Raw genomic sequence first — 51,971 nt, 5'->3', positions numbered from 1 at the left:
GAGAATCCGATCGACCGACTCCAGGGTGTCCTCGTCGACGACGAGAAAGTAGAAGGGGTACTCGACATCTACGTCGAACGGATCGAGACCGAACTTCGTCGTATCTTCGGCTTCGAATCTTAGAGTTCGCGGTCGAGCGCCTGTTCTGCCGTCTCTTCGACACCTTCCGAGAGTGCTTCTTCGACGCCACCGTCTCGGAATCCATCGACCATCTCCAATAGTACTTTTAAAGGGTTCATCGGTGGCCGATAGATGCTGGAATAGCACATAAATATTCTGTTAGGAACTCCGGCGAAACAGTCGATATTCGGTGTGTGACCGGCGAGCATCGCCCGATTTCGAACCGAGGGTAGTGGAAAGGCCTAAGGAGGCTGGCACCATACTCCGGAACATGAGCACCGACACTCAGGAAGAGGCCGACGACTTGGAAGAGCGGGTCAGCAATTTCCTGCGCCGCAACTTCCCACAGATTCAGATGCACGGCGGCAGTGCCGCCATCCAGAACATCGACCGCGAGACCGGTGAGGTCACCATCATGCTTGGCGGCGCGTGCAGTGGCTGTGGTATCTCCCCGATGACGATCCAGGCGATCAAGAGCCGGATGGTCAAAGAGATTCCCGAGATCGAGAAGGTCAACGCCGACACCGGGATGGGTGGCGACGGTGGTGGAATGAGTCCATCGTTCCCCGGTGAGACCACCGACGATGGTGACGAGGACGAAGGTCCACAGGCTCCGTTCTAATCCCCGTATTTTTAGTTTTCGGCCGGTTCCACGCCCCGAATCACGATATTTATCCCACCGGACGCTGTAGCAGGCGACAGTATGACGAACGACGACGCCTCGGCGCAGAACGTCGTATTCGTGGTCATGGATACTGTTCGGAAAGACCACCTATCCGTGTACGGATACGACCGACCGACGACGCCGGGCCTCGAACGGTTCGCAGAAGACGCGACCGTGTTCGAGCAGGCTGTTGCCCCCGCTCCGTGGACGCTCCCGGTACACGCTTCACTGTTCACGGGGATGTACCCCAGCGAACACGGCGCGAGCCAGGAAAACCCCTATCTTGAGGGCGCAACGACGCTCGCACAGACGCTCTCCGCGAACGGATACGAGACGGCCTGTTACTCCTCGAACGCGTGGATAACGCCCTACACGCACCTCACGGACGGGTTCGACGACCAGAACAACTTCTTCGAGGTGATGCCCGGCGATTTCCTCTCCGGGCCGATGGCGAAGGCGTGGAAGATGATGAACGACAACGAACGCCTGCGTGCCGTCGCCGACAAACTGGTCAGCCTCGGCAACGTGGCACACGAGTATCTCGCCAGCGGTGAGGGCGCGGACTCGAAGACGCCGCAGGTCATCGACAGCACCATCGAGTTCATCGACGACGCCGACGGGCCGTACTTCACGTTCATCAACCTGATGGACGCCCACCTGCCCTACCACCCACCGAAGAAGTATCGGGAGAAGTTCGCTCCCCGCGTCGACTCGACCGAAGTGTGCCAGAACTCGAAGGAATACAACTGTGGCGCACGAGACATCAGCGACGAAGAGTGGGAGGCCATCCGCGGTCTCTACGATGCGGAGATTCGGCACATCGACGACCAGCTCGGACGCCTGTTCTCGTGGTTGCAAGCGAACGACGAGTGGGAGGACACGATGATCGTCATCTGTGCCGACCACGGCGAACTCCACGGCGAACACGACCTGTACGGGCACGAGTTCTGTATCTACGACCCCCTCATCAACGTGCCGCTGCTGGTCAAGCATCCGGAACTCGAAACTGGCGTGAGCGACGAACAGGTCGAACTCATCGACCTCTATCACACCGTCCTCGACCACACCGGCGTGTCGGGCTCGAACTCGACCAAGCCGCTCGACGAAGCGCGGTCGATCCTCAACGCGGATTACCGGTCTTTTGCGGAGGACGTACCGGGTGACGGCGAGTGTGCCTTCGTGGAGTACTATCGCCCCGTAGTCGAACTGAAACAGCTCGAAGAGAAAGCCAAACGGGCGAACATCCAACTGGACGAGGATTCGCGGTTCTACTCGCGGATGCGGGCCGCCCGCAGACCGGACGCGAAGTACATCCGCAACGAGCGGATCGAAGACGAGTTCTACCACCTCGACGAGGACCCCGGTGAACTCCACGACGCTCGCGGCGAGGGCAGCGACGAAGAGGTCGAACTCGAAGGCGCGCTCTCCGCGTTCGAGGAGACCGTCGGCGGTGAGTGGAAAGAGGTTTCAGACGACGACGTACTGGGTGATATGAGTGACGACGCCAAAGACCGACTCCAAGACCTCGGGTACATCGACTAACGTGACGGACGAGTCGGCATCGGACGGCGGGAAGGCGCTGTCCGCAGGACTGTCCGAACGGTTCGGCACCGGGAAGCTACTGCTGGGTTTCGTCGTCGCAGGCGTCCTCATCTACCTGCTCGTCATGGTCGCAGGCTGGCGACGAGTGATCGGTGCGCTCCAGGGGGCCGACTACACGTGGGTCTGGATCGCCTGCGCCTCGACGGTCGTCGGACTGGCCGCGTGGGGGAAAGCGTGGCAGATCGTGCTCGCGGTGCTCGATATCGAGGTGAAGTTCAGACGTCTCGTCGTCACCTACTTCGCGGCGACGTTCGCCAACTACGTCACGCCACTCGGACAGGCGGGCGGTGAGCCGTTCATCGCCTACATCCTCTCGCGGGATACGGAAGCGAACTACGAGGACAGCCTCGCCAGCGTCGTGACGGCAGACCTCCTCAATTTGCTTCCATTCTTCAACTTCGCTGCGCTCGGGTTGAGTTATCTGCTGCTCAAAGCCTCGCTGCCGGACAACGCGAAGACGCTTGCACAGGGACTCGTCGTGCTGGCGTTCGGCGTTCCGGCTCTCGCGTACGCCGGATGGCGCTATCGGCAGCGGGTCGAAGATCTCGTCCTCGCCCTCGTTCGGCCCATCGCCACGCGGACGAGTCGCATCACGGTCGATGGCGTTCGACACCGTATCGACCGGTTCTACCACTCGTTAGAGCGCATCGCGGACGAACCGCGCGAACTGCTGTTCGCACTCGTCTTCTCGTACACTGGGTGGATATTCTTCGCCCTCCCGCTGTACTTCTCGGGTCGGGCGCTCGGGCTCCCGCTCGAACTGGTGCTCGTGCTCTTCATCGTCCCGGCGAGTACGCTTGCCGGGTTGACGCCGACGCCGGGCGGACTGGCGGGCGTCGAGGCGGCACTCGCCATCCTCATCGTCGGACTGGTACCGGCGATCCCGTGGAGTGCGGCGGTGGCTGCCGCCATCGTCTACCGGTTCGCAAGTTACTGGTTCGTCCTCGGCGTCAGCGGCCTCGCGGCACTGTTCGTCATCATGCGGTCTTGACATCCTCCTCGCTCTGAAGGGCGAGGATTCCCGCGTTGGGATAGTAAGCCGCTACCGTCGTCACTCGCGTTTCAGCTATTCTCGCGTTCCCACGCGCTGACGAGGCTAGCGAGTGTTCGGTTCACGGGCGTTTCGACGCCGAGTTCGCGTCCGCGGGCGACGACGTACCCGTTTATCGCCTCGATCTCGGTTCGCCGTCCGTCGTCCATATCCTGGTGCATCGAGGAGGTGTTCGCGGCGGTCGCTTCTGCGACGATTTCGACCACGGTGACTGCATCCTCGTCGGTGAGTTCGACGCCCTCGGCACGGGCGACACGGGCGGTCTCACGGGCCGCATCCGCCGCGATCCGGTGTGCGTCACCCGTCAGGAGTGCCCCGTTCTCCACCCGCGCGAGGGCTGTTGTGGGGTTGATCCCCGCGTTCACGGCGAGCTTCTCCCAGAGGCGACGTGGCATGTCGTCTGCGACCACCGTTTCGATTCCGGCGTCGGCGAACGCCCTCCCGACGCGGCGTGCCGGTTCGGACTCTCCACCCTCACGCGCGCCGAAGACGACCTCACCGATGCCTGTACATTCGACGAATCCGGGTTCGGTCAGCACTGCGCCGTAGGTCGCGGTTCCCGACAGAACGGGGCAGGAGAGGTGTTCGGCCAGCGTCTCTTCGTTCCCCATCCCGTTCTGGAGCGAGAGCACGGTGTCGAATTCGCCGGTCGTCAGCTGTCGTGCGGCGTCCGCGGTGTCGAAGGCTTTGACGGTCACGATGGCGCAGTCGGCGCGAAGGTCGGTTCCGTCGGTCGTCGCGTCCGGCCAGACTCGGAAGTCGAACTCACTGTCGACGGCGAGTCCCGACTCGCGCACTGCGCTCGCGTGGGGGTCGCGCGCGACGAGCGTGACTCGATGCTCACGCGCGAGCAGCCCACCGATGAGGCTTCCGAGACTTCCAGCACCGAACACGACGATGTCCATACCCGACCGAGGAAGCGGGTGGTAAAAAACTCAGTCTTCTGTCCAGTAGTAGATCTCTTCTTTCGGCGCATCACAATTCGGGCATTCGTTAGGCATGCCGTCGTCCAATTCGCCCATCTCGCCGCACATCGAACAGCGCCACATCAGCTCTGCTTCGCCGAACTCGTGCCCTGCGCGGGCGTGGCCGATGGAGAGCGCCTCGTAGCCCTCGCGCATCGTGACGTAGAACCCCGATTCGTCGAACCCGCGGATGGTTCCGAGCCGGGTTCCCTCGTTGTCGTAGACGGCCTCTCCGAGGTCGAGTTTCTCCGTTTCGGTATCCTCGTCCGGTCGTTCGCCAGAATCTCCCACCATGTCCGAAGTTTCGTCGTTCTCCTCCTTAAATCCGACCGCCGACTCGGACTTTCGTGGCAGAAGGGAGCCCGGGAGCGAGAGTACGGTCGAACAGCCGCAGGTAGTAGTTCCCCTGCTAACGCAAGCGTCACGTTCTCCCGCGAACCGACTGAATGAACAGTTGATTGGTTCGGAAATTCATGTCATACGATATCCGATTCGAGTCGAAACACAGTCAGGTGACCACGAGTCACGAGACGATTCGCCAGTGGGTCGAAGACCGCGGTGGCGAACCTTCGTCGGTCGAAGCGACTGCCGACGGCGGTGCGGGTATCCTCCGGCTCCAGTTTCCGGATACTGAAGACGACCACGACGAGTTAGTACCGGTCGAGTGGAACGAGTGGCTCGAGAAATTCGATTCCGAAGACCTCGCGTTCGTCTATCAGGAGACGACCGAAGAGGGGAACACGAGTCGGTTCTACAAACTGGTCGATCGGAAGACCGCCCGGCAACACGCGTAGCAAACTACCAGACGACAGATATCGAGAATCATCGACGGCATACGGAGCAAACTACCAGATAGCGTACCTGTTCTGTCAACCCCGACGCGCTTTTGCCTCCCGAATCGAAATCCCTGGGCATGCAGGCAGTCACGCTCGGCCCGGCGGGAACCTACTCGCATCGTGCCGCCAGCGCAGTCGCCGACGACGTGGAGTTCCGCGAGTCGGTCACCGCCATCGTCGAGGCGGTCGTCGATGGCGAGTACCCTCGCGGCGTGGTACCGATAGAGAATAGCATCGAGGGGAGCGTCACCGGAACGTTAGACGCGCTCGCCGAGAACGACGTGGCCGTCGTCCGCGAACTCGTGACGCCGATTCGCCACGCCCTGATGGCCCAGAGCGAGGAGTTCGAGACGGTCGCCAGCCACGCACAGGCGCTCGCGCAGTGTCGGTCGTACCTTGAAGACGAATTTCCCGACGCGAAACGGGAGGCGGTCGCCAGCACCGCTCGCGGCGTCGAACGTGCCCGCGCTGATCCATCCGTGGCGGCCATCGCTCACCCCGACAACGCCGAAGAGTTGACCGTTCTCGCGGAGGACATCCAGGAACGAACCTCGAACGCGACGCGATTTTTCGTCGTCGCGCCCACGAGTGCGCGCTCGCTCGCGGGCGGGAAGACCTCGCTCGTCGTCTATCCCGGCGCGAACTACCCCGGACTCCTGTTGGCACTGCTCGAACCGTTCGCGGAACGTGATATCAACCTCACGCGAGTCGAATCGCGTCCCAGTGGCGAACGACTCGGTGATTACATTTTCCACATCGATTTCGAGGCCGGATTGTACGAGGAACGGACCGAACGAGCCGTCGCCGAAGTCGAAGCACTCTGCGAGAACGGCTGGGTGCGCCGTCTCGGGTCGTACGACAAAGAACACGTTCTGTTCGGGGCTGACTAGATAGACACCGGGCTCGAGTCGGCGTGAATTTTTAAGGTTTCGCGCGCCGAACCCACGATTGGGTGAAACGATGGCCAGACGAAGGAATCCTTTCGAAGAGATCGAGGAGATGTTCGAACGAATGAGCCGCCAGTTCGAAGGCATGGGCCGTCAACTCGAATCCGGTGAGATGGGCCTCGGAACCGGTGGTATGTCGGTCGACGTCGCCGACCAGGACGACCAGTTCGTCGTCACCGCCGACGTGCCGGGCTTCGAGAAAGACGATATCGACATCACGTTGCAGGACAACCGACTCCGGATCTCGGCGGAGCACGAGTCGGAGGTCGAGGAAGGCGACGAGGAGTACATCCGCCAGGAGCGGAGTCAGCGGTCGATGCGTCGGACGGTCACGCTCCCCGACCCCGTGGACGAGTCGAACGTCTCCGCACAGTATCAAAACGGTGTGCTGACGGTGACGCTTCCGAAACTCGGTGGCGACGACGAGTCACACAACATCGAAGTCAACTGACTCCGGGGTGGACGGTCTCCCGACTCGGGGTGGCCAACCACAAGCGGCTTTTTACTTCGGGCGTTATCGCCGGGTATGACACTCGAAGCAGGCGACGACGCGCCCGACGTGACAGCGACGAACCAGCACGGCGAGACGGTTTCGCCGCCCTTCGAAGCGCCGACGGTCGTGTACTTCTACCCACGCGACGACACCCCCGGTTGCACGGTCGAAGCGAAGCAGTTCAACGAGGAACTCGAAACCTACCGGGACGCTGGTGTGGCAGTCTATGGCGTCTCGACCGACGACGTGCAGAGCCACGAGTCCTTCGCGGAGAAGTACGACCTCGGGTTCGACCTGTTGGCCGACCCGGATGGTGAGATCGCAGATGCCTTCGGCGTCGAAGTCCAGCGAAACGCTGCCCCCCGGACGACGTTCGTCCTCGCCAAGGACGAGGTGCAGGCCGTCTATCGCGGTGTCGACCCCGATGGGCACGCTCGGGAAGTGCTCTCGGAGATGCTGGACGACGAACTCGTGACGCTGGACTGAGGCGCTGGACTGAGGCGGGTTTCGATTCGCTTACTTTCGATCGAGACGATGACGAGGGCCGAAGAAAGCAGATCCTTCCACGTCCACGGAATAACGAGATTCCTCCGCGAGCGGTGTGTTTCGCAGCGATAACTAGCAACTCTGTAGAGCGAACGTCAGCAACTCTGTAGAAATGAGCACGCGATATCCGGACTCGTACTCTTAGCGATCGGTGGTCTTCTTGCACCTCTTAGCGACTGACGACCTTTCCCCACCATGCTCGATGGTCGGCGACCCAGCGATAGAGTGGCTCGCGGATTCGAGCGCGGGTGCCGTCCGGCAGGAGACGAAACAGTTCGACGGCGACGTGTTCAGGTGAGTCCAGTCGTGAGATGACTTCCTCGGTCGCCGCGCCACAGGAGTAGACTCGATCGTCGGTGAGGAGGTGAACACACTGCTCGAAATCGGCGGGGAGGCGGGCGCGCTGGTCGGGCGTGAGTTCGGAGAAACCGACGAGTTCGAAGTCGCCGTGGGCGTCGGCGTACTCCGCAGACCACGTGCAAAAGCCACAGTCGTCGTCGTACACGAGTCGGGGTCGAGGTGCTCGTCGGGACACACGTACCCTACGCGACCGGTTTTGATACCGTTTCGGATTGGTGATGACACAGGCATATCCTTTGGGACGACTTCGCATACACCTTCGAACCGGTGGAACTCAATTTTGATGCACATCGTCGCAATCGACCCGGCATCGGTCGGAACGCATACCGTAGATATCAGAAAAAGAACCTCTTACAGAGTCTTTATTTACCAGGTCGTATATAAATTACCCATGCGCCGTAGAAGATTTCTGACGGCGTCCGGAACTGTACTCGTCGGTGGGGCCTTGGCGGGTTGCACTGGTTCTGGGCCGGAAGACGGCGGGAATGGGGATAGTACGACTACCACGATGGGGGCGGGCGGAACGACCTCGTCGGGAGGTGGTGGAACGACGAGCGGGACGAACGAGACGACCGCGAGGAGTGGTTTCCAACTCGTCTCGGCGACCGTACCCGATAAGGTCACCATGGGCAGGCAGTTCACGCTCGAACTGACCATCAAGAACAGGGGGAACAGCCCCGCTGCGTTTCAGTCGCCGATCCAGGTCGAGGGAGGCGGGGGTGGTATCCAGCAGTCCGGTACCATCCAGACCGACGCGATCGAGTCGGGGGAGACGGCGACGTGGTCGACGAAGCTCACCTATCCGTACGTCGGGAAAGTCACCTACCGGGTCGATGCACTCGAAAAGGAGTTCACCGTCGATTTCGTCGGCGAACAGCTTTCGGTCGGCGAGACGTTCCTCAGCCCGACGGAGATGGCGGTCACCATCCGAGATGTCGTCTTGACCGACCGCTATCGGTACGTGCGAGACAACGGTCGGCGGGTCGATGTGGACGCCAGCAACGGTCGCCAGTGGGCTTTCGTCACCGTCCACGCGAAGAACCGATTCCGAATGGGACAACCGCTTCCGACGGTGGATTCGTTCCGCCTGCTCGTCGGCGGGCAGGAGCTGACGCAGGCCAGTATCGCCAAAGAGAACGGCCAGTACAAGTTAGAACGGTTCGGGCATCGGAGGGTCGAACCCGGCGCGAGCAAGAGCGGGTGGCTGGTCTACGAGCTCTCCGCCGACCGCTCGATGGACGACCTCGCGGTCGAGTGGAACGGAAGCGACGAAACCGGCTCGTGGTGGGCGCAGTGGCGAGCGTAATCGACGGCTGCCCACTACAGGCGTTCGGCGTTGTTCGGGTACCACGGCCCCGGCCGTAGCGCCATCAGTTCCACGGCGCTTCGTCGGGATCGACGAGCCGACGCTGGCGGTCAATGGCGTCGATCGCGGCCATATCCTCCTCGTCGAGTTCGGGAACGGCGAGGTTCTCTCTGAGGTGGTCTTCGCCCGTGGATTTCGGGATGGGGACGACGGTTCCTAGCTGTTGGAGCCACGCGAGACTGACCTGCGTGGGTGTCGCGTCGTGTTTGTCGGCGATCTCTCGGAGTTGGGGAACGTCGCCAGCGTCTCCCTGCATGATCGGTGCGTAGGCGACCAGCGTGAGGTCGTGTGTCTCGGCGTAGGACTGGAGTTCCGCCTGCCGGAAGAGCGGGTGCATCTCGACCTGGTTGGCGACGATGGGTGCGTCGAGGATGTCGCGCGCCTCGTCCAGCAGGGCTGGCGTGAAGTTGCTCACCGCGACGTTGCGGGTTTTGCCTGCCTCGTAGAGCTCGTCAAAGGCGGGGAGCGTGTCCTCGGCCTCGTAGGCGCGCATGGGCCAGTGGACGTAGAGGAGATCGACGTACTCGACGCCGAGTCGGTCGAGGCTCTCGTCGGTGGTTCGGAGTACGTCGTCGTGTGCGAGGGTGTCCGGCAGGACTTTCGTGGCGAGGAAGACCTCGTCGCGAGGAACGTCGGCGCGGGCGATCCCCTCTCCGACGGCGGCCTCGTTCTCGTACATCTGCGCGGTGTCGATATGCCGATAGCCCAGTTCGAGCGCGGTTGCGACGGTCTCGGCGCACTGCTCGGGGTCGCTGTTGCCGGAGGTGCCCAGTCCGGGTGACGGAATCTCTGTCATGTTTCTGTCGAGGGGTGGCGGGGCGAAAAAGGTCGGTGTCGCGGAAAAGAGAGGCTCCAAACGAGCACGTCACAGCCATGCGAACTCCTCATTCCAGTTGAAACGAAGGGGTGGGGGGTATGCCACCAAACCCCGCATCCCTACTGAATCTTTCGGCGCGAAAATTCAGTTGAAAAGTTCGTTTTGGGTATGTGTCCTCCGACTGAGTATTCGGGTTTGTCACTCGTTGGCGAACCCCTTCGTTTCGGGTGGAGAAGTTATTCCGGGGTTTTCTCGGGGTTGCATTTCGCCTGCAGAGTGGTTTCTGCCGGGAGAGGGTACTGTTTCCGGTGGAACTCGGCGATTCGGTCTGTGTGTGATATGCGGCGTTCGGACGGAGTATTTAAATCAACTTGCCAGTACAAATCAGTACGATCCATTCTATTCCAGTACGTTTCAGTACATTTCAGTAGAAATCAGTACAAGTCGCTTTCGGTGTCTCCGATCCCTGACGAACCGATGTCAATCCATCCTCGTCGTCACGGTCTCACAGGTGAGACAGTACACGTCGATCGCCTCCTCGTCGTCGGTCATCCGCATCCAGTGCTGCGTTTGCTCGCCGCATTCGGCACACTCGCGCAGGAGTTCGCCCGACTCGCTTTCCTGCGGAGCGCCGAGCGCCAGCGCGACGACGCGCTCGTCACCCTCGTTTCGTCCGCGCTGGTAGTCGCCGGGTGCAAACCGGACGATCTCACCGGCCTCCACCACCACGTCTTCGTCTTTCGTCTCGAACGTCGCGGTACCCGACTGGATGTAGAACACCTCCTCCTGGTCGAAGTGGGTGTGGAGACCGGGCGAGAAGTTATCGCCCGGTGCGAGTTCGTAGTAGTTGACCGCCACATCTGTCGTTCCGAGTGCCTTGCCCACCGGGCGCGTGACCGACGCGGCACTCATGAACTGCTCGACCTCCTCGATAGCGACTTTCTCCATACCTACTGCTCTGTCGCCAGCCCGAAAAATCCCCCGTGAACTCGACCGAATCGTCCGGTTTCAGTCGAATCGTCCGGTTTCAGCACCGCATCCCAGACACCGCGTCACGAGCGCGTCCTTACTTTCGGCCATCTCGATAGTGTTGGGCGTTCGTTCCCCACAGTCCGGACACTCCCGGCGCATCTCCACCAGATCGGACTCCCGTGGCGCGCCGAGCGCCAGCGCGACCACGCGCTCGTCACCTTCGTTCACACCCTGCTGGAACTCGCCGGGGGCGAACCGAACCACTTCGCCTGCTTCGACCGCGACGTCCCCGTCTTCCGTCTCGAACGTCACCGACCCGGACTGGATGTAGAACACCTCTTCCTGGTCTTCGTGGGCGTGATACCCGAACGCGAAGCTCTCGCCCGACGCGAGTTCGTAGTAGTTGATGGCCAGATTCTCTGTCCCGAGGGGCTTCGAAAGTCCTCGTCGGATGTCAGCAGGACTCATCCGTGCGTCAACATCTTCGATGGTGACTTTCTCCATGCGGGTTCCTCCGTAAGGAGATGCCGTAAAACCATCCGCTGACAGCGAACTGGTATTTAAAATCTTTGTTAGCCGAAAAACGAGAACAGCTTTCTCTGGGCCGCTCTCATCCGTTTTTAGCCTAACCTAAAAATTCCACCCGGCGCAAACACTTAAGTCCAGAACGGGGATTTAAGTATCCCTCCTACGTTGGTAAGCGCAGGTGGACGACTAATGGCTATTGACCCACAATTCACGCAGAACCGCGAGAAAGTTGATGAACACGAGGGCCACGACGTCTGGGGGCCGGTAGACGAACCCGAGAAACTCGGCATCCACGGCACGCACGTCGCAGTGGACTTCGACATCTGCATCGCAGACGGTGCCTGTCTCGAAGACTGTCCCGTGGACGTGTTCGAGTGGGTAGACTCCCCCGGACACCCCGAGAGCGAAGAGAAAGCAGACCCGACCAACGAGGCCCAGTGTATCGACTGCATGCTCTGTGTCGACGTCTGCCCGGTCGATGCGATCGACGTCGACGCCGGTCGCGTCTGAGCATCGGTATCGAAAATCACTCTTTGTTCTTCCCTCGAAATTTCATATCTCATCCGCACCTAGTTGTATGAATCTTCGCGATCTCCAACGACATCTCTCCCGATGGCGGCCGTGAGTCTCGAATCGGAGCGAACGGACGACGTGTTCCATCTCGACTTCGGCGATTCTCCGAGACCGTTCGAGCCAGAGGGCGTCCTCGAAACCGACCACGATGGCGACGTCGTCACCGTCTTCACCATCGCTGGCGGCGGTGCGTCGCTGGTGCTTTCACGAGTACCTACTCACCCCGTTATCTCGATCACCGCAGAATTCGAAGGCTAGTCGGGTCTGTTGCTCGCAAGACCAGTCGAGTCAGTCAACGTCGAGACTAATCGGGTCGGTCGACGTCCAGTTCCTGTCGAAGAGACGCCAGTGCGTCGGATTCCGCGAGGTCTTCGAATCGCTCGCGGAAGTGCACGTCGCAGAGACCGACCTGCACACCACCTAACTCCGGTGCGAACGACGCTTTTCGGTCACAGTAGTGACACCGCATATTCCCACGTATGGCTTCCATCGAATTGAAACCTGCGTTCATCGAACCACACCGTCCCCTGTGGTCACACCGTCACCGCACTTCGGAAGTGACGGTACTCCTCCTTCGAGAGTCCTGCCTGCCCCAACGTATCGTCGTGTGCGTCACTCCCACCGGTCGGCACGAGTCCGTGGTCTGCGATGGCGCGCTCGACCGGTCGCGGGTCGATGTCACGTCCGTAGGGGTAGTATCGCTCGACTGCATCCAGCTCGCTCGTCAGGGAGAGCGCCGCTTCGGGGTCGTCGTATCGATAGGGGTGTGCTAATCCGACGAGTCCACTCGCCTCGGAGAGCAGTTCGACGCCCGTTTCGAAACTCGGCACGTCACGGGCGACGTAACACGGTTCTTCGGAGCCGATGAGTTCGGCGAACGCGCCGCTAAAATCGTACTCCGTGTCCGGGTGGTCGTCGATAGCGCGGGCGACGTGTGGCCGACCCAGCCCCTCGCGCGTTTCGAGGTCGAGGTCGATCCCGAGACGGTCTTCGACGCAGTCGATGATGGCTTGCCCGCGTTCGACGCGGTCGGCCTGTAGTCGCTCCAGTTCGTCCACGAGTTCGGGTGTCGGATAGACACCGTATCCGAGGAGATCGACGTGCTGTCCGTCGGGTGCTTCGACCCGGAGTTCGATACCGTGGACGATGGTTACGCCCTCCATGACAGACACGGGTGTCGGCAGATCGGGATGGAGTCGGTCGTGGTCTGTGACGGCGACGACCGACACGTCCGCAGACCGCGCGGCAGCAGGTACCTCCTCCAGTTCCATCGACCCATCGGAGTTGGTCGTGTGAACGTGGAGGTCGGCGAAGACACTCATACTCCGTTTCTGTCGCACGGCAGGAAGGGGTTTGTGGTGTGGCCGAGATCTATAATCTGCGCTTCAAACGGGTTTACAGTGTGTGATTATACCGATTGTACATCCTTATATTCGTAGTATCTCCTTGGCGACAAAGTTTATAATGAACTTTGCTGTTCGTTAATCCGTAATGACGCTCAAGCAAGCAGACCAGTTGCTCGACGCCCACCAGTATCCGACCGACACCGAGCAGCTGATCGCTGCTCATGGTGACTACGAGATCGACCACCCGAACGGAACCGAGACTCTCGGTGACGTGTTCGGTCGCGTCGAGAACGAGACGTACGAGTCCCCACAACAGGCCCGTGAAATCATGTACTGCGCACTCGGTCACGAAGCCGTGGGTCGCCGCCACTACAGCGACCGCGACCCGACGACGATGGGCACGCTCGGCCCGGAACAGGTGTCCTTCTAAACCCACTCGACCGCCCGCTCCAGCGACAACGGAATCGACCCTTTTGTGTACGCTTCGACGTAGCCAGAGGGTCGCGCACGGAAGACGACCGCAGGCCGATGGCGAACGCCCGGTTGCTCGCCGACGACTGCCGCCCATTCGTCGTCCCGGAAGCCGGAACAATCGACGAACAGTACTGCACCGCCACCGTGTTCACGTAGCTGGCCGGTCGATTTCGTCGCCGCCGTCTCGCGCACGGCGGCGACGGGCGTGTTCGCGGCCCTGCGCGTGGGTGGCTGCGGGCGCGTGACCTCGACGAGGGGGGCATGGTCGCCGTTGACCGGTTCGGCCCTGAAATCGAGCGAGTGGCCAGTGGTCACCTCGATCTCGGGTTCGAGGTCGTAGCCAGCGTCGGTCAACACCTTGGCGACGGTGAACTCGCTCATCGCGGAACTCATGCGGGTCTCGTCGACGTACTGGCTGGTGCCGAGCTTCGAAGCCATCGTGTAGCGATGTTCGTCCAGCGCACCGGTGCTGAGGAATCGCTCGTAGAACGAGAGTGCTTCGTCGCTCGTCGCGTCCGGAAATCCGGCGGCGTGATCGCGGAAGAACGTCCGCGAGGTCTCCCTCCCGTCTTTCGAGAAGAGAACGGGCAGGAAGAACCACGAGAGATAGTCGTATTCGGCCAACCACGGCGATTCGACGGTGAGGTCAGCGAGCAGTTCGCGCTGGCCCCACCGAGCGATCGGATAGGGCACTTCGTCGAAGGTGTACTTGTTCGTCCGCCAGAGAACCGGCGGCGTCTCGGTGTTCCCGAGCCAGTATGCACCGTCGTCGTCCCACGCGAACAGGGCGATATCGCCGTTGTCCATCTCGAACCGAATAGCATCGAAACCGTTCGGCTCGACGTAATGCGGTGTCGTCGAAATCGCACCGAGCTTCGAATCGAGGTGGGCGTACAGCTCGTGAGAGATGCGGTCGTCATCCCACCGCTCCGTAGAGCGGCGAAAGCGGAGCGGGCTTGCCACGCGGAACTGTAGTAACCCCGAGCGTTTACGTGTTGTGCACACGGCACGGGACGGGACGCTGATATCTGTCTGACGATTATCCAGCTTGCGTGAATGATGTGAATATCCGTTACATTAATAACTGGGTGTCGCCAAGGTATGGGTGTGGTTGTCATGTCAATGGGTGCCTATGACGAAGACGAGCACGAGCGCCGTGAGCGAAAGAACAGTACCGTCGATGCCAGCTTCGATGACGTACGCTCGGACTATCACGGGACTGTAGAGTACGACTCAGGCGACTCGGCGGAAGATCTGCTCAAGCAGTTCGAGGAGATCAAATCCAAGTAGCTGTCGTTCGGCTGTTTTCCGCGCGTGCTCACCAACCGGACGTGGGCGGCGCTCCGCGGTCGTTCTCGACCTGCTTCGCTACCGACGGGTCTGGCTCGTCGTCCATCGTTCGTTCTCCCGCCATCTGTTCCCACTCGGTGATGGCTCGTCCGGCCCACGAATCTGCCGCCAACGCTCGTTCTCGTACGTCCTCGTACATCTCGCGGTCGGTGTTCGTCGTGCCGGGTCGACCCGATATCGCGGCGGCCACGAACCGAGCCCGGTCGTCGTCGGTCAACTCGTCTGCGAGCAGGCGGTCGACGACACCCGTCAGTTCGTCCGGGTCTGGATAGACGAAGACCTTCTCACCGATCGCTTGCGGGCCGAGGAGGAGTCCCGAGAGCGCGCGCGGCGGCTCGTCGTCCAGCAGGCGCTCGCCGCCGAAGGCTGCCTCGACACGTTCACACTCGGTCTGCTGGCCGAGTTTGAGGTTGTGCCCCGGATACTCGGCACACTCCATCGGATACTCGTCCTCGCCGTGAACCCGACACTGGAGTGTCTGCGGGTCGAGGAAGACACACGTCGGAAGCCACGCGGGGACTACTCCCGCAGGGGCATCGGCGTCGTCGGAGTCATCAGAGTCATCTGAATCGTTGGAGCCGTCGGTTGCGGCAGAATCGTCCGCTTCGCCGATTCCGAACGGAGCGACCGGTTTCGGCGGTTTACGGAGTCCGAGGAAGAAGGCGGGTTTCCCCTCGATGGCGGCCAGTTCTACCCCATCGACCTCGACGCCCGACTCGTCTTCCCAGAGTCGTGGCGTCAGCGCGTCGGCGAGTCCGGCGTCGAGGAACGCCTGTGTATCACCGCGAGTGAGCGGCACGAGGTTGTAGGTGTCGTCCAGCGGTTTGCGTGGCCCACGGCGTTCGTGATCTGACGCTCCCGGTGCGATGGCACGCCAGTCGATACAGCAGCCAGCACAGCCCTCGCAGTTCACCTCCATACCGTCCACTGTTTGCGACTGAGGGGTATAAACAGCCCGGCGGGAGTGAGTCGACTGCCGGGAGAACGGCCCGGCGGGAATTATACTCCTCCGTCGTCGACTACGGGTATGGACGACAGCGTGCGCGTCTGGCTCGTGGAGCGAACCTACTCGGACGACGAACAGAATCTCATCATCCTCGTCTACGCGACACCGGACGGAAGCCGGTATTTCCGGAAGGAGCGTGCGCTTCCCAGCTTCACCGGTTCTGCCAGACCTACCCTCGCCGCACTCGACGTGTCGCCGGAGCAACTGGGTACGGTCGACGACGAGGAGACGAAGGAGCGATACGCGGCGGAAGCCGGACGGATGGCCGACGAACACGACCCCGACGACGAGATTTGATCTCGACAGTCCCGTCATCGCGGTCGTCTAGGTGTACGACGATTCCGGCAGTCTGCACACCAGCCAGTCGTACTGAGCCGCGACTTCGTTCGGTCGATTGTTTCGCTCTTTTTTCGGAGTCTCGGGATAGTTGGGAGATGCGTATGGATTTCGGATACACTCGTGACGGCGCTTTCGTGATGATGGTGCTGTTACCGCTGTGACGGTGTCCTCGAAAGCCCCCGCCGTATCGACCACCTGAAGACGTCATCAGAAACCTCCGATTTCTGATCGGCATACAAGAGCTTCGCTCACGACGACCGCGCGCGAGGGCTTTCTGGAACACTGCCACGGAGGCAGCTCGGTTATCGCAACGGCTGAACTCCAAGACACCTCTCAATGCCTCGTCTCCAGTACATTTCAGTACGAATTAGTACATCTCGCTTTCCAGTCCTCACTCCGTACAGCGGCCCGAACGTTCTTTCTTCCTCAAATTACAACTGTGACGTATGGCCTCCGAAGAGTGCGACGGCTGCGGGGCGGCGGTGCCCATCGCGGGCGGGATCGCCAACCTCTGGAACACGAAACCGCAGCCGTCCGGCGGGATGACGCTGGAGTTCGAGGACGGGAGCGAACACTTCCTCTGCTACAGCTGTATCGACCAGCTACCGGACTATCCCACGAAGGAGGACGTGGCGGAGTTGAACGTCGAATAGGTGTCCGGCGTCTCCGCCGACGATGGAAACGCGGCGAAATCGGAGATACGACCGCATATTAACCGGCAACCTGCGTTTAATCGTACTGTCTCCACCGACTGTTCCATCCGACGAAAGACCGGCAGGTTTTACGCCCCTCCTCCCCGTTACACCAACAGTGAACCCCGAGCGGATTCGAGACGAATTTCCCGCGCCCTCCTTTCGCGGCAATCAGCAAGACGCCCTCCAAGATATTCGAGACGCCTTCGAGAGCGGCAACGACGTCGTGTTGGTGCGCGCACCGACGGGGAGCGGCAAGTCCCTTCTCGCCCGCTCTATCGCGGGATGTGCCCGGCGTGTGGACGAGGCCGCGCCGAGCGATGCGACGGGTGCGTACTACACGACACCGCAGGTGTCCCAACTGGACGACGTGGCGAGCGATACTCTGTTGGACGACCTGAAGATCATCCGCGGGAAGCGAAACTACTCCTGTATCCTGCCGGGCGAACACGACACCCCCGTCGATAGAGCGCCCTGCGCCCGCGAGAAGGGGTACGACTGCTCGGTGAAACATCGGTGCCCGTACTTCTCCGACCGCGCCATCGCCAGCAACCGCGAGATCGCGGCGATGACGCTCGCCTACTTCATGCGCACCGCCGGCTCGGAGGTGTTCCGCAAGCGCGACGTGGTCGTCATTGACGAAGCCCACGGTCTCGCGGAGTGGGCGGAGATGTACGCGACCATCGACCTGAATCCTCGGACCGTTCCCATCTGGGACGACCTGAAGATCCCCGAGATGACCGGGCTTGACAGGGCTGTCGAGTACGCCGAACGCCTCGCAGGAACCTGCAAGCGCCGAAAAGACGACCTCATCGCCAAGCCGGAACTCACCGCACCGGAGGCGGCCCGCCGCGACCGGTTTCAGGAACTCATCTCCGAACTCGATTGGTTCGTCGAAGACTACCGCAACCCCGACAGCGCGACCGAGTGGGTGGTCGACCAACCCGACGGGAAGGGTGGCCCGATCACCATCAAGCCGATGAATCCGGAGCGATATCTCGCTCACACCGTCTGGGAGCGCGGGAACAAGTTCGCGCTCCTCTCCGCGACGATCCTGAACAAAGAAGCCTTCTGTCGGCAGGTCGGTCTCGACCCCGACCGCGTCACGCTCGTAGACGTGGCCCACACCTTTCCGGTCGAGAATCGCCCGCTCTACGACGTGACGCAGGGGAAGATGACCTACGAGCACCGCGAGGAGACCCTGCCGAAGATCGCGCGAACCATCGTTCGGGTCATGCAGGCCCACCCGGACGAGAAAGGGATCGTCCACGCTCACTCCTATCACATCCAGCAGCAACTCACCGAGAAACTCCGCGAGTTCGGCGTCGGTGACCGCGTGCGCGCCCACGAGCGCGACTCCCGCGACGCCGACCTCGAAGCGTGGAAAGCCAGCGACGACCCCGACGTTTTCTTATCGGTGAAGATGGAGGAAGCCCTCGACCTGAAAGGCGATCTCGCGCGCTGGCAGGTGCTCTGTAAGGCCCCATTCTTGAACACCAGCGACTCGCGGGTCGCCCACCGTCTCGAAAACGGCCAGTGGGCGTGGTACTACCGGGCCGCGCTCCGCACCGTCATCCAGGCTTGCGGCCGCGTGATCCGCTCGCCTGACGACTACGGCGCGACCTACCTCGCCGACTCCAGCCTCCTCCAACTGTTCGACCGCGCTCGTACCGACATGCCCGACTGGTTCGCAGAGCAGGTCGACCGAATGTCACACCCCGACCTGCCGGCGTTCGACCCCAGCAGCGCGAGCGACGGGAGCGGCGGATTAGGAGGGCAGAGCGGATTTAGCGGACGGGGAATGAGTCGAAGCGGCAGTAGCGAGGGAAGCGGAAACGACGACTCGGGCACGCGCGAGCGCACACAGACGCGGCGCTCGCGCGACCGAAAGAAGAGTCCGATGGCGGACGTGTGGGACACGGAGTAGCCCCATCGAATCGCTCAGAGCAGTGTCACCGTGTACGCGACCGCCGAAAACAGCATCAGGCCGACGAAGAACAGCGATATCAGTTTCTGTCGAACGTTTTCCATACGACTGCCGAAACTATCCGGGAAAATAAATCTTCGGACACGGTCGGTACGCGATCTCGTCCGATCATACTATCTCGTCCGGTCACTCGACCCGTGCGTCCACCACGACGTGCCAGACGCCCTCGCTGTGGCTCTTGACACGTCTGCGGTCGATCACTTCGATCTCGCGTCCGTACTCGCTGGCCGCTTCCCGAAGCCTGCCGACGGGGCGCTCCCAGAGCCGGTTTTCGGGCGTCGTCTCGTGGAGGTGGACGACGCCACTGGGTTCCAACGCCGCGAGTGCAGTATCGAGGTACTCGTGTGCGTCGTAGTAGCCCATGACGACGCGGTCTGCGGTCGCTTCCACCTCCCGGCAGTCGGCTCGGTATGCGTCGATCCGGTCGGAGACACCGTTCAATACGGCATTTTCGAGGAGAAATCGGAAGGCTGTCGGGTTGCGTTCGACCGCCGTCACCTGCGCGCCCGCACGAGCCATCGGGAGCGTGAAGTAGCCGATTCCGGCGAACATGTCGAAGACGCGCTCGTCGGGTTCGACGATCTCACCCATCCGAGAACGCTCTCGCTGGTTGCCGGGGGCGAACATCACGTCCTGCAGGTCGAGCGCGTACTGCGTTCCGTGCTCGGTGTGGATGGTCTCCGTATCGCCCGACCCCGCGACGACCGTCACCTCGGGTTCGCGGTGCTCGCCCGAGATTCCACCACGTGCGAGGATGGTTTCGGCCTCCCCGTGCAGGGAGAGCAGCGCCTCGCCGACCTCCTCTTTTCGAGGGCAGTCGCCGAACCGCACGAGCACGACGCTGCCGACGACGGCCCACGATTTCGGGACGCGGGCGAGCTCGTCGTCCGACCAGCCGTCTGCTCGAAGATGTGATTCGAGGTCTGGAAGTCGGCGCTCCGGGTTCGCCTGTTCGATGACGTCGAGTACCGGCGTCATCTCGGGTTCCTGGCTCACCGGCAGTTCGACCGTCTCGTCGTCGTGTGAACGTACCTTCCGGGAGTCGTCGTAGACGCCCTCCGCCGTGAGGTCGGCGATAGCGTCCTCTGCTCGTGGTTTCTCGACCAGCGCAGCGAGGTCACTCATGGAGATCACTCATCGGGAACCACGTAGAGTCCGTTGCGGCTCTTGAACACCGAGACCATCTCGGCGTCCTCGTCCATGTACGACGGGCGGGCGATGGTTTTCGTCTGGTAGGTCTCCGGGTCGAGCACCTGTACCGCGTGTTCGTCTTCGACCGTCACGAGCGTGGTTTCTTGACCATCTTCGATCGTCCCCAGTTTTCGCGCGTTCGGGGCGTGGCCGTCCTCGAACCGGGCTTCGTACTCCTCACCGGTCGTGATTCGCCGCCCTTTCAGATTCCCCTGGACGCTGCGGACGATTACTGGCCCTTCGTCGTCGTCCGGGTCGATGATGTCGCCGGGCGTGAACGGTGGGAGCCGAATGGCGTAGGTGACGCGGTACACTTCGTTGCCGTCTTCGTCCTCCGTGACGAGCGTCTCGGAGTCGGAGAAACTGCCGCCGAACTCCTCGACCAGCTTGTTGGATATCTTCTTGCCGATGTTGTTGGTCGAGACCTTCATGTTCAGCCCGTCCGGCGTCTCGTCCATCTCGGTGACGAAGGCGTTTCGGTCGCCCGTCGCCTCCATGCTTGCGACGATCTCGGTGGCGATCTCGCGGGCGCGCTGTTCTTCCTCTGCGGTCGGCGTTCGGTCGACGGCCCGCACCTGTACGATGCTGGCGTAGTAGTCCCCCGCGATGCGACCGCACCGGGTACAGGTCTGGCGGGAGATCCTGACGGGGACGACGACCTCCTCTTCGACGAGCGTGCCGCGAACCACGCCCGAGAAGTAACAGTGCATCCGGATCGTGTTCTGGTCTACCTGTTCGGGTTCGACCTGCCACGAGACGTCTTCGGCATCGACGTGGACGGCGAGTGCTTCGCTCACCTCCTCGATGGCGATGTCGGTGTAGTCGCGGGCACCGATATCGACCCATCGTCTTCCGCGGAAGACTGCGCCACATTGAGCACACACTCGGACTTCGATTCGCTCGGGAGCGTCTACGAGGTCGAACCGGTCGAAGTAACAGGCGTCGCAGAGCTTTCGATCTCGACGGGACGCAGACGCTGGATACTCCCGTTCCGTGGTGTCGGTTGCGATAGGGTCACCACAGTTCGGGCAGAATTCGCGAGATTCGGTCATTACCGGTCGTTAGTCGTTCTCGCTTTTAAGCCTGTAGAAGGTTCACGCGAGGGCGACCTCGTCTTCGTCGACAGCATCGCGCCACGAGTTGGTCGGCTCCCACCCGAGCACCGACTCTGCTTTCGCGGTCGAGAGTGCCGAGTCGCGCCCCGAGATACGACAGTCGTCCGGAACCTCCCCGAAGAACTCGTGGAGGGCGTCTTCGATCGGTCGATCGAGATAGTTGTCCGCTCCGCCGACGAGAAACGGTTCGTGGCCGTCGAAGTCCGTCGTGATCGCGCCTTCGATGGCGGTCGCAACGTCTCGAACGTCGACGTACGACCAGAAGTTGCTCGCTCCGGTTGCGAGGTCGTCCCGAGCGCTGAGACAGTCGTACTCGCCGGGGAACTGCACCCACGAGGCGCGGATCGACGCGACCGGAACGTCGTATCGGCGAGCAACCATTCCACCGATATCCTCGCCGACGACCTTCGACGTTCCGTACGGGTCTTCCGGCTCTAGCGGGTGGTCTTCGTCCAGTGGTAGATACTCCGGCAGCGACGGTGCGCCAGCGAGCGGGAACCCGTACGCACTCTCGCTCGACGCCCACGCGATGCGAGCGTTCGTCCGCCCTGCGGCGGTGAGGACGTTGTACGCGCTGATGACGTTGTTCTCGAAGACTCGCATTCCAGCGTGGCGCTCCGGCGACGGGTGTGGCGTCCAGTGAACGACTGCATCGGGATTTTCGCTGGAGATGACCTCTCCCGTTTCGACCTGTTCGGTCAGGTCTGCCGTGCGGAATGAAACCCTCCGATAGTTATCTAACTCCCACCTCGTTCGAGAGAGACCAACACAGGTCACGTCCCACCCCTGCTCGGCGAGATGGACAGCGAGCCACCGTGCGGTACGGTCGAGACTCCCGGCGACGAGAACCGTCCCGGTCATCGACGTACCCTCGGCGGTTCGTAGAACATATTCATCGCTAATCGATGTTCAGGGGTAAGCGTTCTGGCCCGCCATCAGACCCCGTCTATTCAACCAGTTAGCATCGCAGCTTTTCGCGGTGGAGATTCTAATGTTCCAGAGTCATAACCGGAACGAACTGGAGTTCAAGTGAGTCGATCCACTGTCGCTGTACTACGACCCTGCTATCCGCATCTGGTTCTGCCATCTGCTATCCGCATCGGTTTCCTCCCGCGCTACTTCCTCGCGCATGCGACGAATCTTTAAACGGTCGGAATCCCTAGACAGCCACATGAAGTGGAAAGCAGATTGGGGACTTCGAGCCAGAATGGGGCTGACGATGTTCCTGTTGTTCGCGCTGTATATCGTGTTCGCCGGGGTGCTGTTGGCCTACTTCGGGGAGGTAAATCTGCTGTTCATCCTGGTGTTGGCCAGCTTCTCGCTCGGTCAGTTCTTCTTCAGCGACCGACTCACCCTGTGGAGCATGGGCGCACGCGAGGTGAGCGAAGAGGAGTATCCGCAACTTCACGCGATGGTGGGCCGTCTCTCGCAGCAGGCCGACCTCCCGAAGCCGAAGGTGGCCGTCAGCGACCAGCGAGTTCCGAATGCCTTCGCGACGGGCCGTTCACAGAAGAAAGCCGCCGTCTGCGTGACGACCGGACTGCTACAGACGTTGAACCAGGAGGAACTTGAAGGCGTCATCGCACACGAACTCGCACACGTCAAGAACCGCGACATGATGGTGATGACCATCGCGTCGTTCCTCTCGACCATCGCCTTCATGGTCGTCCGCTGGGGCTGGCTGTTCGGCGGCGGTGACCGACGCAATCAGGCACCGATCTGGGTCGCCATCATCGCGTCGCTCGTCGTCTGGATCGTCAGCTACATCCTCATCCGGGCGCTCTCGCGCTACCGCGAGTTCGCCGCAGACCGGGGCGGAGCGACCATCACCGGCAAGCCATCGGCGCTCGCCTCGGCCCTGATGACCATTGACGGGCGGATGGACAAGGTGCCGAAAGAAGACCTGCGGCAAGAGGCGGAGATGAATGCCTTCTTCATCATCCCCATCCGGAGCGGCTTCATCGGGAAACTGTTCAGTACGCACCCGAGCACCGAACGCCGGGTCGAGCGACTGCGCGAACTCGAACGCGAGATGGAGTCCTTCTAGGGCGTCTTGATGTAGGCGTAACCGTCCGCCTGCAGTTTCGTGAGTTCGCCGACGCCTGCTGGGACGGTTTCGACGCCCGCCAGCAGGTCTCCCGTGGAGAAGTTGAACGCCTCCATACTGTTCTGACACGCTTTGAACTCGACGCCACGTTTAGCGAGCGCGGTGACTTTGTCTGCCACGGTGGACTCCCCAGCCATCACGAGTCGGATGCCCTGCCCGTTGGCGACCAGGGCGACTGTCTCGACGTCCGTAGAATCGTCGTCGAGGAGGTTGGCGACGTTCGCCACCGCGTGTTTTTGATGGTCTTTGCCACTGCTGTAGTGAAATACCGTGCTCATCGTCGTTTCCTGTGTCTCCGTGGTCGTCTCTTGGCTGGTCGTCGTCTCCGTCTCGGTCTCCGTTTCGGTGTCGGTTCCAGTGGTCGTCCCTGGGGTTCCGGAACTCTCTCCCGTACAACCGGCGAGGGCGACCGCAGTGCCTGCCCCGGCGAGTTGGAGAAACCGGCGTCTGGAATGCGTCTTCATCGCTTTCTCCGAAGCCATCCTTCCCCTTTATTAAGTGCCGGTTAACGACCGACCTCCTTTTTCCCCTTGCGCTCGTACCCCCTCGATATGGGACTGCTGGACGGACTCCGCGAAGTGCTCGGTATCCGTGCTGAAACGGACGCCGGACGCGACGCCGACCCGGAAGATCTCTTCGGCATGAGCACGGCCTACGTCACGATGGAGGCCGATCTCGGGTACGAACCGGTCGGGATGGCTGCACTCTGTTTCTCGCAGGTCGATAGCATGGACTTCCGCGAGGCAGTGGACGAGGTTCACGCCATCCTCGAAGCGGGGAAAGAGGAGACGGGCACGGACGCGTGGGCACACGAGGACGACCACGGCTACTCGTGGGTCGTCCTCGAAGACGACGACTTCGAAGACCTCGTGACCAGTCTCCACTTCGCCGCCGACACCTTCGTCGAGGAAGGCTACGGGTCACGTTTGCTCGCCGCACTTTTCGGCTTCCAGCGCGACGGCAACTACGTCTACTGGGTGTACTCGTTCCGCCGAGGTGCGTACTACCCCTTCGCACCGAAATCCGGTCACGACCGCGATTCGTCCGCCGAGTTCAAACTGGAGAGCCTTTTGGACGGCGAACTTGAGATAGAACCCGAAAAAGAGTACTGGTACCCACTCTGGCCCGACCGCGCCAGCCAACATCCGTGGGAGTAGTTGGCACGACAACACGTCTTCCTATCTAAAGGCTGCTATTTCGATTCTACTATCCCGACGCCTGCTCCCATTTCTACTTTCACTCTGCTGTTAACGGAGCTTTATATGATGGGAAGCACAAGGAGCGAGTACGATGGCAGACGCAGACCTCGAAGCACTACCGGGCGTTGGCCCGGCAACGGCAGAGAAACTCCGTGACGCAGGATTCGATTCGTACCAGAGTCTCGCGGTCGCAAGCCCCGGCGAACTCAGCAACACCGCCGACGTGGGCGAGAGCACCGCCACCGACATCATCCAGGCCGCACGAAAGGAGGCCGACATCGGTGGGTTCGAAACCGGCACACAGGTACTCGAACGACGCGAGCGGATCGGCAAACTCAGCTGGCAGATCGACGAGGTAGACGAACTGCTCGGCGGCGGCGTCGAAACGCAGTCCATCACCGAAGTGTACGGTGAGTTCGGTGCCGGTAAGTCGCAGGTCACCCACCAGCTCGCGGTGAACGTCCAACTCCCCCGCGAGCAGGGTGGTCTCGGCGGGAGCACCATCTTCATCGACAGCGAAGACACGTTCCGTCCCGAGCGTATCGACGACATGGTTCGCGGGCTTCCGGAGGAGGCCATCCAGGCCGCGATGGACGACCGCGAGATCGAAGGGTCGCCCGACGACGACGAGGCGATGGATGAACTCATCGACGACTTCCTCGACAAGATCCACGTCGCCAAGGCGTTCAACTCCAACCACCAGATGCTCCTCGCGGAGAAGGCCCAGGAACTCGCTGGCGAGCACGAAGAGAGCGAGTGGCCCGTTCGCCTGGTCTGTGTGGACAGCCTCACGGCTCACTTCCGTGCCGAGTACGTCGGGCGTGGTCAACTCGCAGAACGCCAGCAGAAGCTGAACAAACACCTTCACGACATCGATAAGGTCGGTAACCTGTACAACACCGCTATCGTCGTGACGAATCAGGTCTCGTCCAACCCCGATTCGTTCTTCGGTGACCCGACCCAGCCCATCGGTGGCAACATCCTCGGCCACAAATCGACTTTCCGGATGTACCTCCGCAAATCGAAGGGTGACAAGCGTATCGTCCGTCTCGTAGACGCACCGAACCTCGCAGACGGTGAGGCTGTCATGCGCGTGCAGGACGGTGGCCTGAAGCCCGAGTAAGAGATCGAAGAATTGATTTTATTCTACAAGAGTGCAAACCTATCGAGCAGCTGCTCTCCCTGCTGCTATACCGCTCGCCACAACACTAAATACCGTTCCGTCCCTTCTCTCTACTGGAGTTCGTACTAGTCCTGTACGAACTCGTTTCGCTGTGTGATGAAGGGGGACACACGACACAATTCTCACAATGTTGGAATAACCTCGCAATATTATATCCGTGAACTGCGTCTCTCTACATGTGAAAGACTCATGAATGGCTTTGCAATCGTCCTCGCCTCCGAGGACATCGAGAAGATTCAGGCTGCGAGTATCATCGGGTCGGTCGCTGCGGCATCCGACATCCCGGTAGATATCTTCGTGACGATGAACGGCCTCAACCCGTTCGAGAAGGAAGCCGTCGAACACATGGACTTCAAAGGCGGTCGCGTCGCCGAGGCGATGATGACCGCGACGGAAGTCCACGTCCCCCTGTTCACCGAACAGCTCGAACAGGCGAAGGAACTCGGCCCCCTGTCCGTCTACGCCTGCACGATGGCGATGGACATGCTCGGGAACACGCTCGACGACTACGTCGACGTCTTCGACGACGAACTCGGCGTCGCCGGGTTCCTCGAGATGGCACAGGACAAGAACGTAATATTCGTCTAAAAACACACTGGTGATCAAAATGAGTGAATCCAAAATCGAACCTGACGTGACGATCGACTCGCGCGGTGCAACCTGCCCCGGCCCCCTGATGGATCTCATCGGGAAAATAAAGGGTGCAGACTCCGGCACCGTCATCGAACTACAGACCGAAGACGGTGGATCGAAGAAGGACGTTCCAGAGTGGGTCGACAAGGCCGGTCACGAACTGGTCGACACCGTCGACCACGGTGACTACTGGAGCCTCTACGTGAAGAAAGCATGAAACGAATCGCCATCGTCGGTGGTGGAACCGGCGGGACGGTTCTCGCCAACCGACTCGCAGACAAACTCGGGACAGAGATCGATGCGGGCGAGGTATCCGTCACGCTCGTCACTGACAGCCCGGACCACGTGTACAAGCCCATGTACCTCTACGTTCCGTTCGGGGAACGGGAGGTCGACGAAGCCAGCAGGCCAGTCTCGGAGCTACTGGATCGGCGTGTCGAACTTCGCATCAACCGCGTCGTGGATATCGACACCGACGAGAAACGCCTCCAGTGTCAGGACGGCCACGAGACGCTCGACTACGACTACCTCGTGCTCGCGACCGGTGCCAAGCTCACGCCGGAAGACGTGCCCGGCCTCAAAGAGGGCGGCCACCACTTCTACGGTCCCGAGGGAGCCGAGGCGCTGCGTGACGCCATGGTCGAGCTCGAAGAGGGGCACCTCGTGCTCAGCGTCATCGGCGTACCCCACATGTGCCCTGCCGCACCGCTGGAGTTCGTCTTCATGGCGGACGACTGGCTCCGCAAGCAGGGTCGGCGTGAGGACGTCGAGTTGACCTACACCTACCCCATCGGCCGCGCCCACTCGGTGGAATCCATCGCCGAATGGGCGACACCGGAACTCGAAAAGCGGGATATCAACGTCGAGACGTTCTTCAACGTCGACGCGGTCGACCCAGACGAGGAGGTGCTCCAGACGATGGAGGGCTCGGAGATGGACTACGACCTGCTGGTCGCCATCCCGCCCCACAGCGGCGACGACCTCATCAAGGAGGCCGGTCTCGGCGACGACGGCTGGGTGTCGGTCGACAAGCAGACGCTCGAAGCGACGGACGCGGAGAACGTCTACGCTATCGGTGACACCGCCGACGTGCCGACGAGCAAAGCGGGCAGTGTGGCCCACTACGAGGCAGGCGTCGTCGCCGACCGCCTCGCCAGTCGGATTCGGGGTCGTACCCCGACCGCCAGATTCGAGGGCAAGACGGTCTGCTTCATCGAATCCGGCATGGACGAAGCGACGTTCGTCGAGTTCGAGTACGGCCGCCAGCCGACCGTGCGCGACCCTTCGAAGTTCGTCCACTGGGCGAAGCTCTCGTACAACGAGTCCTACTGGCTGACCGCACGGGGACTCCTGTGAGGTGACCGAGATGCCAGAACAGACCACCCAAACCGAAGGGAGAGACGCCCTCGAAGAGGCGATCGCCGAGAATCCCGAGGAAGTCGCCCGCCTGATGGAACGACTCGGGTTGGTGAACGGCGTCCTTGACGCGGCCGAAGTCGGAACTGCCGCTCTCGACGACCGGATGGTCGCAGAGCTAGCCGGGACGGCGGGAACCCTCGCGGAGGCCGCAGATGGCCTCGCAACGCAGGAGACCGTCGAACTGTCCGAATCGGTCGGCGAGAACGGAACGGAACTCGCCGACGCCCTGGAGACGCTCGTGCGCCTGCAGGAGAGCGGCACGCTGGACGAACTCGCGCAACTCGCCGATCTCGTTTCGCTGCTCTCGGGCGCGCTGGACGACGAGATGGTTGCGACGCTCGTTGGTGCCGGAAGTTCGCTCGGCGAAGTCGCAGACACGGCATCCGACCCCGATACGATCCGGGGGATGGAGACGCTGTTGCACGCGGTCGGTGACGCCAGCGACCCCGAAACACCGCCGGAGCGCGTCGGCATGGTCGGCATGCTTCGCGCGACCCGTGACCCGGAGGTTCAGACCGGACTGGGCTTCATGCTTGCCATCGCAAAAGCCCTCGGTCGGGACGTACAGCGAGAACCCGAACGGAAGTAGCCGGGTTCGCTGTCGGCTGGGTCACACTGCCGACCACGCTTTTTATCGAAAACGAGATTTCAGTCTTCTGTCGTCGTCTGGTCGAGTTGCTTTTCGCCTTCGTAGATCTCTGCACCGTCCTGGACGACCTTCTCGGCGAGCACCGCACATTTCACTCGCATCGGGCTGATCTCGACGCCGAGCATATCGATGACGTCGTCTCTGTCCAGTTCCTCGACTTCGGCGAGCGTCATCCCCGGAAGCTTCTTCGAGAGCATGCTCGCGCTGGCTTGACTGATGGCACAGCCATCGCCCCGAAACGCGACTCGTTCGATGGTTTCATCGTCGTCATCGAGTATCACGTCGAATTCGAGTTCGTCACCACAGGACGGATTGACCCCTTCGTGGGTGAAGCTGGGCTCGTCCAGTTCACCGTAGTTGCGCGGGTTCCGGTAGTGGTCGAGGATCTGCTGCCGGTACATGTCCGAACCCATGCTCATAGTTGAATCTGGGTAAGAGAGTCTGGCCTAAAAGGATTCCGACGATTCCGCCCGTACTGGCCGGGTCGATCCGTACTGCCTCCCTTCGGTATCCTCGCTCGTGGACATTCCCTGGAGCATTGGATTCACACGTCCCCGACGGTGACGTTCAGATCGTCATCTACGGTGAGTTCGAGTTCGTCGTCTGCAAATTCGATGGTATACTCGACCAGCAATGGCTCGTCCGACACGATCTCCGGGTCGTTATCGAGGAGCCAATCCAACTCCCAGAGGGTGTGTTCTGCCAGGTCGATACCGTGCTGGTAGTGGAACGCGATGACTGCCGAGTGCTGGAGGAGGTACGACCCGACCGAACCGAAGACGCCGTTGGTACACTGCTCGCAGGCGAACTTCACACCGACCACATCGTCCGGATCAACGTACTCCGACTCGGTGATGAGCGACCCGACCGTGCGTCCCGAACAGTTCGGACAGATCCCATCTGCCATCATCGAGAAGACGTTCCGAACCCATCGGTCGAACGTTCTCGGAAGCTCGGCGACGTTCCGGCCTTCGAACGCTCCCGGTGGAAACCCGAACTGAGACAGCCGTTCGTCGCAGGACGGGCACCTGATTTTGACCGTCTCCTCGTCGTACGTTGCAGCCAGTGTCGTTCCACACTCGTGACATGGCGAGTCGAGCTCGAACGTCTCCGCCGACGATCGTTGCGTGTACGTTCCGGAGAGGATCGCGCCGATGACTCGATTCCCGGCGAACGGCAGTTCGTACTTTCCGTCTTTCTGTCGGACGAACAGCCCGACGAGTTTGTTCAGATGGTAGTTGAACTGGCCGCTGTCACGGAGTCCGACCCGATCGTGCAGTTCGGAGAACGACAGTGGTTCGTCGGCCTTCCAGAGTGCTTGCACGATGCTGAGTCGGGTGTCGCTCCCGAGGAGAGAGAAGGCCTCCTCTGGTGAGATCGCTCGCTCGTTGGAATCCATAGCCCGTTATCCGCTGGAGGGCTGAAAAGTTTTCAGGTCTTCTCGGCGATCAAAGCTCGCCAGCCACCTCGTGCTCGAATCGTTCGAGGAACCGCTCTACGAACGCTCCACGCTCGTCGGCCAGCCGTCGGCCAGCGTCGGTGTACATCCGCTCCGGAAGCCGGAGGATCTTCTTGTAGAAGTGGTTGATAGCAGTGGCGCCGGAAGTGGTGTCGTCCGCGTCCAGCGGCAGGGCGGGGTCGTGGAGTGCCTGGTCGTGTTCGCCGCTGAAACAGAAGTTCCGGGCGATTCCGACCGCACCGATGGCGTCGAGATTGTCCGCGTCCGAGAGCAGTTTCGCTTCCAGCGTCTCGGGTTCCACGTCGTTCGAAAAGCGATGCGCCCGGATGCAGTGTTGGACGGATTCGATTTCCGAATCGGACACGTCGTACTCGGCGAGGATTCGCCCTGCCTCCTTCGCACCCCACCCTGCGTGGTCGTCGATCTCTCCCCGGTCTTCGCGTCCCCTGCCGACGTCATGGAGCCAGACCGCCGTGAACAGAACCGTTTCGTTCGCGTCGTACTCCGAGACGAGCGTTTCCGCGAGGGTGGCGACTCGCCGGACGTGATGCCAGTCGTGTGCGGGAGCGACGTCTTCGAAGTAGGTCTTCGCTCGGGGTCGGACTGTTTCCGGGAGGTTCTGTGTCGTCATTCGTCTCTGACTCTGTTTTGTTAGCGTTATTAGAAAAATTGTCTGATTTCTGTCGTATGAAAGGTCGTAACTATCGAAAGATAGATTTCCAGAAGTAAATCAGAAAGGGCGCTACTGCGCGAACAACTGCCGGGCGTCGTCGACGGCCTCGACCAGTTTGTCGACCTCCTCGCGGGTGTTGTAGATGTAGAAGGACGCCCGCGCCGAGGCCGCGATACCGAGTTTGTCGTGGAGTGGTTGCGTGCAGTGGTCACCCGCCCGGATGGCGACCGCGTGGTCGTTGACGATGCTCGAAAGGTCGTGAGCGTGGACGCTGTCGACGTTGAATGAGACGAGGCCGCCCCGGTCGTCGCCCGGTGGGCCGTAGATCTCCACGTCGCCTTCCTCGGTCAGGCGGTCGTAGGCGTACTCCGCGAGTTGCTCTTCGTGGCGCTGGATACGCTCCATGCCGATGTCTTCCAGATAGTCCACTGCGGCGGCCAGCGCGACTCCTTGCGCGATATTCGGCGTCCCGGCCTCGAACTTCCATGGCAGGTCTTCCCACGTCGCATCTTCGTAGGTCACTTTGCGGATCATCTCGCCGCCGTAGAGGTACGGCTCCATCTCCTCCAGAATGTGTTTCTTGCCGTACAGGCCGCCGATACCGGTCGGGCCTGCCATCTTGTGGCCGGAGAAGGCGTAGAAGTCGGCGTCGATCGCTTCGACATCGACGGGGCGGTTCGGCACCGCCTGCGCCCCATCCACGAAGATGTAGGCGCCGTGGTCGTGCGCGATGTCGGCGAGTTCACCGACCGGGTTCGTCGTCCCGAGCGTGTTCGAGACGTGGACGACGCTCACCATCTTCGTATCGTCGGTGATCATCTCCCGCGCGGCGTCCATATCGAGGTACCCCTGCTCGTCGATAGGGATGTACTTCACGTCCGCGCCGGTCTTCTTCGCGAGTTGTTGCCAGGTCACCAGCGAGGCGTGGTGTTCCATCTCGGTCAAGACGACTTCGTCGCCCGGCCCGAGTTCTTCGAGTCCCCACGCGTAGGCGACGAGGTTCTCCGATTCCGTCGTGTTCTTCGTGAACACCATCTCCTCGCGACCACCACTCGCACCGATGAATTCGGCGAGGCGGTCGTGGGCCTCCTCGTAGGCGATGGACGCCTCTTGACTCAACTGGTGGATGCCGCGATGGACGTTCGCGTTGTAGTTCCGGTAGTAGTCAGAGATAGATTCGACCACCGGCTCGGGCGTCTGGGTCGTCGCCGCGTTGTCGAGATAGACGAGTTGCTCGCCGTTGAACTCCCGCTGGAGGATCGGAAAATCCTCCCGGATGCGCCCTACATCCAACGCATCTGATCGTTGTGTTGCCATTACCGTTCGATTGGTGTTCGAGTCAAAACACTCCTTCGGTCCGGCGAGACGAACGAAACCGGTTTCGGTTACACGGGGGCGACGTAACTTAAGACACTCCGGCCCTTCGCGTTCGTATGGTCTCGAAACGACGACTCGGCGCGAGTCTGCTCTTTCTCGGTCTCGCGTTCGTCGGCACCTTCCACGCCTTCCTCGCGGTCGCGTTCGATACCGGACTGGTGACCGTCGGGAGCGGCATCGCTGTCGGGTCGGTGCTCTGTCTGGTCGCGGTGAACGTCCCGGCGCTCCTCGATTAGTTACGCCCGTTCTCCCGGTTCGGAAGCTTTTCTGTCAGGTCAGTACGTATAAGTAGCCCGTCACACTCCCCTCGGTCATGGTCGATGTCGTGATGATGAAACAGAAAATCAAAGAGGGAAAAACGCAGCGGTTGAAGGAGTGGATGGCCGAAATTCGGATGCGTGAGGAGGAGGCCATCGAGACGTACGAGAACGAAGGTATGTATAGCGAATCCGCCTTCATCGAGCGAACCGACGAGGGCGACTTTCTGGTGTACTACATGGAATCAGAAGACGCACAGCGTGCGCACGAGGCATTCGAAAACTCGACGCACGAGATAGATCGGGAACACAAGGAAGTGATGGAAGAGACCCTCGAAGACGGACGGAACGTCGGAGAGTACGAACTGCTCTACCATCTCACTCATCCGAACCGACCGTGAGTCGCGCATGTGCTCCGACTTACCGAGTGTGGGCCGGTGGAGACTACATCCGCAAGAACTGCGCGTGCCGTGTCGAGTCGAGGTCGAGGACACTTTCTTCGTCTACGAAGCCCTCTTCGACCGCGAGCGCTACGGATTCGGTGCCGACGATGTTTGCTACGCTAGCGCGTTCGAGGCTGTCCACGACCTCGCTCTCGTCCACCTCGTCGCCGCCGTAGAACTCCTCGGTGACGGTGAGCGAGACGTTTTCGGCCTCGAACGTCTCGCCGAGCACGTCGTCATCGCAGACGGCGACCAGCAATCCTTCCTGCGTGTCGCGCTCCCGGAGTATCATTCCTGTATCAACTCTTCTTCCGCCTCCCGTCGCATCTCCTCGGCCTCCTCCGCGAGTCGTTCGGCCTCCTCGTCTTCGCCCAGTTCCTCCAGCGCGCGAGCCTTCTCTTCGACGACCTGCGCGTTCCGGAAGCCGAGCCGAATCGCGTTGTCGAGACAGTTCAGGGCGTCCTCTGCGAGGCCGCGTTCGAGCAGGAAAAAGCCCCGGTTGAACCACGCCTGCGGGAATCGCTGGTCGATCTCGACGGCGCGTTCGGAGTGTTCGAGTGCCTGCTCGGTCTGGCCGGACTCCCAGAGGGCGTAGGCGAGATTCGTCTCGGCGGTGGCCGCGTGTTCGCTATCGTCGTCGATCCGCAGAGCTTCGCGGTACGCACCGATGGCGTCGTCCCACTCTTCGAGTTGGCCATGTGCCGCGCCCTTGTTCACCCATGCCTCTTGGGCTTCGAGGGAATCTTCCTCGGCGAAGCGGGCCGCGCGCTCGAACGTCTCGGTCGCCTGTTCGAAGCGGTTGATCTGCATGTAGCTCAGGCCGACTTCGACGAGGTCTTCGACGGACACTCGGTCGCGGGGGATCGCCTGTTGGTCGAGCATATCCGTAACGACGCGGGAGTCGACGGGGTCGACTTCGTCCGGGTTCACTTCGAGTTCGGGAGGGTCGAGATCGAACTCGTCGTACGGGTCGCCGAAGCCTTCCCCTTCGGAGAACTTGTGACTTCGCTCGTCGGTCATTATCCATCGATTGGGGCGGCGTACTGTTAAGGTCTACGCCATCTCGCTCTGTGGAAATCGTGGCCAAAGGCCGTGTAGGATGCTGACTTAGCTCGTGTCCGTCCATAGAACCTCCTACATCAAGATTCCGTCCCGAGAGTGTTCATAAAGGCCATTTGAGACGTGTCAGCAAGGACTACCAACCTTTATAAACCTTAAATACGACATTTAAGTCGCGCTATGACCGACCCCAAGGAAACCATCAACATTGAAAACGTGGTCGCTTCGACGGGCATTGGGCAGGAACTCGACCTTCAGAGTGTCGCCATGGACCTGGAGGGTGCTGATTACGACCCTGAACAGTTCCCTGGTCTCGTCTACCGAACCCAGAACCCGAAGTCGGCTGCACTCATCTTCCGTTCCGGCAAGATCGTCTGTACCGGTGCGAAGAGCACTGCCGACGTCCACGAGAGCCTCGAGATCGTCTTCGACAAACTGCGCGAGCTGAACATCGAGGTCAACGAAGACCCCGAGATCGTCGTTCAGAACATCGTCACCAGCGCCGACCTCGGCCGTAATCTCAACCTCAACGCTATCGCTATCGGTCTCGGTCTGGAGAATATCGAGTACGAACCCGAGCAGTTCCCCGGCCTCGTCTACCGTCTCGACGAACCCGAAGTCGTCGCACTCCTGTTCGGTTCCGGTAAGCTCGTCATCACTGGCGGCAAGAAACCCGAGGACGCAGAAAAGGCAGTCGATAAGATCGTCTCACGTCTCGAAGAACTCGGTCTGCTGGAATAATCGGCACATCCAAGGTTCCCCGCTTTCGACCAACGAGTATGGCATTGCTGGGTGACCTGACGCCTCTCGTTGCAACGTATCTCCTCCTCGCAGCCTTTCTCACGGTGACCGGTCACATCGCCGCGCGCAACGTCCTCGGGAGCGTACCACTCACGCGCGCGCTGGCGGTCGGCTTGCCGATCGCGGCACTTCCGTTCCTTCTCCAACGGTACTTCCCGCCCGCCGTCCTCGTCATCGCGCTCGCACTTGACCTGACCATCTTCCACATCGTCTACCGGCTGAAGTGGCGCACGGCGGGCTTCGTCACCTTCATCCACGTCGTCGTGAGCTTCCTGGCGAGCATCGTCATCGGTGGTATCGTGTACCTCGTCTCGCTCGGGCCGCCCGCACCACCGAGTTGAACGCCGCGAGAGGAATCGCTTTATCGTCAGCCGACCGAACTGTAACTATGTCCCTCCCCGACCGATTCGAACAGGTGGGTATCGTCGTCGGAAGCATGTTGATGCTCTCGCTTCCACTCACCGTGTTTACGCCACTGCTGACCGAGAATCCTCAACCATGGCAGACTGCTCTGCTCGTCTATGCTCCGGGCCTCGTCGTCGGTGTTCTCGTCGCCCTCGACAAACTCCCGGTTTCCTACCAGCAGGTCTGGGTGTTCGGCATCGCCAGTTGGCTCGCTACGGTCGTCCTGTGGGCTGTTTTCGGCGTCGAAAGCATAATCGCAGACGAGCAAACGGCAATCGGAACGTGGCTGGTCGCCCTGCTCGTCGGCGTACTGGTCGCGTGGGCGAACCCGACGATCCATCGGCGAGGAAGTAAGGCCTAATCAGCGACGTTTGTACCGGACGAAATCGAACTCGTCGCGTTCGTCGCGTTCGACCTCCTGCCACGATTCCGCGTCCCACTCCGGAAATCGTGTGTCTCCCTCGTACTCTTCGTGGATTTCGGTCAACACCATCTCGTCGGCGTGAGGAAGGAACTGCTCGTATATCGTCGCGCCACCGACGACGAAGGCGGTGTCGTCCAGTTCCGCAACCGTGTCGACTGCCTCCTCGACTCCATCGACAAGCACGACATCCTTCGGCAGATTCGGATTCGACCTGCTGAGGACGACGTTCGTCCGTCCCGGCAGGGGGCCGTCGATCCTGGCCGCGATGCTCTCGTAGGTCGTCCGCCCCATGACGACCGGGTGTCCCATCGTCGTCTCCTTGAAGTGACGCAGATCCTCGGGGTAGTGCCACGGCATACCGCCATCGCGTCCGATGACGCCGTTCTCTGCGACGGCAGCGACGAGGACGAGACGCATCACTCGGCCACCCGGAATCGGATGCCGGGATGGGCGTCGTACTCTCGCAGGGTGATGTCGTCGTAGGTTAGTTCGTCCAGCGTGTCCGCCGTGATCTCGATCTCCGGTCGGGATCTCGGCTCGCGCGAGAGTTGCGTGAGCAAGCCCGGCACATGGTCGAAGCCGTCTTCGTCCTCTTCTGGGGCCTCCGATTCGAGCCACTCGCGTACTTCCTCGAACTCAGATTTCGAACTCACGTCTGCCAATTTCGCCTGTAGGTCGCCGAGGTTGTCACGATACCACTCCCCACGCTCGCCCTTGCCGCAGTAGACGTGCGTGTCCACGATGGTGTGGGCGAACTTCCCGACCTCGAAGCCGGTCTGGCGCGCGAGGACGGTCGCCAGCAGGGCGTACGCCGCGATATTGAATGGGATGCCGAGGGCCACGTCACCCGACCGCTGCGTGAGGTGGAGGTTCAGCGTCTCGCCCTGTACGTTCACGACGAAGGTGTAGTGACAGGGCGGAAGCGTCGAGACGGCGGCGTTGGCCGGATGCCACGCCGAGACGACGAATCGCCGCGAGTTCGGATTCTCGCGCAGACCGTCGACGACGTACTGGATCTGGTCGAAGGTTCCCTCGTCGTTCAGCCAGCGATGGCCGTCTTCGGGCCACGACTCGCCCGGCAGCCCCTCGTCGGGAACCGGGAATCGCCGCCAGAATCGACCGTAAGCGGTGTCGAGGTTGCCGTCTTCGTCGGCCCACTCGTTCCAGATGCCCGTCTTCTCGCGCAGGTTGCGCACGTGCTCCTCTCCGGAGAGATACCAGAGGAGTTCGTGTAACATCGAATCCCAGCGAAAGCCGTCCATCTGCTTCGTCGTCAGAAGCGGAAAGCCGTCCTGCAGGTCGATTTCGTAGTGCTGACTGAACGTCGAAATCGTATCGACACCGGTTCGGTTGGGTTTGTACTCTCCCTCCCGAAGTACGTCGTCCACGAGACCCAGATATTGCTCCATAGACGTGGATTTGTGCCGGGGATAATAGCATTTCTCGATTCGGAAATTTCACTATCGAGATAGCACCACGATGTATCGCGTCAGCGACCGATGGACGCGGCGCTCGAACTCGCGTTCGACATTCCATCCCGCGTCTCGGGCTTCCGCCGCCCACGAACGGTCACCGACGATGACTGTTCGGGACGCGACCCGGTGTGCTTCCGCGAGCGCACCAGCGACGAGGTCGTCCAGTTCGAGATTGGCGATCTTGGACTGCCTGCCGTAGGGTGCGTCGAACACCACGCCGTCGATGGAGTCGTCGGGAAACGGAAGATGTGTCGCGTCCCCGCGAACCGTCCCAAAATCGTCATCGGGAGCGTAGTGCGCGAGATTTTTCCCTGCCCCGCGAACCATCTTCTCCTGTGCGTCGACACCGAGCGGGCGCGCCCCGACGAGCGCGGCTTCGATGAGCACGCCGCCCGTCCCGCACATCGGGTCGAGGATGGTCGCGCCGGGTCGCGCGCCCGCCACGTTTGCCAGTGCGCGCGCGAGCAGTGGGTGCATGCTTCCCGGCTGGAAGAACGGTCGGTCGGTCGGCATGCGAGTTCCGAAGTCTCGCGTACTCTCGCGTTCGAGCCAGCCGAGGAGGCAACTGTCCGCGGAGAAGTTCGCCCGAAGTTCGTTATCAGGGTCGTCCAGATCGACCGAAAAGCCCCGCTCTACGAGCACCTGACCGAGTTCGCGTTCTGCCTCCTGCGTGCTGATATCTGTCGTCTCGCGCACGTTCTGCGCGCGAACGGCGACCGTCCCCTCGCGGTCGATCTGCGCGGCAGAGAGCAGTGCGCGAGCACTGTCGATGTCGGTGTCGGTCTCGCCCACCAGCTCGCTCGCCCGGTGGGTGTACGCGAGGTTCTCGATTCGTCCCGTGATGGCCGCCGCTCGCGCGAGTCCGGGCGCGACGAGTTCGACGCCGGTCGCCGCGCTCTCCGCCTCGCAAGCCGCAAATTCGTCGTCTTGTCCGCCGAGTTCGAGTAGGTACACGGTTCGTTTTCGGTTGAAATTCGGGTCGCTGTCGTTCGACAGGAATCGGTGGGCGGTCTTGGGAATTGCGAATCACTCGTGCGATGGCGAGTTTTGTCCGGCTTCCACTGACTCGCCTTTCTCGGTGTTCAACGCAGTTCGTCGTCTTTTCGGATCGTTGTATCTTCGACGACTGTAATCGCAAAGGAAACATACCGCGACCGCAGTGCGGACGGGCGGCCCGAACCGCCGGGGCCGCCCGTCCTCGGCGTCCCCGTCCCTCCCCGGTCGCTCGGGCAGTTCGCGGCCAGCGCGAACCGCCCTCGCCGCGCGACCTGATTGCGGGGTGTCGGCTGTGCGATTCGGCGTCGCTATGTAGTGTCCTTGATCTGGAAGTAGTCGCGTCACTCTCAACTCCCGGTCGCTGTGTCGCGTGGAAAAAGCGGGTTCGGTTACTCTTCGTCGCCCAGCAGGCGGTCCACGAGGGTTTCGGGGTCGAACCGTTCTAAGTCGTCGTACTCCTGCCCGACGCCGAGGAAGAGGATGGGCTTGCCCGTGACGTGGGCGATGGAGATAGCGGCCCCACCTTTCGAGTCGGCGTCAGCCTTGGTCAGGATCGAGCCATCGACCTCGACGGCTTCGTCGAACTCCTTGGCACGCTGGACTGCGTCCTGTCCAGCCACTGCCTCGTCCACGAAGAGGGTCATATCCGGATCGACGACGCGGCCGATCTTCGCCAACTGATCCATCAGCCCTTCGCTGGTGTGGAGTCGCCCCGCCGTATCACCGAGCACCACGTCGATATCGTGGGCGTCGGCGTACTCTACGGCGTCGTAGATGACCGCCGCCGGGTCGCCGCCCTGCTCGTGACTGATGAGCTTCTTGCCCAGCGAATCGGCGTGAACCTGTATCTGCTCGTTCGCTCCGGCACGGTAGGTGTCTCCGTTCGCCAGCACCGACGAGTAGCCCCGCTCTTCGAGGTAGCGCGCCATCTTGGCGATGCTCGTCGTCTTGCCGACGCCGTTGACGCCGGTGAAGATGATGACGAGTGGTTTGTCGGCGTCGGAGACTCGCTGCTCGAAGTCGAACTGGCCGACGCTGATGACCGACAGCAGGGCGTCAGCGAGGGCTTCCTCGACGACGTCGCCCGTTTCGGCGCTGAACTTTCGGGTGGCACCGACGAGGTCGCTTCGGATGCCTTCGAGCATCTCCTGTGCGACGCTCATCTCCACGTCGCTTTCGAGGAGTGCCATCTCCAGCTCCCAGAGCGGGTCTTCGACGTCCTGCTCTTCGATGACGATCTCACCGCGAGCGAACGACTTCGCTTTCTGCGTGAAGCTGCCACGCCCGTTGTTCGTCTCGGCTTCCGCTTCCGACGCTTCGGACTCGACTTCTTCCGCGGTGGATTCTGCCTCGACTTCCGCTTCAGACGCTTCGGTCTCGGCGTCCTCGTTCTCCTCTGCCTCCGCGGCTTCTTCTGCCTTCTCTTCGGTCGTCTCCTCGACGTCCTTACGGAAGCCACTGAGCTTATCCTTCAGACTGTCGAACATCGCCGATTATTCGTCCTCGTCGTCCTGTTGCCCCTGCATCTGCTGCATCTGCTGTTGCATCTGCTGCTGTTGCATCTGGCGTGCCTGATCTTCCAGCTGGTCGCTTTCGTCTTCGACTTCGCTGATCTCGTCCTGGATGCCCTCGATTCGCTCGTCCATGACGTCCTTTCGGCTCTTCAGCGAGTCGATAGCGCCATCCTGGTCACGCTCCGCGGCGTAGCCGCCGCCGAGTTCCACGATGACCTCGTCGATGTCTTCGACGCTGGCACGAAGGTACGCGCCACCACCGAGTGGAACCTGCACGACGGAGTCGGTTTCGAGTGTCTCGATCGCTTCGATCGCTTCGTCGATCTCGGTCTTCTCGTCGCGCAGATCCTCGATCTCGCCCTCCAGCTCTTCTTTCTCGGCTTCCAACTGCTGGAGTTGCTGGGAAAGCTGCTGAAGTTCTTGGTTTCCGCCGCCCATCATCGTACTTCGACCTCCGCTCCGCGAGTAATCGCTCTCATACCCACACCTGCGGGAGCGAGCGGGAAGAATCTTCCTAACTCGGTTCCCTCGACCGAGCGTTTTTATACCATCACGCGACCAGTTCGTATCGAACGAAGTTCGCCCCACTTCTCGTCGTACTCGTCGTTTTCAGCCGTTTTTGCGAGCTACTGTTGCACTGTCGATCATCGTCGGTTCTTCCGTATCTCTGGCGGCACGTCGCCGTCTCCGAGCCGAGATGCCCGGAGCGACATCGTGTGTGCGATGCCCGAAAGCAAGAGTGCAGTCGCCACGAATCCGCCCCAGACGATATCCGGGAGGAGGGCGAACGGAAATTCCTCGATCCAGACGGCCAGCATCAGGACGATACTCAGGCTCCCCAATCCAAGGTAGAACTGCGCCCACGGGAGTTCTCGCTCGTCGACGATCTCGAGGTAGATATCGAGTCTGGCGGCGATGTTGGTGAGTGTAACGTACCCTCGTGGGGCGTCGTACTCGACGAGTCCTGCTCGATCCAGTTTCGGCAGATGTGTCTGTTGAAGCGAATTATAGATGCGCTTTCGCTGACGTGACGTGATCCGTTCCATCGGGATGTCATTTTCCTACGCCGTCAACTGGTCGGCGAGTTCGCCGATGGTCGTCGGGCCCTCGTGGTGTTTGAGATAGTGGAGTGCATATCGCCGCCGTTGACTCCGAAGGATATGGAATATCTCGTCACGAGATAGTTTATCCTCGGTATTTTCTTCGGTCGCTATCGAACCCTGATCCCCGTCCCCCATCTCGTTGGATCGTAACACTGGTTGATTCATGGTTCTCCTCGTCCCGAACTGCCGGGAACGGTTACAGGTAATACATGTTTGCCAATCTACTTATTAATACATCACCTTTTATTATGTTTCTTTATCGGCTGGAACTGTTCTTCGACTCACTGGAGGGGGTTGCAACTGTTGCAACTCCCCTCCAGTCTGCCAGTTTGCCTCCCAGTACTCAGAAATGATTTTCTGCTTATATAAAAAATGACAAACAATATTCATAGGGGTGGACAAACCGATCTGGTGAATCTCAGTCGATATATCCTAGTGCGTCTTCGATCCGTCCGAGCTCCGGCCCGGTCGTGTCTTGTCCGACGACGTAGCCGTGAGCGTTGGCGAGGAGTCCCGAGCCGACGAGCGGGCCACCGTAGTTGATGGTGCCGATATCGGCTGGAACGCCGAGTACGTCCTCGATCCGGTCGAGTTCGTCGTCTGTCGCTTTCGGGTGACAGAGAACCCCCGTGTTCGTGGTGACTGCGGCGGTGGCAACCGTTCGAACGCCAGCGATCTCACCGCGCTCGACCGGGACGCCGAGACCGTCCGAGACGGCCTGTACCGCCTCGTGTGAGAGATCCGGGTGGACGTACGCTCCGGTATCGTTCACCAGCACGACGTTTCCCGCGGCGTTGATCCGCCCCGGCAACTCGGTGATGGGAACGTCGACGACGGCTTCGATCTGCTCGCGCTCGTGGTCGGTCACGCGACTGCTCACGAGTAGTCCGTTCTCGTTTCCTGCGATCAGTGCGCCGACGGTGGACGACCCACCGAGCGTCGTCTCGACGACTTCGACGCCCAACTCATTCCCGAGCGATTCGACCAGTTCGTCGTCTAGATCGGGTCGAATCAGAAGATTCTCGTCAGTAACGCGAGCGAAAACGCCGACGTACGACGACCCGTTGAACGCGGTACGAAGCAACGCTCTACTCTTCGTATTCCGCCTCGACGATGGCTTCGCCCTCTTCCTCGAAGCGGGCCGCGTGAACCCGAAGCTTTCGCGGCGGGTTCTTGCGACCGCGAGACCAGATGGCCTCGTTGATGGAGGGGTCGAGACGCACGTCATCCTCGTCGACCTTGAAGTGCTGAGCGAGGTGTCCGCGCACCAGTTTCATCGCCTTTCCGGCGCGCTTGTGCTTCGGTTCTGCTTTCACGTCTCGGAGCGGAACCGTGATGACTCGCTCCTCGAAATCACTTGTGCTCATTATTCGTCGGTGTCGCTACGCCGCCAGCTTCGGCGCTTGGGGTTTCGCATCACGTCGCGGTCGGTCTTCATCATGACCCACGCAGGGACGCGGCTGTTCTGCCGTTCCAACTTGGAAAGCCGCTTCTTCTTGGCCTTCGACTTCTTGCCCATAGTGGTTGCCACTTTTCCGCCGTAGCTTAAAATCTTGTTCCTTTCAAACGGGGTTACAGGGAGAACGCCGCGACGGTCGAATACTCCGGCCCCTCGTTCGTCAACTCGCTCTTCGTCAATCGAATCTCTTCGACCTGCATCCGACCAACTGTCGGGTCGAGTTCGCGCACGTTCTCCTGTACGAGTTCTTTCCCGCCTGCGTGTTGCATTCTGGCGATGGTGACGTGTGGGACGAAATCGTTCTCTTCGGGTTCGAACCCGAAGTCGTAGACGCGCGACTCGACGGCATCGTTGAGCAAGGTCATCTCCTCCGCTCCTTCCTCGACCCCCAGCCACACCACGCTGATGTAGTCGAGACTCGGAAAGACGCCGAGTCCCTTCACGGTCGCCCGGAAGGGGCCGAAATCGATATCGTCGGCAACGGCGGCTTCGAGCGCCGCTTCGATATCGGGAACGCGGTCCGATTCGACGTCGCCGAGGAATTTCAGCGTCACGTGGGCCTGTGTCGGGTCGGTAAACTTCAGTCCGTCAGCGTCACGAAACCGGTCTTGGACGCCTTCGACGCTGTCTGCGAGGTCGTTCGGCAGGTCGATGCTCACGAACAAACGCATATATCAGAATAGACGTCTACTGACGGCTTGAACATTGTCGCAGAAATCGACAGCCCTCGGCTCCGCTTCAATCCACGAGACGCTCGATCTCGGTCACCAGGATTCCGCTTGCGCCGAGTTGCTTGACCTCGTTGATGGTCTCGAACACCTCGCGCTCGTCCACCACGGTGTGAACCGCGACCTTCCCGTTTCCGGCGATGTCCATCACGGTCGGGCCGCCGAGACCGGGAATCACGTCTCGAATCTCGTCGAGTCTGTCTTCCGGCGCGTTCATCATCAGGTAGCGTTTGCCCTCGGCGGAGATGACCGACTGGAGCGCCATCACGACCTGTTCGACCTTCCCATCGTCGACCACGTCTTCGCGGGCGAACAGCCGAACCGAACTCGACAGCACCTCGTCGATGATGGCGAGGCGGTTGACCTTCAGTGTCGTCCCCGTGCTCGTGATGTCGATGATGGCATCGGCCATGTCAACGTGCGGGGTGAGTTCGGTCGCGCCACTGACTTCGACGATCTCGGGACTCACGTCCGTCTCGGCGAAGTACTGTGCCGCGATGTTCGGGAACTCGGTGGCGACCGTCTTGCCCGCGAGGTCGGCGATAGAGTCGATATCGCCGTCCTCGGGTGCGGCCAGTACGAGCCGACACTGGCCGAATTCGAGGTCGAGTAGATCCTCGACGTTACCGGTGTCGGCCTCTCGCACCTGGTCGAGACCGGTGATTCCGACGTCTGCCGCACCATCGCTCACGTACTCCGGGATGTCGGCAGCACGCGCGAACAGCAACGTCACGTCCGGGTCGACCGTGTTCGCGTACAGCTTTCGGTCGGCACCGTCCACAGTATGCAGTCCTGCGTGTTCGAGCAGTTCCATCGACGGGTCGTGCAACCTGCCCTTGTTGGGGACGGCGATTCGCATTATCTCCGCGTCTGTTGGCCAGACGGATTACTCTTGCTTTCCCGGCGCGAACTGCAATCCACCAGAGTCATGCGCGGGGGCCGTCAACCTGGGAGCATGACGACACTTCGAATCGCAGACGGGCAGGTGCTTCGACCGGACATGAGCGTCGAACGCGCCGACGTGCTTGTCGACCAAGATGCGGGGACGATCCTCGCCGTCGGCGACGTTCCGGAGGGTGACGAGACGCTGGATGCGAGCGATGGCTTCGTCATTCCCAGTCTCGTCAACGCCCACTGCCACGCCGCGATGACGCTTCTGCGCGGTTATGCAGACGATAAACCCCTCGAATCGTGGCTTCGTGAGGACATCTGGCCGGTCGAAGGTGCGCTGACCCCCGAGGACGTGCGTGCCGGAACGGAACTCGCTCTGCTCGAGATGATCAGGTCCGGAACGACCGGCTTCGCAGATATGTACTTCCACATGGACGAGGCGGCCGAAGCAGTCGAGAACGCAGGGCTTCGCGCACGGCTCGGGCACGGTATCGTCACGGTCGGAAAGGACGAAGATGCCGCCCGCGAGGACTTCGAAACGAGCCTCGAAATCGCAGAGCGACTCGATGGTGCAGCGGACGGACGCATCTCGACGGCGGTGATGCCCCACAGCCTCACGACGGTCGTCGAGGAATACCTAGACGAGTACGTTCCCCGCGTGCGCGCGGTCGGCGTCCCGCTTCATTATCACGCGAACGAGACGCAAGACGAGGTCGTTCCGATCGTCGAAGAGCGCGGTATGCGGCCGATGGAGTACGCCCGCGAGGAGGGGATGACCGAGACGAACGACTTCGTCGCTCACGGCGTCCATCTCAACACCGCCGAGATCGAACTGCTCGCGGAAACGGGCACTGCGGTCGTCCACTGCCCCGCCTCGAACATGAAACTCGCTAGCGGGATGGCGCCCGTGCAAGCGATGCTGGATGCCGGGGTCACGGTCGGACTCGGCACCGACGGTGCAGCGTCGAACAACGACCTCGACATGTTCGGCGAGATGCGCGATGCGGCCATGCTCGGCAAACTCGCCACGAACGATGCCAGCGCGGTCAGCGCCGAATCGGTCGTCGATATGGCGACTGCGGGAAGCGCCAAAGCCCTCGGCTTCGAGAGCGGGCGGATCGAGGAGGGCGCGAACGCAGACCTCGCGGTTCTCGACCTCTCTGCGACTCACCTCACCCCCCACCACGACCTCGTGAGCCACCTCGCATACGCCGCGCGTGGCAGCGACGTGAAACATACGATGTGTGACGGTACGGTTCTCATGGCAGATAGAGAGATATTAATCATGGACGAAGACTCCATCCGTGAAGAAGCAGAATCACGCGCGAAGTCGGTCGTCGAGCGTGCTACCGAGTGATCGCTGTTATCGTTTCAACGGAAGTGATTTTTCCGCGTTATTGGTCTTGTAGCAAAGACATCAAGAAATAGAAATTGAATGATTATATCGAGTTTTAAACTCTCTCGTCCTATCTGAACTGTTCGTGTACGGATATAACGGTTGCGAACGAGAATCGGGGTTTATGGGGTCATCCCCGGTGGAAGAAACTGCATGAACCCGAAAAGATTCGCTCCGATAGTCGCGGTGGCACTCATCCTCTCCGTCGCCGCGCCCGCGTTCGCAAGTACTGGCGAAGAAGGAATGACGGTCGGTGTCTCCCAGACCGACGGTGTCGTCGTGACGGTGACGTCGAACGGAACCGCAGTCGAGAACGCCTCGGTCAGCGTCGAGGCCCTGAACAACTCCACCTACGCAGGTGCAGGTAGCTATACTACCGATGCGAACGGGACGGTTTCCCTCCCGACGCCCGCGAACAACACCACGGTCGCGATCACGGCGACGAAAGGCAACGTGAGCGATACGACCACCGTGGAACTGGTCGCAGCTGAAGAGGAAGAAGAAACCGGTGACGATGCGTTCGGCCAGCGTGTTTCGGCCTTCGTCCACAAGCTCCTCTCGGGTGAGGACGTGAAGAACCCGGGCCGAGTCATCTCGGACTGGGTGACCATGAACAACCCCGGTGCTGACAAGAAACCCGACCACGCAGGCCCGCACGACGACGAGAAGAAGGGCAACGAGAAAGGCGACGACCACCCCAGTAACCACGGAAACGACAAGAACGACGAGGACGACGAAGAAGACTCCAAGAAAGGGAACGAAAAGAAGAACGGCAAGAACAAGGGTAACGGAAACGACCACTGAAACAGACCACGACCGAATAGCGATCACAGAGACCCACCGTTTGCCTGCACACCCGGTGACCGCCAGCCAACCACAACCCTGACCGTTTTCGACACGAGGGCTGACCGCCTTCGGTAGCGTTTTGGGTGCGGTCACCCATCTCCGACGTATGGCAGACTATCCATCGATCAGCGAGCAGCTAGACGACGTCGAATCTGCTCGCGTCGAAGGGCATCGGAAGATGGACTGGGCGCGCCAACACATGCCGATCATGACGACGATCCAGGCTGAGTTCGAGGGCGAAAAACCCCTCGAAGGCCAGCGAATCGGCATGGCGATGCACGTCGAAGCGAAGACCGCGGTGTTGGTCGAGACGCTCGCAGAGGGCGGTGCAGAGGTGGCCGTCACTGGCTGTAACCCACTTTCTACTCACGACGACGTGAGCGCCGCACTGGACGAACACCCGAACATCACGAGCTACGCGAAGCGCGGCGTGGACGACGACGAATACTACCTGGCCATCGAGGCGGTCATCGACCTCGAACCCACCGTCACGGTCGACGACGGGATGGACATGGTCGCCGCGATCCACGAAGACCACCCCGAACTCATCGACAGCATCGTCGGTGGCTGTGAGGAGACGACCACTGGCGTCCACCGTCTCCGCGCGATGGACGCGGACGGCGCGCTCGACTACCCCGTCTTCGCCGTCAACGACACCCCCATGAAGCGCCTGTTCGACAACGTCCACGGTACGGGCGAGTCCTCGCTCGCCACTATCGCCATGACGACCAATCTCTCGTGGGCTGGCAAGACCGTCGTCGTCGCTGGCTACGGCTACTGTGGCAAAGGTGTCGCCAAGAAGGCCGCAGGACAGAACGCGAAGGTCGTCGTCACCGAAGTCGAACCGCGCCGCGCGCTCGAAGCCCACATGGAAGGCTACGAGGTCAAGCCGATGGCCGAAGCCGCGAAAGAGGGCGACGTGTTCATCACGACGACCGGAAACCGCGACGTCATCACCGAGGAGCACTTCGACGTGATGAAAGACGGCGTTCTGCTCGCCAACGCGGGTCACTTCGACATCGAGATCGACCTGACCCAGCTCTCCGACCTCGCCGTGGCCGAGCGAGAGGCCCGCGACGGTGTCCGGGAGTACGAGATGGAGGATGGTCGCCGCCTCAACGTGCTCGCCGAGGGCCGACTGGTCAACCTCGCCGCACCACTCGCACTGGGCCATCCCGTCGAAGTGATGGACCAGAGCTTCGGCGTGCAGGCTGCCTGTGTCCGTGAGCTGGTCGAAAACAGCGCAGAGTACGACGCTGGCGTCCACGACGTGCCGGACGAGCTGGACCGCGAGATCGCGGAGATCAAACTGGAAGCAGACGGCGTGGAGTTCGACTCGCTCACGGACGAGCAAGCGGAGTACATGGGTAGCTGGCAGCACGGAACCTAAACCGCAACTGCTACTATTTCTGTTCTACTCGCTTCCGCGCACGACGTGTCCGTATTTCAACAGTGCAACGAAGGTCGAGCCACCGATAGCGTTGCCGACCGTCGCGAGGACGAGGAATCGTGCGTAGTCGAGCAGCGTTATCGACGGTGAGAGAAACATCCCTGCGAGCACCTCCACGTTGCCTGCGATGGAGTGGGGGAGGTGGGCGAGTCCGATGGCCGTCGCGATGAGCCAGACGAAAAAGACGCGGGCGAGGGTCTCACGGGCCGCCGTAACGAGCCACGAGAGCAGTCCCATCAGCCATCCCGCGAGGACACCACCGACGAGCAAGAGCGGTGCGCTGTGGTCGAGGAGATTCTTCGCGATATCGACGAACGCCCCCGATTCGGCGATTCCGTAGGCTGGTGCTAAAACGACCGCGACTGCTGCAAAGATGCTCCCGCCGACGACGTTGCCGAGGTAAACGAGGCCCCACAGCCGACTCAGCTGTTTGATCGAGGCCTGTCCGTCGAGGACGGGTAAGACGGCCAGCGTCGTGTGTTCCGTGAACAGTTCGGAGCGCCCGAGAATCACGAAGATGAACCCGATAGCGTAGGCGTTGGCCACGACGATTTCGGTGAGCGGTTCTCCCCAGGCAGTTGCGGCCAGGGTCGTCAGCACCGCCATGAAGAGCGGACCGAAGCCGATGTCCAATCCTGCGGATAGCCCCGACAGGAGGAGTCCGTCCGTCGGTCGTTCGAGTTCGTTCAGTCCCGACTCGATCTCCTGGGCGAGGATGGTCTGACCGGATTTCTGCTCGTCCGGCACGGGTTGGTCGCCTCGCTCGCCGTCGCTGCCGAGACTCTGTTGTTCGGCCACTGTCGAAGCTTTCGAATCGTGGACGCAAAAACGAGATGGCCGTGCCGCTTCGACCCCTATATAAGTCGGGAGGCAGTAGTACGCACGAATGGCGAACACGAAGGGCGATCGTCGGGAGCGCGAACTCGTCAACAGACTGGACGAGGCAGGATTCGCCGTCATGCGCGCACCCGCAAGCGGCGGTGCGACCCAGCGCGAACTACCGGACGTGCTGGCGGGGAACGGGAACGTCTTCTACGCTATCGAGGCGAAATCGAGTTCCGGCGACCCCATCTATCTCTCCGGTGAAGAGGTCGAAGCACTGGTGTACTTCTCGCAGAACTTCGGCGCGAAACCGAAGATCGGCGTGCGATTCGACCGTGAGGACTGGTATTTCTTCCATCCGGCGGACGTACACCAGACCGACGGCGGCAATTACCGAGTCAAGAAGGAGACCGCGCTGGAAGAGGGTGATTCGATGGACGACCTCTGGATCGACGGCACAGAGGACGAATCAGAGCACGATATTCGAGATATCCTCAACGCGGTCGCAGAGAACATCCTCTCGGTCGAGGAAGCGGAAGCGATACTGAAGTAGTCACTCGGGATACGGACGCTTATTGCGGCGACCGAAAAATTACCGTCGTTCAGTTCCCTTCCGGGAAATCTGTCAGCTCTGACTGGTCACCCGGACGCCGGGGGCGTTCGAGCCGCGAGCGCGGGAACGAGTAGCGTCGGAGGTGGTGTGGCTGCACCTGCTCCGGGCGCAGTCCCGACGGAATCGGGTAGACAACCTCGACGACCGGATCGTTCGCCGGGTAGCCCTCGTTCCCCGGATATTCGGCCACGGTGGTGTCCTTACCGGGTACCTCGACGTCGTCTGCGCGGAACCCCGGCATCTGAACGACGAGGAGCAGGTCGCCCGTCACACGGTCGACGACGGCCTCACCGGACCGGAGCTGGCAGTGGTCGCAGAAGTGTACCGCGTCGGCCTTCCGTTCGTCCACGAAGATGACCGACTCGCAGCGGGCACACTCGACAGCTTCCTTTCCCGGCGGGGGTGTTCGCCCCTCGTTGATCTCGATGGCGACGCGGCGGATGTGCTTACACCGCACGCCCCGCATCATGTGGTCGGGGCAGGTACACCGCCCGCCGAGCAGATCGACGAAGTACGTGTTGTCGCTCTGGCTTTTGACTTCGTAGAGACCGCCACCGAGCGGCGTGACGGCCATTCGCTCCGCTCTGGCGCGCTGTGAGCGAGGGTCGGCCTCGCCAGTATCGGCCAGCGGAGCAAGCGATACTCTCCTGGAAGCGGCTGTGTTCGTCATGGGTGCTTCCTCCTACGCGAAACGTGAACGACGAAAATCAGCGCGTTGCGGCACCTCAGCGGTCGTTTCTACGCGATTAATGGTATGTGCTCTATCAACCTAAGCGTTTCACCTGTTTTCGAAAGCTGGTGGGTTTTCGCACTGGAATTCAGCGGTATCGGCTCGTTAAATTCGACGACGAGCGTTCGATGTCTGACTTCCCCGACTTGTGGGTGTTCTTGCTGACTCCGGTTTCCTATTGGATGATCTTATCTAGACTAGATGAACCGCTGTTCACGACCTGGTTCAGAGAAACTTCGATCACGCCCCGTTTCAGACTTCGACTTCGAGAACGGGGCTGTCGCACGCCTCGCAGTTGAGCGTGACGACCTCAGCGGTTCGACAGCACGACTTCACCGTCTCCTCCGCTACTGCAAGATCTCCGTCACAACTCGGGCACCGTTCCAAGAATAACCGCACCCAGTGGAGGAGTTGTCCCCGGACTCCGAGGTTTTTCGTCTCCCATCGAGGGACTCGCTCGCGGAGCAACGGGCTCGCAGCCACGTCGGCGACCAGTGCCGCCTCCGAGGGCCATATCGCAACCGGCGTGTCGTCCCGAAGCACCGTGACGAGATGGTCGTCGATTCGAACGTCGACGGCCTCGGGATCGATGTCCTCTGTCGTGCTGAGCATCCGGGCAAGATGGGTGTCGTACTCCTCCTCACGGGTGGTAGTGATGCGTTCTCGCGACACTCTACTTGCCCAAGAAGGCGGCGATGAAACACCTGAAGAAGCACCCATACGATAAGAAAAGGAAGTGCAAACCGCACGAGAAAGAGAAGGGCAAGAAGAAGAAGCGAAAGAAAAAGAAGAAAAAACACTAGAACGCGGTTTTCTCGTTCACGTTTCTACTTTTATCGGCAGATGATCGAGCTCGATTCGTAACGATCGGAGTGCTCTCGACGCATCACGAACGTTCGAACTGGTTATTCCCCGTTTCCCGTAGATTCCGACAGAGCAGCTGTTTCAGCAACAAACGGGCAATCACGGGTGGGGCGAACCAGAAACGACGACTCACGTGGTGCCAACTGCGAAACGGAGAACTTTTGATGGAACCGCGGGAAATCCCGGACATGAATCTCGAGGGCGAGACGCTCCGCGACATCGTCGTCTCCGTCGTGTCGGTCGGACTGTTCATCGTAGCCACCATCATCGTCGGTATCCAGTTCGACAACGGTGGCCTCACTGAACAGGGGGCGCTCGCGCTCGTCGGCGTCATCGTCGGCTTCGTCGTGCTCATGACCGGCGTCGGATTCTGGTTGGCGAATCAACACTAACCGATTTGGACAGTTCGGTCGATTGTGTCGAACGATCCGGTCACGCCAATCTGCTATCCTCTCGCTCGCGCCAGTCCGTCACGGTTCCGTGCTCGTCCAGCGCCTTCTCGTAGTACGCGAGTGGATGCTGTATCGACTCACATCGCTCATCTGGGTCGCAGTCGCCGTAGGCTTCGAGCGTCGCACAACTCGGTGGTGCGTACTGGGTGCTTCGTTCGTCGCGCAGTCGCTCGACCCGGTAGCGAAGGCGGTCTGCCCGCGAGGGGATACGGACTTCACAGAGCGCCAGGATCTCATCCGCGTCGAGACCGATGCTGGTGAGAAACGAGGCCAGAGCGAATTCGGAGTAGACGGAAAGCGTCTCTCCTTCGCGCGCTTTCGAGAGCAGATTCTTCATGCACGGCGGGAAGAGATCGGGCGCGAGCGTGTCGATGTCGTGGGAGAAGTCGGCGTCCGTGAACGACGATTCCAGTTCGGACACCTCCTCTGCGAGTGCGTCGCCGATCTCCTCCGGCACGGAGAGGGGGAGGTCGTCGGCCACGCGCGTCTCCACTGCCGTCCTGAGTAGTCCGTGTAGCTCCGATTCCGAGACGACGACCTCACCATCGGAAAGTTGGCGCGTGGCGAGTCGCCAGTTGTCGCCAGCGCCCTCGACGAGTGTGAGATAGGTTTCGACCGCTACGCCGAAATCGTCGCCACGGGAGACGACCGACCGAGAGAGATCGAAGTCAGCGAGTAGTGTGTCGAGTGTGAGCGACATTCCCCGCGTACTCTTCAGACCGTCGTCGGGCGATTCGAAGTCGGTGGTAAATCGCTCGTAGGCCGTCGTCGCCTCGGAACTGGCGTACTTCTCGACCGCCCCCGGCGCGTCCAAGAGCGACACCAGCATCCGTGCGATGGGATACGAGAGCACCTCCGCAGTCGTTCCCCACCGTCGTCCATCCTCCGGAGGTTGAACCGTCCCGTCCAGCAATGCTCGCCGCACGCGCTCCACGCCACGCTCGACTCCCGGGTGGCGGTCGCCCTCACTAGCGACGACTTCGATGAGGTCGATGTTCGCGTCCCGAACCGCCTCGCGAGCCGACGCGAGGAACGGGTACCGGGCGTGAAGCGAGTTCATCATTCGCCTTTCCCACCGATACCCGATAAACGCGACGGTCGCCGGGTAATGATAGATTGCCCGATTAGGGATGAAAGAAACGCGGCGTTTCCACGCTGTTTCGAAATCCAATCATCTATTACCACGGCGTGTGAACGGGGTTCC

Annotated in this window: 67 protein-coding genes and 1 pseudogene (1 of these 68 only partly in view); 33 read left to right on the top strand and 35 right to left on the bottom strand. The window is 61.1% G+C overall.

What is annotated here, in order from left to right; genetic code table 11:
- From ACR3FE_RS16850 to ACR3FE_RS16835, 4 genes are all read left to right on the top strand, one after another.
- A protein-coding gene (locus ACR3FE_RS16850) for a DUF5783 family protein (RefSeq protein WP_458208517.1) crosses the window boundary here: on the top strand, positions 1-123 show its end. Its footprint begins 198 nt before the window's first position; the window shows 123 of its 321 coding nt (coding positions 199-321); the start codon falls outside the window, past its left edge; its stop codon occupies positions 121-123.
- A 268-nt stretch (positions 124-391) separates the two neighbouring features.
- On the top strand, positions 392-742 hold the full coding sequence (locus ACR3FE_RS16845) for a NifU family protein (protein WP_458208516.1): 351 nt from the start codon (positions 392-394) through the stop codon (positions 740-742).
- A gap of 81 nt (positions 743-823) precedes the next feature.
- Positions 824-2,326, top strand: a complete 1,503-nt coding sequence (locus ACR3FE_RS16840; RefSeq protein ID WP_458208514.1) for a sulfatase — start codon at positions 824-826, stop codon at positions 2,324-2,326.
- A gap of 1 nt (position 2,327) precedes the next feature.
- Entirely contained in the window at positions 2,328-3,377 is a 1,050-nt protein-coding gene (locus ACR3FE_RS16835; protein ID WP_458208531.1) for a lysylphosphatidylglycerol synthase transmembrane domain-containing protein, read from the top strand.
- A gap of 71 nt (positions 3,378-3,448) precedes the next feature.
- On the opposite strand, the gene ACR3FE_RS16830 is transcribed toward ACR3FE_RS16835, so the two are convergent.
- Both ACR3FE_RS16830 and ACR3FE_RS16825 read right to left on the bottom strand, forming a co-directional pair.
- On the bottom strand, positions 3,449-4,342 hold the full coding sequence (locus ACR3FE_RS16830; RefSeq protein ID WP_458208513.1) for a ketopantoate reductase family protein: 894 nt from the start codon (positions 4,340-4,342) through the stop codon (positions 3,449-3,451).
- Positions 4,343-4,372: 30 nt separating this feature from the next.
- Positions 4,373-4,696 (bottom strand): DUF7130 family rubredoxin-like protein, encoded by a 324-nt coding sequence (locus ACR3FE_RS16825; protein WP_458208511.1) that lies wholly within the window; start codon positions 4,694-4,696, stop codon positions 4,373-4,375.
- 179 nt (positions 4,697-4,875) lie between these two features.
- Here ACR3FE_RS16825 and ACR3FE_RS16820 point away from each other — a divergent pair, with 179 nt between their 5' ends.
- The 4 genes from ACR3FE_RS16820 to ACR3FE_RS16805 all read left to right on the top strand — a co-directional run bounded on the left by ACR3FE_RS16820 (position 4,876) and on the right by ACR3FE_RS16805 (position 7,164).
- A complete protein-coding gene (locus ACR3FE_RS16820) occupies positions 4,876-5,196 on the top strand; it encodes a hypothetical protein (protein ID WP_458208510.1) in 321 nt (106 codons plus the stop codon).
- 119 nt (positions 5,197-5,315) lie between these two features.
- Entirely contained in the window at positions 5,316-6,128 is an 813-nt protein-coding gene (gene pheA / locus ACR3FE_RS16815) for a prephenate dehydratase (protein ID WP_458208509.1), read from the top strand.
- Positions 6,129-6,198: 70 nt separating this feature from the next.
- Positions 6,199-6,636, top strand: a complete 438-nt coding sequence (hsp14, locus tag ACR3FE_RS16810) for an archaeal heat shock protein Hsp14 (protein ID WP_458208508.1) — start codon at positions 6,199-6,201, stop codon at positions 6,634-6,636.
- A gap of 75 nt (positions 6,637-6,711) precedes the next feature.
- Positions 6,712-7,164 carry a peroxiredoxin gene (locus ACR3FE_RS16805; protein ID WP_458208507.1) on the top strand — a complete coding sequence of 151 codons (453 nt, stop codon included), beginning with the start codon at positions 6,712-6,714 and terminating at the stop codon, positions 7,162-7,164.
- Positions 7,165-7,393: 229 nt separating this feature from the next.
- Here ACR3FE_RS16805 and ACR3FE_RS16800 read toward each other — a convergent pair whose 3' ends face one another.
- The gene (locus tag ACR3FE_RS16800) at positions 7,394-7,729 is read right to left on the bottom strand and encodes a thiol-disulfide oxidoreductase DCC family protein (protein ID WP_458208506.1); all 336 of its coding nucleotides are present in this window, start codon (positions 7,727-7,729) and stop codon (positions 7,394-7,396) included.
- Between the two features lie 246 nt (positions 7,730-7,975).
- On the opposite strand from ACR3FE_RS16800, the gene ACR3FE_RS16795 reads away from it, so the two are divergent.
- Positions 7,976-8,890 carry a twin-arginine translocation signal domain-containing protein gene (locus ACR3FE_RS16795; RefSeq protein ID WP_458208504.1) on the top strand — a complete coding sequence of 305 codons (915 nt, stop codon included), beginning with the start codon at positions 7,976-7,978 and terminating at the stop codon, positions 8,888-8,890.
- A 64-nt stretch (positions 8,891-8,954) separates the two neighbouring features.
- Here ACR3FE_RS16795 and ACR3FE_RS16790 read toward each other — a convergent pair whose 3' ends face one another.
- The 3 genes from ACR3FE_RS16790 to ACR3FE_RS16780 all read right to left on the bottom strand — a co-directional run bounded on the left by ACR3FE_RS16790 (position 8,955) and on the right by ACR3FE_RS16780 (position 11,243).
- On the bottom strand, positions 8,955-9,746 hold the full coding sequence (locus ACR3FE_RS16790) for an aldo/keto reductase (RefSeq protein ID WP_458208503.1): 792 nt from the start codon (positions 9,744-9,746) through the stop codon (positions 8,955-8,957).
- A gap of 501 nt (positions 9,747-10,247) precedes the next feature.
- On the bottom strand, positions 10,248-10,715 hold the full coding sequence (locus ACR3FE_RS16785) for a cupin domain-containing protein (RefSeq protein ID WP_458208502.1): 468 nt from the start codon (positions 10,713-10,715) through the stop codon (positions 10,248-10,250).
- Positions 10,716-10,775: 60 nt separating this feature from the next.
- Positions 10,776-11,243, bottom strand: a complete 468-nt coding sequence (locus ACR3FE_RS16780) for a cupin domain-containing protein (RefSeq protein ID WP_458208500.1) — start codon at positions 11,241-11,243, stop codon at positions 10,776-10,778.
- Positions 11,244-11,456: 213 nt separating this feature from the next.
- Between ACR3FE_RS16780 and ACR3FE_RS16775 the strand changes: the two genes are divergently transcribed.
- Both ACR3FE_RS16775 and ACR3FE_RS16770 read left to right on the top strand, forming a co-directional pair.
- A complete protein-coding gene (locus tag ACR3FE_RS16775; protein WP_458208499.1) occupies positions 11,457-11,777 on the top strand; it encodes a 4Fe-4S dicluster domain-containing protein in 321 nt (106 codons plus the stop codon).
- Between the two features lie 102 nt (positions 11,778-11,879).
- The gene (locus tag ACR3FE_RS16770) at positions 11,880-12,098 is read left to right on the top strand and encodes a hypothetical protein (RefSeq protein ID WP_458208498.1); all 219 of its coding nucleotides are present in this window, start codon (positions 11,880-11,882) and stop codon (positions 12,096-12,098) included.
- Positions 12,099-12,144: 46 nt separating this feature from the next.
- Here ACR3FE_RS16770 and ACR3FE_RS16765 read toward each other — a convergent pair whose 3' ends face one another.
- Together ACR3FE_RS16765 and ACR3FE_RS16760 are read right to left on the bottom strand one after the other, a co-directional pair.
- Positions 12,145-12,309: a DUF6757 family protein gene (locus ACR3FE_RS16765; protein WP_458208530.1), complete on the bottom strand. Its 165-nt coding sequence runs from the start codon at positions 12,307-12,309 to the stop codon at positions 12,145-12,147.
- 64 nt (positions 12,310-12,373) lie between these two features.
- Positions 12,374-13,162 carry a PHP domain-containing protein gene (locus ACR3FE_RS16760; RefSeq protein ID WP_458208497.1) on the bottom strand — a complete coding sequence of 263 codons (789 nt, stop codon included), beginning with the start codon at positions 13,160-13,162 and terminating at the stop codon, positions 12,374-12,376.
- Positions 13,163-13,331: 169 nt separating this feature from the next.
- On the opposite strand from ACR3FE_RS16760, the gene ACR3FE_RS16755 reads away from it, so the two are divergent.
- On the top strand, positions 13,332-13,616 hold the full coding sequence (locus ACR3FE_RS16755) for a DUF5789 family protein (RefSeq protein ID WP_458208496.1): 285 nt from the start codon (positions 13,332-13,334) through the stop codon (positions 13,614-13,616).
- Here ACR3FE_RS16755 and ACR3FE_RS16750 read toward each other — a convergent pair.
- Positions 13,613-14,623, bottom strand: coding sequence for a DUF5784 family protein (locus ACR3FE_RS16750; RefSeq protein ID WP_458208495.1), 1,011 nt, complete (start codon positions 14,621-14,623; stop codon positions 13,613-13,615). The genes ACR3FE_RS16755 and ACR3FE_RS16750 overlap by 4 nt on opposite strands.
- Positions 14,624-14,776: 153 nt before the next feature.
- On the opposite strand from ACR3FE_RS16750, the gene ACR3FE_RS16745 reads away from it, so the two are divergent.
- On the top strand, positions 14,777-14,950 hold the full coding sequence (locus ACR3FE_RS16745) for a DUF5786 family protein (protein ID WP_458208494.1): 174 nt from the start codon (positions 14,777-14,779) through the stop codon (positions 14,948-14,950).
- Positions 14,951-14,978: 28 nt separating this feature from the next.
- Here the strand turns inward: ACR3FE_RS16745 and ACR3FE_RS16740 are convergent, their stop codons facing one another.
- Complete coding sequence (locus ACR3FE_RS16740) at positions 14,979-15,929, bottom strand: YkgJ family cysteine cluster protein (RefSeq protein ID WP_458208492.1); 951 nt, start codon at positions 15,927-15,929, stop codon at positions 14,979-14,981.
- Positions 15,930-16,037: 108 nt separating this feature from the next.
- Between ACR3FE_RS16740 and ACR3FE_RS16735 the strand changes: the two genes are divergently transcribed.
- The 3 genes from ACR3FE_RS16735 (at position 16,038) to ACR3FE_RS16725 (ending at position 18,974) form a co-directional block, all read left to right on the top strand.
- Positions 16,038-16,313 carry a DUF7967 family protein gene (locus tag ACR3FE_RS16735; RefSeq protein WP_458208491.1) on the top strand — a complete coding sequence of 92 codons (276 nt, stop codon included), beginning with the start codon at positions 16,038-16,040 and terminating at the stop codon, positions 16,311-16,313.
- A 488-nt stretch (positions 16,314-16,801) separates the two neighbouring features.
- Positions 16,802-17,008, top strand: a complete 207-nt coding sequence (locus tag ACR3FE_RS16730; protein ID WP_458208490.1) for a DUF7561 family protein — start codon at positions 16,802-16,804, stop codon at positions 17,006-17,008.
- A 157-nt stretch (positions 17,009-17,165) separates the two neighbouring features.
- The gene (locus ACR3FE_RS16725) at positions 17,166-18,974 is read left to right on the top strand and encodes a helicase C-terminal domain-containing protein (RefSeq protein WP_458208489.1); all 1,809 of its coding nucleotides are present in this window, start codon (positions 17,166-17,168) and stop codon (positions 18,972-18,974) included.
- A gap of 186 nt (positions 18,975-19,160) precedes the next feature.
- Here ACR3FE_RS16725 and ACR3FE_RS16720 read toward each other — a convergent pair whose 3' ends face one another.
- The 3 genes from ACR3FE_RS16720 to ACR3FE_RS16710 are packed head-to-tail and all read right to left on the bottom strand — an operon-like array spanning position 19,161 to position 22,201.
- Positions 19,161-20,159: a class I SAM-dependent methyltransferase gene (locus ACR3FE_RS16720; RefSeq protein WP_458208488.1), complete on the bottom strand. Its 999-nt coding sequence runs from the start codon at positions 20,157-20,159 to the stop codon at positions 19,161-19,163.
- 5 nt (positions 20,160-20,164) lie between these two features.
- Positions 20,165-21,277 (bottom strand): 60S ribosomal export protein NMD3, encoded by a 1,113-nt coding sequence (locus ACR3FE_RS16715; protein WP_458208486.1) that lies wholly within the window; start codon positions 21,275-21,277, stop codon positions 20,165-20,167.
- Between the two features lie 42 nt (positions 21,278-21,319).
- Complete coding sequence (locus ACR3FE_RS16710; RefSeq protein ID WP_458208484.1) at positions 21,320-22,201, bottom strand: NAD-dependent epimerase/dehydratase family protein; 882 nt, start codon at positions 22,199-22,201, stop codon at positions 21,320-21,322.
- 310 nt (positions 22,202-22,511) lie between these two features.
- Between ACR3FE_RS16710 and htpX the strand changes: the two genes are divergently transcribed.
- The gene (htpX, locus tag ACR3FE_RS16705; protein ID WP_458208483.1) at positions 22,512-23,387 is read left to right on the top strand and encodes a zinc metalloprotease HtpX; all 876 of its coding nucleotides are present in this window, start codon (positions 22,512-22,514) and stop codon (positions 23,385-23,387) included.
- Here the strand turns inward: htpX and ACR3FE_RS16700 are convergent.
- Positions 23,384-23,911: a DsrE family protein gene (locus tag ACR3FE_RS16700; RefSeq protein ID WP_458208481.1), complete on the bottom strand. Its 528-nt coding sequence runs from the start codon at positions 23,909-23,911 to the stop codon at positions 23,384-23,386. The two genes, htpX and ACR3FE_RS16700, sit on opposite strands and share 4 nt — an antisense overlap.
- Positions 23,912-23,998: 87 nt before the next feature.
- Between ACR3FE_RS16700 and pspAB the strand changes: the two genes are divergently transcribed.
- The 6 genes from pspAB to ACR3FE_RS16670 all read left to right on the top strand — a co-directional run bounded on the left by pspAB (position 23,999) and on the right by ACR3FE_RS16670 (position 28,470).
- Positions 23,999-24,604, top strand: coding sequence for a PspA-associated protein PspAB (gene pspAB / locus ACR3FE_RS16695; RefSeq protein ID WP_458208480.1), 606 nt, complete (start codon positions 23,999-24,001; stop codon positions 24,602-24,604).
- 133 nt (positions 24,605-24,737) lie between these two features.
- The gene (radA, locus tag ACR3FE_RS16690) at positions 24,738-25,769 is read left to right on the top strand and encodes a DNA repair and recombination protein RadA (RefSeq protein WP_458208478.1); all 1,032 of its coding nucleotides are present in this window, start codon (positions 24,738-24,740) and stop codon (positions 25,767-25,769) included.
- 249 nt (positions 25,770-26,018) lie between these two features.
- The gene (locus ACR3FE_RS16685; RefSeq protein ID WP_458208477.1) at positions 26,019-26,417 is read left to right on the top strand and encodes a DsrE/DsrF/DrsH-like family protein; all 399 of its coding nucleotides are present in this window, start codon (positions 26,019-26,021) and stop codon (positions 26,415-26,417) included.
- Positions 26,418-26,436: 19 nt separating this feature from the next.
- Positions 26,437-26,679 (top strand): sulfurtransferase TusA family protein, encoded by a 243-nt coding sequence (locus tag ACR3FE_RS16680; protein WP_458208476.1) that lies wholly within the window; start codon positions 26,437-26,439, stop codon positions 26,677-26,679.
- Positions 26,676-27,818, top strand: a complete 1,143-nt coding sequence (locus tag ACR3FE_RS16675) for an NAD(P)/FAD-dependent oxidoreductase (RefSeq protein ID WP_458208474.1) — start codon at positions 26,676-26,678, stop codon at positions 27,816-27,818. The genes ACR3FE_RS16680 and ACR3FE_RS16675 overlap by 4 nt, the downstream gene beginning before the upstream one ends.
- A gap of 10 nt (positions 27,819-27,828) precedes the next feature.
- The gene (locus tag ACR3FE_RS16670; protein WP_458208473.1) at positions 27,829-28,470 is read left to right on the top strand and encodes a helical membrane plugin domain-containing protein; all 642 of its coding nucleotides are present in this window, start codon (positions 27,829-27,831) and stop codon (positions 28,468-28,470) included.
- 59 nt (positions 28,471-28,529) lie between these two features.
- Here ACR3FE_RS16670 and ACR3FE_RS16665 read toward each other — a convergent pair whose 3' ends face one another.
- The 4 genes from ACR3FE_RS16665 to ACR3FE_RS16650 all read right to left on the bottom strand — a co-directional run bounded on the left by ACR3FE_RS16665 (position 28,530) and on the right by ACR3FE_RS16650 (position 31,979).
- The gene (locus ACR3FE_RS16665) at positions 28,530-28,949 is read right to left on the bottom strand and encodes an iron-sulfur cluster assembly scaffold protein (protein ID WP_458208471.1); all 420 of its coding nucleotides are present in this window, start codon (positions 28,947-28,949) and stop codon (positions 28,530-28,532) included.
- A gap of 125 nt (positions 28,950-29,074) precedes the next feature.
- Positions 29,075-29,929, bottom strand: a complete 855-nt coding sequence (locus ACR3FE_RS16660; RefSeq protein ID WP_458208469.1) for a DUF7351 domain-containing protein — start codon at positions 29,927-29,929, stop codon at positions 29,075-29,077.
- Between the two features lie 49 nt (positions 29,930-29,978).
- Positions 29,979-30,620, bottom strand: coding sequence for an HD domain-containing protein (locus tag ACR3FE_RS16655; protein WP_458208468.1), 642 nt, complete (start codon positions 30,618-30,620; stop codon positions 29,979-29,981).
- 111 nt (positions 30,621-30,731) lie between these two features.
- Positions 30,732-31,979 carry an aminotransferase class V-fold PLP-dependent enzyme gene (locus ACR3FE_RS16650; protein ID WP_458208466.1) on the bottom strand — a complete coding sequence of 416 codons (1,248 nt, stop codon included), beginning with the start codon at positions 31,977-31,979 and terminating at the stop codon, positions 30,732-30,734.
- Between the two features lie 116 nt (positions 31,980-32,095).
- Here ACR3FE_RS16650 and ACR3FE_RS16645 point away from each other — a divergent pair, with 116 nt between their 5' ends.
- Positions 32,096-32,275: a hypothetical protein gene (locus ACR3FE_RS16645; protein ID WP_458208464.1), complete on the top strand. Its 180-nt coding sequence runs from the start codon at positions 32,096-32,098 to the stop codon at positions 32,273-32,275.
- 77 nt (positions 32,276-32,352) lie between these two features.
- On the top strand, positions 32,353-32,697 hold the full coding sequence (locus ACR3FE_RS16640) for a DUF6176 family protein (protein WP_458208462.1): 345 nt from the start codon (positions 32,353-32,355) through the stop codon (positions 32,695-32,697).
- A 43-nt stretch (positions 32,698-32,740) separates the two neighbouring features.
- On the opposite strand, the gene ACR3FE_RS16635 is transcribed toward ACR3FE_RS16640, so the two are convergent.
- Positions 32,741-33,031, bottom strand: a complete 291-nt coding sequence (locus ACR3FE_RS16635) for a DUF424 domain-containing protein (RefSeq protein WP_458208460.1) — start codon at positions 33,029-33,031, stop codon at positions 32,741-32,743.
- Positions 33,028-33,759 carry a tetratricopeptide repeat protein gene (locus ACR3FE_RS16630; RefSeq protein WP_458208458.1) on the bottom strand — a complete coding sequence of 244 codons (732 nt, stop codon included), beginning with the start codon at positions 33,757-33,759 and terminating at the stop codon, positions 33,028-33,030. The genes ACR3FE_RS16635 and ACR3FE_RS16630 overlap by 4 nt, the downstream gene beginning before the upstream one ends.
- Positions 33,760-33,978: 219 nt before the next feature.
- Between ACR3FE_RS16630 and ACR3FE_RS16625 the strand changes: the two genes are divergently transcribed.
- Genes ACR3FE_RS16625 through ACR3FE_RS16615 form a run of 3 tightly spaced genes read left to right on the top strand, consistent with a single transcriptional unit; the run spans position 33,979 to position 35,365 of the window.
- Positions 33,979-34,539: a TATA-box-binding protein gene (locus tag ACR3FE_RS16625; protein ID WP_458208457.1), complete on the top strand. Its 561-nt coding sequence runs from the start codon at positions 33,979-33,981 to the stop codon at positions 34,537-34,539.
- Between the two features lie 38 nt (positions 34,540-34,577).
- Positions 34,578-34,940, top strand: coding sequence for a DUF7473 family protein (locus tag ACR3FE_RS16620; protein WP_458208456.1), 363 nt, complete (start codon positions 34,578-34,580; stop codon positions 34,938-34,940).
- 47 nt (positions 34,941-34,987) lie between these two features.
- Positions 34,988-35,365, top strand: a complete 378-nt coding sequence (locus tag ACR3FE_RS16615) for a hypothetical protein (RefSeq protein ID WP_458208455.1) — start codon at positions 34,988-34,990, stop codon at positions 35,363-35,365.
- Here ACR3FE_RS16615 and ACR3FE_RS16610 read toward each other — a convergent pair whose 3' ends face one another.
- The 11 genes and pseudogenes from ACR3FE_RS16610 to hisG all read right to left on the bottom strand — a co-directional run bounded on the left by ACR3FE_RS16610 (position 35,366) and on the right by hisG (position 43,562).
- On the bottom strand, positions 35,366-35,845 hold the full coding sequence (locus ACR3FE_RS16610; RefSeq protein ID WP_458208454.1) for a dihydrofolate reductase: 480 nt from the start codon (positions 35,843-35,845) through the stop codon (positions 35,366-35,368).
- The gene (gene thyA / locus ACR3FE_RS16605; RefSeq protein ID WP_458208453.1) at positions 35,845-36,837 is read right to left on the bottom strand and encodes a thymidylate synthase; all 993 of its coding nucleotides are present in this window, start codon (positions 36,835-36,837) and stop codon (positions 35,845-35,847) included. The genes ACR3FE_RS16610 and thyA overlap by 1 nt, the downstream gene beginning before the upstream one ends.
- Before the next feature lie 51 nt (positions 36,838-36,888).
- Complete coding sequence (locus ACR3FE_RS16600) at positions 36,889-37,857, bottom strand: methyltransferase domain-containing protein (protein ID WP_458208452.1); 969 nt, start codon at positions 37,855-37,857, stop codon at positions 36,889-36,891.
- Between the two features lie 431 nt (positions 37,858-38,288).
- On the bottom strand, positions 38,289-39,386 hold the full coding sequence (gene ftsY, locus ACR3FE_RS16595) for a signal recognition particle-docking protein FtsY (protein ID WP_458208451.1): 1,098 nt from the start codon (positions 39,384-39,386) through the stop codon (positions 38,289-38,291).
- Positions 39,387-39,392: 6 nt separating this feature from the next.
- Complete coding sequence (pfdA, locus tag ACR3FE_RS16590; protein WP_458208529.1) at positions 39,393-39,851, bottom strand: prefoldin subunit alpha; 459 nt, start codon at positions 39,849-39,851, stop codon at positions 39,393-39,395.
- A 206-nt stretch (positions 39,852-40,057) separates the two neighbouring features.
- Positions 40,058-40,651, bottom strand: a pseudogene (locus ACR3FE_RS16585) (DUF7344 domain-containing protein).
- A gap of 283 nt (positions 40,652-40,934) precedes the next feature.
- Positions 40,935-41,600 carry a translation initiation factor IF-6 gene (locus tag ACR3FE_RS16580; RefSeq protein WP_458208450.1) on the bottom strand — a complete coding sequence of 222 codons (666 nt, stop codon included), beginning with the start codon at positions 41,598-41,600 and terminating at the stop codon, positions 40,935-40,937.
- 4 nt (positions 41,601-41,604) lie between these two features.
- Entirely contained in the window at positions 41,605-41,883 is a 279-nt protein-coding gene (locus tag ACR3FE_RS16575; RefSeq protein WP_458208449.1) for a 50S ribosomal protein L31e, read from the bottom strand.
- On the bottom strand, positions 41,883-42,035 hold the full coding sequence (locus ACR3FE_RS16570) for a 50S ribosomal protein L39e (protein ID WP_458208448.1): 153 nt from the start codon (positions 42,033-42,035) through the stop codon (positions 41,883-41,885). The genes ACR3FE_RS16575 and ACR3FE_RS16570 overlap by 1 nt, the downstream gene beginning before the upstream one ends.
- A gap of 53 nt (positions 42,036-42,088) precedes the next feature.
- Positions 42,089-42,646: an RNA 2',3'-cyclic phosphodiesterase gene (gene thpR, locus ACR3FE_RS16565; RefSeq protein ID WP_458208447.1), complete on the bottom strand. Its 558-nt coding sequence runs from the start codon at positions 42,644-42,646 to the stop codon at positions 42,089-42,091.
- A 67-nt stretch (positions 42,647-42,713) separates the two neighbouring features.
- Positions 42,714-43,562, bottom strand: coding sequence for an ATP phosphoribosyltransferase (hisG, locus tag ACR3FE_RS16560; protein WP_458208446.1), 849 nt, complete (start codon positions 43,560-43,562; stop codon positions 42,714-42,716).
- A gap of 96 nt (positions 43,563-43,658) precedes the next feature.
- Here hisG and ACR3FE_RS16555 point away from each other — a divergent pair, with 96 nt between their 5' ends.
- From ACR3FE_RS16555 to ACR3FE_RS16545, 3 genes are all read left to right on the top strand, one after another.
- On the top strand, positions 43,659-44,951 hold the full coding sequence (locus ACR3FE_RS16555) for an amidohydrolase (RefSeq protein WP_458208444.1): 1,293 nt from the start codon (positions 43,659-43,661) through the stop codon (positions 44,949-44,951).
- 192 nt (positions 44,952-45,143) lie between these two features.
- Complete coding sequence (locus tag ACR3FE_RS16550; RefSeq protein ID WP_458208442.1) at positions 45,144-45,794, top strand: hypothetical protein; 651 nt, start codon at positions 45,144-45,146, stop codon at positions 45,792-45,794.
- Between the two features lie 148 nt (positions 45,795-45,942).
- Positions 45,943-47,226 carry an adenosylhomocysteinase gene (locus ACR3FE_RS16545; RefSeq protein WP_458208440.1) on the top strand — a complete coding sequence of 428 codons (1,284 nt, stop codon included), beginning with the start codon at positions 45,943-45,945 and terminating at the stop codon, positions 47,224-47,226.
- 24 nt (positions 47,227-47,250) lie between these two features.
- Here ACR3FE_RS16545 and ACR3FE_RS16540 read toward each other — a convergent pair whose 3' ends face one another.
- Entirely contained in the window at positions 47,251-48,084 is an 834-nt protein-coding gene (locus ACR3FE_RS16540) for a formate/nitrite transporter family protein (protein WP_458208439.1), read from the bottom strand.
- A gap of 88 nt (positions 48,085-48,172) precedes the next feature.
- Between ACR3FE_RS16540 and hjc the strand changes: the two genes are divergently transcribed.
- The gene (gene hjc / locus ACR3FE_RS16535; RefSeq protein ID WP_458208437.1) at positions 48,173-48,661 is read left to right on the top strand and encodes a Holliday junction resolvase Hjc; all 489 of its coding nucleotides are present in this window, start codon (positions 48,173-48,175) and stop codon (positions 48,659-48,661) included.
- Between the two features lie 49 nt (positions 48,662-48,710).
- Here the strand turns inward: hjc and ACR3FE_RS16530 are convergent, their stop codons facing one another.
- Positions 48,711-49,391 carry an SWIM zinc finger family protein gene (locus tag ACR3FE_RS16530; protein ID WP_458208435.1) on the bottom strand — a complete coding sequence of 227 codons (681 nt, stop codon included), beginning with the start codon at positions 49,389-49,391 and terminating at the stop codon, positions 48,711-48,713.
- Between the two features lie 312 nt (positions 49,392-49,703).
- Entirely contained in the window at positions 49,704-50,123 is a 420-nt protein-coding gene (locus ACR3FE_RS16525) for a DUF8054 domain-containing protein (RefSeq protein WP_458208433.1), read from the bottom strand.
- Between the two features lie 356 nt (positions 50,124-50,479).
- Here ACR3FE_RS16525 and ACR3FE_RS16520 point away from each other — a divergent pair, with 356 nt between their 5' ends.
- Positions 50,480-50,707 (top strand): DUF7472 family protein, encoded by a 228-nt coding sequence (locus ACR3FE_RS16520; RefSeq protein WP_458208431.1) that lies wholly within the window; start codon positions 50,480-50,482, stop codon positions 50,705-50,707.
- A gap of 40 nt (positions 50,708-50,747) precedes the next feature.
- Here ACR3FE_RS16520 and ACR3FE_RS16515 read toward each other — a convergent pair whose 3' ends face one another.
- Positions 50,748-51,827: a DNA primase large subunit PriL gene (locus ACR3FE_RS16515; protein WP_458208430.1), complete on the bottom strand. Its 1,080-nt coding sequence runs from the start codon at positions 51,825-51,827 to the stop codon at positions 50,748-50,750.
- Between the last annotated feature and the right edge of the window lie 144 nt (positions 51,828-51,971).

Source organism: Haladaptatus rarus (genome assembly GCF_054177585.1).
This window is presented reverse-complemented; position numbering and strand designations above follow the sequence as displayed.

Excerpts from the sequence above, each read along its gene's own strand:
- ACR3FE_RS16520 (WP_458208431.1), top strand. The coding sequence starts at position 50,480 with ATGGAACCGCGGGAAATCCCGGACATGAATCTCGAGGGCGAGACGCTC.
- ACR3FE_RS16715 (WP_458208486.1), bottom strand. The coding sequence starts at position 21,277 with ATGACCGAATCTCGCGAATTCTGCCCGAACTGTGGTGACCCTATCGCA.
- ACR3FE_RS16840 (WP_458208514.1), top strand. The coding sequence starts at position 824 with ATGACGAACGACGACGCCTCGGCGCAGAACGTCGTATTCGTGGTCATG.
- ACR3FE_RS16775 (WP_458208499.1), top strand. The coding sequence starts at position 11,457 with ATGGCTATTGACCCACAATTCACGCAGAACCGCGAGAAAGTTGATGAA.
- ACR3FE_RS16685 (WP_458208477.1), top strand. The coding sequence starts at position 26,019 with ATGAATGGCTTTGCAATCGTCCTCGCCTCCGAGGACATCGAGAAGATT.
- ACR3FE_RS16710 (WP_458208484.1), bottom strand. The coding sequence starts at position 22,201 with ATGACCGGGACGGTTCTCGTCGCCGGGAGTCTCGACCGTACCGCACGG.
- ACR3FE_RS16740 (WP_458208492.1), bottom strand. The coding sequence starts at position 15,929 with ATGGAGGTGAACTGCGAGGGCTGTGCTGGCTGCTGTATCGACTGGCGT.
- hisG (WP_458208446.1), bottom strand. The coding sequence starts at position 43,562 with ATGCGAATCGCCGTCCCCAACAAGGGCAGGTTGCACGACCCGTCGATG.
- ACR3FE_RS16550 (WP_458208442.1), top strand. The coding sequence starts at position 45,144 with ATGAACCCGAAAAGATTCGCTCCGATAGTCGCGGTGGCACTCATCCTC.
- ACR3FE_RS16515 (WP_458208430.1), bottom strand. The coding sequence starts at position 51,827 with ATGAACTCGCTTCACGCCCGGTACCCGTTCCTCGCGTCGGCTCGCGAG.
- ACR3FE_RS16790 (WP_458208503.1), bottom strand. The coding sequence starts at position 9,746 with ATGACAGAGATTCCGTCACCCGGACTGGGCACCTCCGGCAACAGCGAC.
- ACR3FE_RS16805 (WP_458208507.1), top strand. The coding sequence starts at position 6,712 with ATGACACTCGAAGCAGGCGACGACGCGCCCGACGTGACAGCGACGAAC.
- ACR3FE_RS16755 (WP_458208496.1), top strand. The coding sequence starts at position 13,332 with ATGACGCTCAAGCAAGCAGACCAGTTGCTCGACGCCCACCAGTATCCG.
- ACR3FE_RS16795 (WP_458208504.1), top strand. The coding sequence starts at position 7,976 with ATGCGCCGTAGAAGATTTCTGACGGCGTCCGGAACTGTACTCGTCGGT.
- ACR3FE_RS16675 (WP_458208474.1), top strand. The coding sequence starts at position 26,676 with ATGAAACGAATCGCCATCGTCGGTGGTGGAACCGGCGGGACGGTTCTC.
- htpX (WP_458208483.1), top strand. The coding sequence starts at position 22,512 with ATGAAGTGGAAAGCAGATTGGGGACTTCGAGCCAGAATGGGGCTGACG.
- hjc (WP_458208437.1), top strand. The coding sequence starts at position 48,173 with ATGGCGAACACGAAGGGCGATCGTCGGGAGCGCGAACTCGTCAACAGA.
- hsp14 (WP_458208508.1), top strand. The coding sequence starts at position 6,199 with ATGGCCAGACGAAGGAATCCTTTCGAAGAGATCGAGGAGATGTTCGAA.
- ACR3FE_RS16545 (WP_458208440.1), top strand. The coding sequence starts at position 45,943 with ATGGCAGACTATCCATCGATCAGCGAGCAGCTAGACGACGTCGAATCT.
- ACR3FE_RS16625 (WP_458208457.1), top strand. The coding sequence starts at position 33,979 with ATGACCGACCCCAAGGAAACCATCAACATTGAAAACGTGGTCGCTTCG.
- ACR3FE_RS16735 (WP_458208491.1), top strand. The coding sequence starts at position 16,038 with ATGGACGACAGCGTGCGCGTCTGGCTCGTGGAGCGAACCTACTCGGAC.
- ACR3FE_RS16630 (WP_458208458.1), bottom strand. The coding sequence starts at position 33,759 with ATGACCGACGAGCGAAGTCACAAGTTCTCCGAAGGGGAAGGCTTCGGC.
- ACR3FE_RS16665 (WP_458208471.1), bottom strand. The coding sequence starts at position 28,949 with ATGAGCATGGGTTCGGACATGTACCGGCAGCAGATCCTCGACCACTAC.
- ACR3FE_RS16785 (WP_458208502.1), bottom strand. The coding sequence starts at position 10,715 with ATGGAGAAAGTCGCTATCGAGGAGGTCGAGCAGTTCATGAGTGCCGCG.
- ACR3FE_RS16730 (WP_458208490.1), top strand. The coding sequence starts at position 16,802 with ATGGCCTCCGAAGAGTGCGACGGCTGCGGGGCGGCGGTGCCCATCGCG.
- ACR3FE_RS16555 (WP_458208444.1), top strand. The coding sequence starts at position 43,659 with ATGACGACACTTCGAATCGCAGACGGGCAGGTGCTTCGACCGGACATG.
- ACR3FE_RS16680 (WP_458208476.1), top strand. The coding sequence starts at position 26,437 with ATGAGTGAATCCAAAATCGAACCTGACGTGACGATCGACTCGCGCGGT.
- radA (WP_458208478.1), top strand. The coding sequence starts at position 24,738 with ATGGCAGACGCAGACCTCGAAGCACTACCGGGCGTTGGCCCGGCAACG.
- ACR3FE_RS16825 (WP_458208511.1), bottom strand. The coding sequence starts at position 4,696 with ATGGTGGGAGATTCTGGCGAACGACCGGACGAGGATACCGAAACGGAG.
- ACR3FE_RS16645 (WP_458208464.1), top strand. The coding sequence starts at position 32,096 with ATGGTCTCGAAACGACGACTCGGCGCGAGTCTGCTCTTTCTCGGTCTC.
- ACR3FE_RS16780 (WP_458208500.1), bottom strand. The coding sequence starts at position 11,243 with ATGGAGAAAGTCACCATCGAAGATGTTGACGCACGGATGAGTCCTGCT.
- ACR3FE_RS16845 (WP_458208516.1), top strand. The coding sequence starts at position 392 with ATGAGCACCGACACTCAGGAAGAGGCCGACGACTTGGAAGAGCGGGTC.
- ACR3FE_RS16620 (WP_458208456.1), top strand. The coding sequence starts at position 34,578 with ATGGCATTGCTGGGTGACCTGACGCCTCTCGTTGCAACGTATCTCCTC.
- pheA (WP_458208509.1), top strand. The coding sequence starts at position 5,316 with ATGCAGGCAGTCACGCTCGGCCCGGCGGGAACCTACTCGCATCGTGCC.
- ACR3FE_RS16530 (WP_458208435.1), bottom strand. The coding sequence starts at position 49,391 with ATGACGAACACAGCCGCTTCCAGGAGAGTATCGCTTGCTCCGCTGGCC.
- ACR3FE_RS16760 (WP_458208497.1), bottom strand. The coding sequence starts at position 13,162 with ATGAGTGTCTTCGCCGACCTCCACGTTCACACGACCAACTCCGATGGG.
- ACR3FE_RS16635 (WP_458208460.1), bottom strand. The coding sequence starts at position 33,031 with ATGATACTCCGGGAGCGCGACACGCAGGAAGGATTGCTGGTCGCCGTC.
- ACR3FE_RS16700 (WP_458208481.1), bottom strand. The coding sequence starts at position 23,911 with ATGAAGACGCATTCCAGACGCCGGTTTCTCCAACTCGCCGGGGCAGGC.
- ACR3FE_RS16570 (WP_458208448.1), bottom strand. The coding sequence starts at position 42,035 with ATGGGCAAGAAGTCGAAGGCCAAGAAGAAGCGGCTTTCCAAGTTGGAA.
- ACR3FE_RS16650 (WP_458208466.1), bottom strand. The coding sequence starts at position 31,979 with ATGGCAACACAACGATCAGATGCGTTGGATGTAGGGCGCATCCGGGAG.
- ACR3FE_RS16575 (WP_458208449.1), bottom strand. The coding sequence starts at position 41,883 with ATGAGCACAAGTGATTTCGAGGAGCGAGTCATCACGGTTCCGCTCCGA.
- ACR3FE_RS16610 (WP_458208454.1), bottom strand. The coding sequence starts at position 35,845 with ATGCGTCTCGTCCTCGTCGCTGCCGTCGCAGAGAACGGCGTCATCGGA.
- ftsY (WP_458208451.1), bottom strand. The coding sequence starts at position 39,386 with ATGTTCGACAGTCTGAAGGATAAGCTCAGTGGCTTCCGTAAGGACGTC.
- ACR3FE_RS16660 (WP_458208469.1), bottom strand. The coding sequence starts at position 29,929 with ATGGATTCCAACGAGCGAGCGATCTCACCAGAGGAGGCCTTCTCTCTC.
- ACR3FE_RS16830 (WP_458208513.1), bottom strand. The coding sequence starts at position 4,342 with ATGGACATCGTCGTGTTCGGTGCTGGAAGTCTCGGAAGCCTCATCGGT.
- pfdA (WP_458208529.1), bottom strand. The coding sequence starts at position 39,851 with ATGGGCGGCGGAAACCAAGAACTTCAGCAGCTTTCCCAGCAACTCCAG.
- ACR3FE_RS16670 (WP_458208473.1), top strand. The coding sequence starts at position 27,829 with ATGCCAGAACAGACCACCCAAACCGAAGGGAGAGACGCCCTCGAAGAG.
- ACR3FE_RS16720 (WP_458208488.1), bottom strand. The coding sequence starts at position 20,159 with ATGAGTGACCTCGCTGCGCTGGTCGAGAAACCACGAGCAGAGGACGCT.
- thpR (WP_458208447.1), bottom strand. The coding sequence starts at position 42,646 with ATGCGTTTGTTCGTGAGCATCGACCTGCCGAACGACCTCGCAGACAGC.
- ACR3FE_RS16655 (WP_458208468.1), bottom strand. The coding sequence starts at position 30,620 with ATGACGACACAGAACCTCCCGGAAACAGTCCGACCCCGAGCGAAGACC.
- ACR3FE_RS16765 (WP_458208530.1), bottom strand. The coding sequence starts at position 12,309 with ATGCGGTGTCACTACTGTGACCGAAAAGCGTCGTTCGCACCGGAGTTA.
- ACR3FE_RS16820 (WP_458208510.1), top strand. The coding sequence starts at position 4,876 with ATGTCATACGATATCCGATTCGAGTCGAAACACAGTCAGGTGACCACG.
- thyA (WP_458208453.1), bottom strand. The coding sequence starts at position 36,837 with ATGGAGCAATATCTGGGTCTCGTGGACGACGTACTTCGGGAGGGAGAG.
- ACR3FE_RS16615 (WP_458208455.1), top strand. The coding sequence starts at position 34,988 with ATGTCCCTCCCCGACCGATTCGAACAGGTGGGTATCGTCGTCGGAAGC.
- ACR3FE_RS16745 (WP_458208494.1), top strand. The coding sequence starts at position 14,777 with ATGTCAATGGGTGCCTATGACGAAGACGAGCACGAGCGCCGTGAGCGA.
- ACR3FE_RS16640 (WP_458208462.1), top strand. The coding sequence starts at position 32,353 with ATGGTCGATGTCGTGATGATGAAACAGAAAATCAAAGAGGGAAAAACG.
- pspAB (WP_458208480.1), top strand. The coding sequence starts at position 23,999 with ATGGGACTGCTGGACGGACTCCGCGAAGTGCTCGGTATCCGTGCTGAA.
- ACR3FE_RS16770 (WP_458208498.1), top strand. The coding sequence starts at position 11,880 with ATGGCGGCCGTGAGTCTCGAATCGGAGCGAACGGACGACGTGTTCCAT.